This window comes from Dietzia sp. Alg238-R159, assembly GCF_900537145.1.
Classification (GTDB): Bacteria; Actinomycetota; Actinomycetes; order Mycobacteriales; family Mycobacteriaceae; genus Dietzia; species Dietzia kunjamensis.
This window is the reverse complement of the sequence record NZ_UNRI01000006.1, coordinates 56,507-114,177: the sequence shown is the minus strand read 5'-3', so window position 1 is coordinate 114,177 and position 57,671 is coordinate 56,507. Positions and strand designations below refer to the sequence as shown.

At 68.7% G+C, this 57,671-nt stretch carries 51 protein-coding genes, 2 tRNA genes and 1 pseudogene (2 of these 54 running past the window's edge); 26 read left to right on the top strand and 28 right to left on the bottom strand.

Features of this window, described 5'->3' with window-relative positions:
* A protein-coding gene (locus tag G6R20_RS14060) for a rhomboid family intramembrane serine protease (protein WP_163376742.1) crosses the window boundary here: on the bottom strand, window positions 1–270 show its 5' portion. Its footprint begins 465 nt before the window's first position; 270 of the gene's 735 nt are visible here — the first part of the coding sequence; the start codon lies at window positions 268–270; the stop codon falls past the left edge of the window.
* 152 nt (window positions 271–422) lie between these two features.
* Window positions 423–953 (bottom strand): peptidylprolyl isomerase, encoded by a 531-nt coding sequence (locus G6R20_RS14055; RefSeq protein ID WP_205475891.1) that lies wholly within the window; start codon window positions 951–953, stop codon window positions 423–425.
* Window positions 954–1,024: 71 nt separating this feature from the next.
* On the opposite strand from G6R20_RS14055, the gene G6R20_RS14050 reads away from it, so the two are divergent.
* From G6R20_RS14050 to G6R20_RS14035, 4 genes are read left to right on the top strand one after another with little or no spacing between them, the layout of a single operon-like run.
* Window positions 1,025–1,771, top strand: coding sequence for a hypothetical protein (locus tag G6R20_RS14050; RefSeq protein ID WP_163376740.1), 747 nt, complete (start codon window positions 1,025–1,027; stop codon window positions 1,769–1,771).
* Window positions 1,768–2,280 carry a GNAT family N-acetyltransferase gene (locus G6R20_RS14045; RefSeq protein ID WP_240341481.1) on the top strand — a complete coding sequence of 171 codons (513 nt, stop codon included), beginning with the start codon at window positions 1,768–1,770 and terminating at the stop codon, window positions 2,278–2,280. Before G6R20_RS14050 ends, G6R20_RS14045 begins: the two co-directional genes overlap by 4 nt.
* A gap of 39 nt (window positions 2,281–2,319) precedes the next feature.
* The gene (locus G6R20_RS14040) at window positions 2,320–3,642 is read left to right on the top strand and encodes a TrpB-like pyridoxal phosphate-dependent enzyme (RefSeq protein ID WP_163376739.1); all 1,323 of its coding nucleotides are present in this window, start codon (window positions 2,320–2,322) and stop codon (window positions 3,640–3,642) included.
* Window positions 3,643–3,696: 54 nt separating this feature from the next.
* Window positions 3,697–4,626: an SDR family oxidoreductase gene (locus G6R20_RS14035; protein WP_067716521.1), complete on the top strand. Its 930-nt coding sequence runs from the start codon at window positions 3,697–3,699 to the stop codon at window positions 4,624–4,626.
* 191 nt (window positions 4,627–4,817) lie between these two features.
* Here G6R20_RS14035 and G6R20_RS14030 read toward each other — a convergent pair whose 3' ends face one another.
* Window positions 4,818–6,656, bottom strand: a complete 1,839-nt coding sequence (locus tag G6R20_RS14030) for an ABC transporter ATP-binding protein (protein WP_240341486.1) — start codon at window positions 6,654–6,656, stop codon at window positions 4,818–4,820.
* A 267-nt stretch (window positions 6,657–6,923) separates the two neighbouring features.
* On the opposite strand from G6R20_RS14030, the gene G6R20_RS14025 reads away from it, so the two are divergent.
* Together G6R20_RS14025 and G6R20_RS14020 are read left to right on the top strand one after the other, a co-directional pair.
* A complete protein-coding gene (locus G6R20_RS14025; RefSeq protein ID WP_163376738.1) occupies window positions 6,924–8,408 on the top strand; it encodes a fatty acid desaturase in 1,485 nt (494 codons plus the stop codon).
* A 67-nt stretch (window positions 8,409–8,475) separates the two neighbouring features.
* Complete coding sequence (locus tag G6R20_RS14020; RefSeq protein WP_240341480.1) at window positions 8,476–9,111, top strand: TetR family transcriptional regulator; 636 nt, start codon at window positions 8,476–8,478, stop codon at window positions 9,109–9,111.
* 28 nt (window positions 9,112–9,139) lie between these two features.
* On the opposite strand, the gene G6R20_RS14015 is transcribed toward G6R20_RS14020, so the two are convergent.
* A complete protein-coding gene (locus tag G6R20_RS14015; protein ID WP_120285673.1) occupies window positions 9,140–9,895 on the bottom strand; it encodes a PaaI family thioesterase in 756 nt (251 codons plus the stop codon).
* An 11-nt stretch (window positions 9,896–9,906) separates the two neighbouring features.
* Here G6R20_RS14015 and G6R20_RS14010 point away from each other — a divergent pair, with 11 nt between their 5' ends.
* A complete protein-coding gene (locus G6R20_RS14010) occupies window positions 9,907–10,725 on the top strand; it encodes an SDR family NAD(P)-dependent oxidoreductase (RefSeq protein WP_240341479.1) in 819 nt (272 codons plus the stop codon).
* 39 nt (window positions 10,726–10,764) lie between these two features.
* Here the strand turns inward: G6R20_RS14010 and G6R20_RS14005 are convergent, their stop codons facing one another.
* Genes G6R20_RS14005 through G6R20_RS13995 form a run of 3 tightly spaced genes read right to left on the bottom strand, consistent with a single transcriptional unit; the run spans window position 10,765 to window position 13,759 of the window.
* Complete coding sequence (locus G6R20_RS14005; RefSeq protein WP_163376736.1) at window positions 10,765–11,478, bottom strand: PaaI family thioesterase; 714 nt, start codon at window positions 11,476–11,478, stop codon at window positions 10,765–10,767.
* Window positions 11,479–11,507: 29 nt separating this feature from the next.
* Window positions 11,508–12,260, bottom strand: a complete 753-nt coding sequence (locus G6R20_RS14000; protein ID WP_240341478.1) for a PaaI family thioesterase — start codon at window positions 12,258–12,260, stop codon at window positions 11,508–11,510.
* Window positions 12,261–12,268: 8 nt separating this feature from the next.
* Window positions 12,269–13,759, bottom strand: coding sequence for an FAD-dependent oxidoreductase (locus G6R20_RS13995; protein ID WP_163376734.1), 1,491 nt, complete (start codon window positions 13,757–13,759; stop codon window positions 12,269–12,271).
* Window positions 13,760–13,811: 52 nt separating this feature from the next.
* On the opposite strand from G6R20_RS13995, the gene G6R20_RS13990 reads away from it, so the two are divergent.
* Together G6R20_RS13990 and G6R20_RS13985 are read left to right on the top strand one after the other, a co-directional pair.
* Window positions 13,812–14,366, top strand: a complete 555-nt coding sequence (locus tag G6R20_RS13990; protein WP_120285670.1) for a nuclear transport factor 2 family protein — start codon at window positions 13,812–13,814, stop codon at window positions 14,364–14,366.
* Between the two features lie 10 nt (window positions 14,367–14,376).
* Window positions 14,377–14,865: a hypothetical protein gene (locus G6R20_RS13985; RefSeq protein WP_163376733.1), complete on the top strand. Its 489-nt coding sequence runs from the start codon at window positions 14,377–14,379 to the stop codon at window positions 14,863–14,865.
* On the opposite strand, the gene rfbC is transcribed toward G6R20_RS13985, so the two are convergent.
* Entirely contained in the window at window positions 14,862–15,452 is a 591-nt protein-coding gene (gene rfbC / locus G6R20_RS13980) for a dTDP-4-dehydrorhamnose 3,5-epimerase (protein WP_163376732.1), read from the bottom strand. The two genes, G6R20_RS13985 and rfbC, sit on opposite strands and share 4 nt — an antisense overlap.
* Before the next feature lie 34 nt (window positions 15,453–15,486).
* Between rfbC and G6R20_RS13975 the strand changes: the two genes are divergently transcribed.
* The 7 genes from G6R20_RS13975 (at window position 15,487) to G6R20_RS13945 (ending at window position 23,156) form a co-directional block, all read left to right on the top strand.
* Window positions 15,487–16,575, top strand: coding sequence for a methyltransferase domain-containing protein (locus G6R20_RS13975; RefSeq protein WP_163376731.1), 1,089 nt, complete (start codon window positions 15,487–15,489; stop codon window positions 16,573–16,575).
* 131 nt (window positions 16,576–16,706) lie between these two features.
* Window positions 16,707–17,990 carry a class I SAM-dependent methyltransferase gene (locus G6R20_RS13970; protein ID WP_163376730.1) on the top strand — a complete coding sequence of 428 codons (1,284 nt, stop codon included), beginning with the start codon at window positions 16,707–16,709 and terminating at the stop codon, window positions 17,988–17,990.
* Window positions 17,987–18,850 (top strand): glucose-1-phosphate cytidylyltransferase, encoded by an 864-nt coding sequence (locus G6R20_RS13965; protein WP_163376729.1) that lies wholly within the window; start codon window positions 17,987–17,989, stop codon window positions 18,848–18,850. Before G6R20_RS13970 ends, G6R20_RS13965 begins: the two co-directional genes overlap by 4 nt.
* A complete protein-coding gene (locus G6R20_RS13960) occupies window positions 18,847–19,512 on the top strand; it encodes a PIG-L family deacetylase (RefSeq protein ID WP_163376728.1) in 666 nt (221 codons plus the stop codon). The genes G6R20_RS13965 and G6R20_RS13960 overlap by 4 nt, the downstream gene beginning before the upstream one ends.
* The gene (locus tag G6R20_RS13955) at window positions 19,500–20,528 is read left to right on the top strand and encodes an SDR family oxidoreductase (RefSeq protein WP_163376727.1); all 1,029 of its coding nucleotides are present in this window, start codon (window positions 19,500–19,502) and stop codon (window positions 20,526–20,528) included. Before G6R20_RS13960 ends, G6R20_RS13955 begins: the two co-directional genes overlap by 13 nt.
* Window positions 20,525–21,901, top strand: a complete 1,377-nt coding sequence (locus G6R20_RS13950) for a glutamate-1-semialdehyde 2,1-aminomutase (RefSeq protein WP_163376726.1) — start codon at window positions 20,525–20,527, stop codon at window positions 21,899–21,901. Before G6R20_RS13955 ends, G6R20_RS13950 begins: the two co-directional genes overlap by 4 nt.
* Before the next feature lie 28 nt (window positions 21,902–21,929).
* A complete protein-coding gene (locus G6R20_RS13945) occupies window positions 21,930–23,156 on the top strand; it encodes a putative glycoside hydrolase (RefSeq protein ID WP_240341477.1) in 1,227 nt (408 codons plus the stop codon).
* On the opposite strand, the gene G6R20_RS13940 is transcribed toward G6R20_RS13945, so the two are convergent.
* From G6R20_RS13940 to G6R20_RS13915, 6 genes are read right to left on the bottom strand one after another with little or no spacing between them, the layout of a single operon-like run.
* Entirely contained in the window at window positions 23,149–24,252 is a 1,104-nt protein-coding gene (locus tag G6R20_RS13940; protein WP_163376724.1) for a glycosyltransferase family 4 protein, read from the bottom strand. The genes G6R20_RS13945 and G6R20_RS13940 overlap by 8 nt on opposite strands.
* Before the next feature lie 28 nt (window positions 24,253–24,280).
* Window positions 24,281–25,408, bottom strand: coding sequence for a glycosyltransferase family 4 protein (locus tag G6R20_RS13935; RefSeq protein WP_240341476.1), 1,128 nt, complete (start codon window positions 25,406–25,408; stop codon window positions 24,281–24,283).
* A 23-nt stretch (window positions 25,409–25,431) separates the two neighbouring features.
* On the bottom strand, window positions 25,432–26,886 hold the full coding sequence (locus G6R20_RS13930) for an oligosaccharide flippase family protein (protein WP_096906434.1): 1,455 nt from the start codon (window positions 26,884–26,886) through the stop codon (window positions 25,432–25,434).
* A gap of 12 nt (window positions 26,887–26,898) precedes the next feature.
* Complete coding sequence (locus G6R20_RS13925) at window positions 26,899–27,951, bottom strand: hypothetical protein (RefSeq protein WP_163376723.1); 1,053 nt, start codon at window positions 27,949–27,951, stop codon at window positions 26,899–26,901.
* Window positions 27,948–29,018, bottom strand: a complete 1,071-nt coding sequence (locus G6R20_RS13920) for a glycosyltransferase (RefSeq protein WP_163376722.1) — start codon at window positions 29,016–29,018, stop codon at window positions 27,948–27,950. Before G6R20_RS13920 ends, G6R20_RS13925 begins: the two co-directional genes overlap by 4 nt.
* 3 nt (window positions 29,019–29,021) lie before the next feature.
* Window positions 29,022–30,206, bottom strand: coding sequence for an O-antigen ligase family protein (locus G6R20_RS13915; RefSeq protein ID WP_240341475.1), 1,185 nt, complete (start codon window positions 30,204–30,206; stop codon window positions 29,022–29,024).
* 368 nt (window positions 30,207–30,574) lie between these two features.
* Here G6R20_RS13915 and G6R20_RS13910 point away from each other — a divergent pair, with 368 nt between their 5' ends.
* On the top strand, window positions 30,575–31,612 hold the full coding sequence (locus G6R20_RS13910) for a glycosyltransferase (RefSeq protein WP_163376721.1): 1,038 nt from the start codon (window positions 30,575–30,577) through the stop codon (window positions 31,610–31,612).
* Between the two features lie 47 nt (window positions 31,613–31,659).
* Here G6R20_RS13910 and G6R20_RS13905 read toward each other — a convergent pair whose 3' ends face one another.
* Together G6R20_RS13905 and G6R20_RS13900 are read right to left on the bottom strand one after the other, a co-directional pair.
* Window positions 31,660–32,688, bottom strand: coding sequence for a GGDEF domain-containing protein (locus tag G6R20_RS13905; RefSeq protein WP_163376782.1), 1,029 nt, complete (start codon window positions 32,686–32,688; stop codon window positions 31,660–31,662).
* A 222-nt stretch (window positions 32,689–32,910) separates the two neighbouring features.
* Window positions 32,911–34,077, bottom strand: a pseudogene (locus G6R20_RS13900) (IS110 family transposase); the annotation flags it as partial.
* Window positions 34,078–34,706: 629 nt separating this feature from the next.
* Between G6R20_RS13900 and G6R20_RS13895 the strand changes: the two are divergent.
* Complete coding sequence (locus G6R20_RS13895; protein WP_240341474.1) at window positions 34,707–35,225, top strand: hypothetical protein; 519 nt, start codon at window positions 34,707–34,709, stop codon at window positions 35,223–35,225.
* Window positions 35,218–37,401, top strand: a complete 2,184-nt coding sequence (locus tag G6R20_RS13890; protein ID WP_163376720.1) for an Rv1355c family protein — start codon at window positions 35,218–35,220, stop codon at window positions 37,399–37,401. Before G6R20_RS13895 ends, G6R20_RS13890 begins: the two co-directional genes overlap by 8 nt.
* A 12-nt stretch (window positions 37,402–37,413) precedes the next feature.
* Here the strand turns inward: G6R20_RS13890 and G6R20_RS13885 are convergent, their stop codons facing one another.
* From G6R20_RS13885 to dnaA, 12 genes are all read right to left on the bottom strand, one after another.
* Window positions 37,414–38,778 carry a sugar transferase gene (locus tag G6R20_RS13885; protein WP_163376719.1) on the bottom strand — a complete coding sequence of 455 codons (1,365 nt, stop codon included), beginning with the start codon at window positions 38,776–38,778 and terminating at the stop codon, window positions 37,414–37,416.
* Complete coding sequence (locus G6R20_RS13880) at window positions 38,775–39,644, bottom strand: SDR family oxidoreductase (protein WP_268099917.1); 870 nt, start codon at window positions 39,642–39,644, stop codon at window positions 38,775–38,777. Before G6R20_RS13880 ends, G6R20_RS13885 begins: the two co-directional genes overlap by 4 nt.
* A 475-nt stretch (window positions 39,645–40,119) precedes the next feature.
* Complete coding sequence (locus G6R20_RS13875; RefSeq protein ID WP_163376717.1) at window positions 40,120–41,340, bottom strand: EAL domain-containing protein; 1,221 nt, start codon at window positions 41,338–41,340, stop codon at window positions 40,120–40,122.
* Window positions 41,341–41,575: 235 nt separating this feature from the next.
* Window positions 41,576–41,648, bottom strand: a tRNA-Ala gene (locus G6R20_RS13870).
* A 59-nt stretch (window positions 41,649–41,707) separates the two neighbouring features.
* Window positions 41,708–41,781 (bottom strand) — tRNA-Ile (locus G6R20_RS13865).
* Between the two features lie 78 nt (window positions 41,782–41,859).
* A complete protein-coding gene (locus tag G6R20_RS13860; RefSeq protein ID WP_163376716.1) occupies window positions 41,860–42,489 on the bottom strand; it encodes a DUF3566 domain-containing protein in 630 nt (209 codons plus the stop codon).
* A 3-nt stretch (window positions 42,490–42,492) separates the two neighbouring features.
* Complete coding sequence (gyrA, locus tag G6R20_RS13855) at window positions 42,493–45,021, bottom strand: DNA gyrase subunit A (protein WP_163376715.1); 2,529 nt, start codon at window positions 45,019–45,021, stop codon at window positions 42,493–42,495.
* A gap of 758 nt (window positions 45,022–45,779) precedes the next feature.
* Window positions 45,780–47,909: a DNA topoisomerase (ATP-hydrolyzing) subunit B gene (gyrB, locus tag G6R20_RS13850; RefSeq protein ID WP_163376714.1), complete on the bottom strand. Its 2,130-nt coding sequence runs from the start codon at window positions 47,907–47,909 to the stop codon at window positions 45,780–45,782.
* 86 nt (window positions 47,910–47,995) lie between these two features.
* The gene (locus tag G6R20_RS13845) at window positions 47,996–48,550 is read right to left on the bottom strand and encodes a DciA family protein (RefSeq protein WP_163376713.1); all 555 of its coding nucleotides are present in this window, start codon (window positions 48,548–48,550) and stop codon (window positions 47,996–47,998) included.
* The gene (gene recF, locus G6R20_RS13840; RefSeq protein ID WP_163376712.1) at window positions 48,547–49,836 is read right to left on the bottom strand and encodes a DNA replication/repair protein RecF; all 1,290 of its coding nucleotides are present in this window, start codon (window positions 49,834–49,836) and stop codon (window positions 48,547–48,549) included. Before recF ends, G6R20_RS13845 begins: the two co-directional genes overlap by 4 nt.
* A gap of 25 nt (window positions 49,837–49,861) precedes the next feature.
* On the bottom strand, window positions 49,862–51,037 hold the full coding sequence (gene dnaN / locus G6R20_RS13835) for a DNA polymerase III subunit beta (RefSeq protein ID WP_163376711.1): 1,176 nt from the start codon (window positions 51,035–51,037) through the stop codon (window positions 49,862–49,864).
* A 770-nt stretch (window positions 51,038–51,807) separates the two neighbouring features.
* On the bottom strand, window positions 51,808–53,313 hold the full coding sequence (gene dnaA, locus G6R20_RS13830) for a chromosomal replication initiator protein DnaA (RefSeq protein ID WP_163376710.1): 1,506 nt from the start codon (window positions 53,311–53,313) through the stop codon (window positions 51,808–51,810).
* A gap of 538 nt (window positions 53,314–53,851) precedes the next feature.
* Between dnaA and rpmH the strand changes: the two genes are divergently transcribed.
* The 7 genes from rpmH to G6R20_RS13795 form a co-directional block, all read left to right on the top strand.
* On the top strand, window positions 53,852–53,995 hold the full coding sequence (gene rpmH / locus G6R20_RS13825) for a 50S ribosomal protein L34 (RefSeq protein ID WP_007629603.1): 144 nt from the start codon (window positions 53,852–53,854) through the stop codon (window positions 53,993–53,995).
* Window positions 53,996–54,013: 18 nt separating this feature from the next.
* A complete protein-coding gene (rnpA, locus tag G6R20_RS13820) occupies window positions 54,014–54,376 on the top strand; it encodes a ribonuclease P protein component (protein WP_163376709.1) in 363 nt (120 codons plus the stop codon).
* Window positions 54,373–54,669, top strand: coding sequence for a membrane protein insertion efficiency factor YidD (gene yidD / locus G6R20_RS13815; RefSeq protein WP_163376708.1), 297 nt, complete (start codon window positions 54,373–54,375; stop codon window positions 54,667–54,669). Before rnpA ends, yidD begins: the two co-directional genes overlap by 4 nt.
* 17 nt (window positions 54,670–54,686) lie before the next feature.
* Complete coding sequence (yidC, locus tag G6R20_RS13810) at window positions 54,687–55,877, top strand: membrane protein insertase YidC (RefSeq protein WP_163376707.1); 1,191 nt, start codon at window positions 54,687–54,689, stop codon at window positions 55,875–55,877.
* Between the two features lie 129 nt (window positions 55,878–56,006).
* Window positions 56,007–56,495 (top strand): R3H domain-containing nucleic acid-binding protein, encoded by a 489-nt coding sequence (locus G6R20_RS13805; protein WP_163376706.1) that lies wholly within the window; start codon window positions 56,007–56,009, stop codon window positions 56,493–56,495.
* 141 nt (window positions 56,496–56,636) lie between these two features.
* Window positions 56,637–57,419 (top strand): 16S rRNA (guanine(527)-N(7))-methyltransferase RsmG, encoded by a 783-nt coding sequence (gene rsmG / locus G6R20_RS13800; protein WP_163376705.1) that lies wholly within the window; start codon window positions 56,637–56,639, stop codon window positions 57,417–57,419.
* Window positions 57,420–57,519: 100 nt separating this feature from the next.
* Window positions 57,520–57,671: the beginning of a ParA family protein gene (locus G6R20_RS13795; protein ID WP_240341473.1), read on the top strand. It continues 790 nt past the right edge of the window; 152 of the gene's 942 nt are visible here — the first part of the coding sequence; its start codon is at window positions 57,520–57,522; its stop codon lies beyond the right edge, outside the window.

Below are 57,671 nucleotides of genomic sequence, written 5' to 3'. Positions count from 1 at the left end.
CAACATGTACATGTTGAGCAGCAGGTGCATCGGGCCGAAGTGCTGGAACGCCGAGGTGAGCAGACGCCACCACTCGTCCCGGGCCGCCACCAGCGGCGGGAAGAGCGCCGTGGCCTCGAACAACGGCGACGCGTTGTTGGTCAGGAAGCTGCGCGCCTGAACCACGGTCGCGGCGTAGACGGCCAGGTTGGCGGTGATGATCCACGCCGTGACCGGCTGGAGGCGGAAGAATCTCGCGACCGCGCCACCGCGTCGGGTCTGGGTGCTCATGTCTCCCGGTTATCCGTGCTGCGTCTCGTTCGTGCGGTGTCCCGTCCCCGCCTTGTCCCTGCCGCGTGCTGGCCCTGCCGCGCTGCGGACAGACCGGCGGCGCGGGTCCGGGAATCCGGAACCCGCGCCGCCGGTCGACCGGGACCGCTCGGTCAGGAGATCTCGATCGACTCGATGACGACGTCGTCGGTCGGCCGGTCCATCGCACCGGTCTTGGTGGTCGCGATGGTGTCCACGACCTTGCGCGACTCCTCGTCGGCGACCTTGCCGAAGATCGTGTGGCGGTTGTTCAGGTGCGGCGTGGCGCCGACGGTGATGAAGAACTGCGAACCGTTGGTGCCCGGGCCGGCGTTGGCCATGGCCAGCAGGTAGGGCTCGGAGAACTGCAGCTCCGGGTGGAACTCGTCCTTGAACTGGTAGCCCGGTCCGCCCCGGCCGGTGCCGGTGGGGTCGCCGCCTTGGATCATGAACCCGGAGATGACGCGGTGGAAGATCGAGCCGTCGTAGAACGGTCCGCTCTTCTCACCCTTGGCGTTGGCCTGGGAGTAGTCCTTGGAGCCGTCGGCGAGACCGACGAAGTTCGAGACCGTCTCCGGGGCGTGGTTGCCGTACAGCTCGATGACGATGTCACCACGGTTGGTGTGGATGGTTGCCTTCTGCGTTGCGATGCTCACGCCACCCATCCTGCCACGCCGCAGGGACCGATGTCGGCGAGGTGGTGGTCGGTGTCGGGCCGCTGTGCCACCATCTACCCATGAGCAAACGAAGCGATCGCGCCGACGAGCGTAAGGCCGTCAAGCAGGCGCAAAAGGACCTGGACAAGGCCGGCACCGCCGCCCGGAAGGCGTTCGACCTCAAGGACCCCCGCTTCCTGGGCGAGGCAGCAGTCGCCGCCACCCGTGGACCGGTCGGCCTGGCCCTCTTCGGTGCCAGCCGCGGCATCCAGGTGATCCGGGATCGTCGCGCCGAGCAGGCCGAGCTCCTGGGCGATCTCGCCGCGGACGCGAGGCAGCACGCCTCCGCGCTGCGCGAGCAGACGTCGGCTCTGGCCACGCCGCCCCAGAAGCGCAACCCGCTGCGCCGCTTCGCGCCGCTGTGGATCGTGGGCCTCGCCGGCGGCGCCGCCGTCGCGGGTGCCACGGCCTATTTCCTTCGTGGCCAGGGCTCGCCCACCTCGCCGTCCGCGCCCACCCCGACCCCCGCCCCGCCGCGGACCCCCACCCCGGCCGAAGCGGCCGCCGAGGGGCGCGACCAGACGACCGGCTCGGCGCCCGCAGCCACGACCGGCCCCGGCGTGACGGGTGACCCGGCGGGTTCGGAGACCGGTGCGGACCTGACGATCGAGTCCGCCGATCCCGAGGGGCCCTCGGACCAGTCCGCCGACACCTCCCCCGCCGCGGGCAGCGCCGTACCCGGCCCGGCGGCCGGGTCCGCACCGCAGCCCTCGGACGATCAGCCGGTCGGCGACGCCTCCACGGACGGGACCGCGACCGACAAGTGATCGACCGGGACCCGATCCCCGACGGCTCTGCAGTCGACGACACCGCAGCCGACGACACCGCACTCGAGGTCATCGCGTCGAGCCTGCCCGAACTGGGCCCCCTGGACGTCCACGCGCTGTACAAGCTGCGCGTGGACGTCTTCGTCGCGGAACAGGACTGCCCGTACGCCGAGATCGACGACGTCGACGCCGACCCTGGCACGACGCACCTGCTGGCCCGTACACCGGGCGGTGCGATCGTCGCGACACTGCGGGTGTTCGGATCGGACGCGGGCGACGGGGTGATGCACATCGGACGTGTCTGCACGACGCCCGCCTGGCGGGGTCGGGGCATCGCGGCGCGGCTGATCCGCCGGGGGCTCGTGCTGTGCCGGGACCGGCCTGTGGAGATCGGAGCCCAGGCCTATCTGGAGAGGTGGTACGAGCAGTTCGGATTCGCGCGGTGCGGGCCGGACTATCTCGATGGGCGGATCCCCCATCTCCCCATGCGGCGCGACCTCCTAGGATGAGACCCGGCTCACCCCCTTCGATCCCTCCCGAGGACACACATGACGTCTGACGCTCCCTCCGGCTCGCTGGTCAAGGCTCTCCTCCCGGAGAGCGAGATGCCGACGCACTGGTACAACATCCAGGCCGATCTCCCCGAGCCCATGGCACCGCACCTGCACCCGGGGACCAGGGAGCCGCTCGGTCCCGAGGACCTCGCCCCGCTGTTCCCGATGTCCCTCATCGAGCAGGAGGTCACCCCGGAGCGCTACATCGAGATCCCCGAGGCGGTGCAGGAGATCTACCGATTGTGGCGCCCGTCGCCGCTGATCCGGGCCCGCCGCCTGGAGAAGGCGCTCGGCACGTCGGCGCGGATCTACTACAAGTACGAGGGCACCAGCCCGGTCGGCTCACACAAGCCCAACACCGCGGTCGCACAGGCCTACTACAACGCCGCCGAGGGCATCACCAAGCTCACCACCGAGACCGGCGCCGGCCAGTGGGGCGCCTCTCTGGCGTTCGCCGGTCAGGCCTTCGGCATCGAGGTGGAGGTGTGGCAGGTCAAGGCTTCGTTCGAGTCCAAGCCGTACCGCCGGATGCTCATGGAGACCTTCGGCGCCTCGGTCCACCCGAGCCCGTCGGACCTGACCGAGGCGGGGCGCTCGTTCCTCGCCAAGGACCCCGACACCCCCGGTTCTCTCGGTATGGCGGTCTCCGAGGCCGTCGAGGTGGCCGCCGGCGACCCCGAGGCCCGCTACTCACTGGGGTCCGTGCTCAACCACGTGTGTCTGCACCAGACCGTCATCGGCGAGGAGGCCCTCAAGCAGCTGGGCATGTTCGGCGAGGACGCCCCCGACTACGTGTACGGCTGCGCCGGTGGCGGCTCCAACCTCGCCGGGTTGGCCTTCCCGTTCATCCGCGAGAACCTCGCCGGCGCGCGGACGCAGATCATCGCCGTCGAGCCCACGGCGTGCCCGTCGCTGACCGAGGGCGAGTTCCGGTACGACCACGGTGACGTCGCCGGCCTGACCCCGCTGATGAAGATGTACACCCTCGGTCAGGACTTCGTTCCGGACCCCATCCATTCCGGTGGCCTGCGCTACCACGGCATGGCGCCGCTGGTCAGCCACGTCAAGCACCTGGGCCTGCTCGATTCCATGGCGGTGGAGCAGAACGTGGCGTTCGCCGCGGGCGTCGAGTTCGCCAAGGCGGAGGGCATCGTCCCCGCGCCCGAGTCGACCCACGCCCTCGCCGGTGCGATGGCCAAGGCCCGCGAGCACACCGGTGAGGCCGGCACCGGACCGTCGATCGTGATCGGCCTCTCCGGTCACGGCTTCCTCGACCTCCCCGCGTACGAGTCCTTCATCCGCGGTGAGATGGGCTGACGCCTCCGAAGACCCCCCCGACCGTTCCACACCCTCGATCACAGGAGCCCCCCTATGACCAAGACCATCGACTTCACCGACCGCGTCGCGATCATCACCGGCGCCGGCGGCGGCCTCGGCCGCGCCTACGCGCTCGCGCTGGCCGAGCGTGGCGCCAAGGTCGTCGTCAACGACCTGGGCGGCGACGTCCACGGCGAAGGTGGCACCCCCTCCCTGGCGCAGCAGGTCGTCGACGAGATCACGGCCGCCGGTGGCGAGGCCATCGTCGACGGCAACGACATCACCGACGAGGCCGCCGTCGCGTCCCTCGTGTCGACGGTGATCGACAAGTGGGGCCGCATCGACGTGCTCATCAACAACGCCGGCATCCTGCGGGACAAGTCGTTCGCCAAGATGGAGATGGACGACTTCCGCAAGGTCGTCGAGGTGCACCTCATGGGATCGGTCAACTGCACCAAGGCCGTGTGGCCGCACATGGCCGAGGCGGGCTACGGACGCATCCTCATGACCGCCTCCACCTCCGGTATCTACGGCAACTTCGGCCAGGCCAACTACGGCGCCGCCAAGTCCGGGCTCGTCGGTCTGATGAACGTCCTGGCGATCGAGGGCGCCAAGAAGAACATCAAGGTCAACGCGATCGCCCCCACCGCGGCCACGCGGATGACCGAGGATCTGCTGCCGCAGCGGGTGCTCGACATCATGGGCCCGGAGACCATCGCCCCCGGCGCCCTGTTCATGGTCAGCGAGGACGCCCCGACCAAGACCATCCTCGGTGCCGGCGCCGGCGTGTTCGCCGTGTCCCAGATGGTCGAGTCGCGGGGCGTCTACCTCCCCGACGACGCGCGCACCCCCGAGGTCGTCGCCGAGCGTTGGAACGAGATCGCGGACGTCACCGACGCCAACCCCCTGGAGTCGGCTTTCGAGCAGACCTCCAAGTACGCCGCGCTCGCCGCCCGCGAGCTGGGCCTGCACCTGGAGAGCTGAGGAAGGGCCGCCGCCGCGACACCCCGCCACCCCGGCACCCGCCGGAGCCCCCGCCGTCGAGAAGAGCGCTGGGCGGCGCGGCCAGCGCGGGCATGGCGGGCGGGCCGCGCGGGCGGGGCGGGCGTGGCGGGCGGGCCGCGCGGGCGGGGCGGGCTGGGCGGCGCGGCCAGCGCGGGCGGGGCGAGCGGGGGTCACTCCTGGTCGGCGAACTGCGTCTCGTAGAGCTCCGCGTACCGACCGCCGACCGCGAGGAGCTCGGCGTGCGTGCCCGACTCCACCACCCGGCCGGCCTCGAGGACGAGGATCGTGTCGGCGGCGCGCACCGTCGACAGCCGGTGGGCGATCACCAACGAGGTGCGGTCGGCCATCGCCTCGCTCAGCGCCTCCTGGACGGCGGACTCGTTGGTGGAGTCCAGCGCGCTGGTGGCCTCGTCCAGCACCACCACCGACGGGGCGGCGATGAGCAGCCGCGCGATCGTCAGTCGCTGACGCTCACCTCCCGACAGCCGGTAGCCGCGATCACCGATGACGGTGTCGAGACCGTCCGGCAGAGACCGCACGAGATCCTCGAGCCGGGCCCGGCGCAGCGCGTCCCAGACGAGGTCATCGGAGACCTCCGGCCGCGCGAAGGTGAGGTTGGAGCGGATCGTGTCGTGGAAGAGGTGGCCGTCCTGCGTGACCATGCCCACCGTGCGCCGCAGCGACGACGAGGTGACCCGGCGCACGTCGAGTCCGGACACCCGCACCGCACCCGAGTCGACGTCGTACAGACGCGGCAGCAGGGAGGCGATGGTGGACTTGCCCGCGCCGGACGACCCGACCAGGGCGATCATCTGTCCCGGTTCGGCGCGGAAGGAGATCCCGTGCAGGACCTCCTGGCCGCCGCGGGTGTCGAGGACCGCGACCTCCTCGAGCGAGGCGAGGGAGACCTTGTCCGCCGAGGGATAGGAGAACGTGACGTCGTCGAACTCGATGGTCGCCGGGCCCTCCGGGATGGCGACGGCGTCGGGGGCGTCGGAGATGAGCGGTTCCAGGTCGAGGACCTCGAAGACCCGCTCGAAGCTGACGATGGCCGTGACGATGTCCATCGGCGCGTTGGCCAGGGAGGTCAACGGGCCGTACAGGCGGGTGAGAAGCAGCGCGAGGGCCACGACGGACCCCGCGTCGAGGGCGCCGTTGAGTGCGAACCACCCGCCGAGCCCGTAGACGAGCGCCAGCGCCAGCGTGGACACCAGGGTCAGCGAGTTCATGAACACACTCATGAGCAGCGCGGTCCGCACGCCGATGCCGCGGACCCGGCCCGCGCGGGCGGCGAACTCCGCCGACTCCGTCTCGGGGCGTCCGAAGAGCTTGACCAGGGTCGCGCCGCCGGCGTTGAACCGCTCGGTCATCTGGTCGTTCATCGACGCGTTGAGATCCGAGGCCTCGCGGCGGAGCCGCGCGAGCCGCTTGCCCACGTAGCGGGCCGGGAACAGGAAGATCGGCAGCAGCAGGACGGACAGGACGGTGAGCTGCCAGTTGATACCGGCCATCACGGCCAACGTGAGTACGAGCTGCACCAGGTTCGACACGACCCCGGACAGCGTGTCCGAGAACGCCCGCTGGGCACCCATCACGTCGTTGTTGAGGCGACTGACCAGCGCGCCGGTGCGGGTGCGCATGAAAAAGGCGACCGGCATCGTCTGGACGTGGTCGAACACCGCGCGGCGCAGGTCGAGGATGAGCCCCTCCCCGATCCGTGCGGACCACAACCGGGTGACGACCGCGACGATCGCCTCGATGATCCCGATCGCGGCGATGGCGAGCGCGAGGCCGATCACGACCCGGACCGGCGAGGCCTCGACGATCGCGGTGACCACGCGGCCGGCGAGCAGCGGTGTCGCCACGGCGAGGGTGGCCCCGAAGACGGAGAGCACCAGGAAGAAGACGATGCGCCGGGTGTGCGGGCGGGCGAACTGTCCGATCCTGCGGAAGTTCTCGCGGGTGAACACACTGCGGTCCAACGCGATGTTGTTGTTCTCGGCCCGCATCAGCGTGCGCATGGCGGCCTGCTGCATCGTCACGTAGCGGTACTCCTCCCGCGCCGGAGAGGGGCCCCGACGACCGTTCGGTACAACCCGGCACGGGGCCCACGTATTCCGGCCCGCGACCGCGGTGGCGTTCCTCGTCGTCGTCGTCCCGATCCGGTCTTTGGACAAAATCTGGGGTGATGTCTAGACACGGCGGGGGAATTTGTCTAACGTCAGGGGCAACACAGTGGCATACGCCACATCCTGTTGACCCGGAGGTCGTCTGCGATGTCCAGCACCGAGTACATCAGCCCCCCCGACGGGGCACCGCACACCCATCACGAGGGGGACGCCGCCGTCGAGCCCTACGCGTGGACCGACGCCAAGCGGTACCTGTGGCTGCTCGGACTCATCCCCGCGATGGGTCTGTTCGTGTCGATGCCGATCGTCGCCGGGTTCAACGCCCTCGGCTGGGGCGTGGCGGCCACCGTCGCCTGGTTCCTCCTCCCCTTCCTCGTCTACGTCGCGATCCCCCTCGGGGACCTCGCCGTCGGCGCCGACGGTGAGAACCCGCCCGACGAGGTCATGGACAAGCTCGAGGCCGACCCGTTCTACCGGTGGTGCACGTACCTGTACATCCCCTTCCAGTACGCGTCCCTCATCGCGGCCGCCTACCTCTGGTCCGCCGACGACCTGTCGTGGCTGGGCTACGACGGGGGACTCGGGATCGCCGCCTCGATCGGCGTCGCCTGGACCGTCGCGATCACCGGCGGGATCGGGATCAACACCGCCCACGAGCTCGGGCACAAGATCGCCGGCAGCGAGAAGTGGCTGTCCAAGGTCGCCCTGGCCACCACCGGCTACGGACACTTCTTCATCGAGCACAACCGCGGACACCACGCGCGTGTCGCCACCCCGGAGGATCCGGCCAGCTCGCGCTTCGGTGAGTCGTTCTGGGCCTTCCTCCCGCGCAGCGTGTTCGGGTCGCTGACGTCGGCCTGGCACCTGGAGTCCGAGCGGCTCCGGCGGCTGGGCAAGAGCCCGTGGACCCTGCGCAACGACAACCTCAACGCCTGGCTCATGACGGTCGTGCTCTTCGGCGGACTCATCGCCGTGTTCGGCTGGGAGATCGCGCCGTGGCTCATCGTCCAGGCGGTCTTCGGCTTCTCGCTGCTCGAGGTCGTCAACTACCTCGAGCACTACGGCCTCAAGCGCCAGAAGACCTCCGCCGGCCGCTACCAGCGCTGCCGCCCGGAGCACTCCTGGAACTCCGACCACCTGGTGACCAACATCTTCCTGTACCACCTGCAGCGCCACTCGGACCACCACGCCAACCCCATGCGTCGCTACCAGGTCCTGCGCAGCTTCGAGCAGGCCCCGCAGCTGCCCTCGGGCTACGCCACGATGATGGTCCTGGCCTACGTCCCGCCGCTGTGGCGCAAGGTCATGGACAAGCGCGTCCTGGCCCACTACGACGGCGACATCACCCGCGCCAACATCCAGCCGTCCAAGCGGGAGAAGGTCCTCGCCCGGTACGGTGCCGGGTCGACGGCGGTCGCCGAGCAGATCGTCGCGGACACCGACATCGCGACCGATCAGACCTCACCGACCGGTGAGTACGTGTGCCCCAACTGCGGGAACCACTACTCGGAGGCCGCCGGGCTGCCGCGCGAGGGTTTCCCCGCCGGGACCCCGTGGTCGGCCATCCCCGACAGCTGGCGGTGCTCGGACTGCGGCGTCCGCGACAAGGTGGACTTCCTGCCCGTGAAGTGACCCCCGCGTGCGGGGCTCCGATCGGCCCTCCGCCGCCCGGCCCACGGGATCAGGAACAATGGACACCATGCCCCGTCACCGCCCCACAAGTGACCGACGCTCCCCCGGCGACCCCCGCGGGGAGCGTCGGTCACTGCGCTCCACCGTGTTCGAGGCCATGCACGAGCTGCTGGGCTCGCACGACTGGTCGTCGGTGACCATGTCGGACGTGGCCAAGGCCGCCGGTCTCAGCCGGCAGACCCTGTACAGCACCTTCGGCAACCGTCAGGGACTGGCCCAGGCGTACGCACTCCAGCTGTCGGAGACCTTCGCCGGGGAGATCCGCGACTCGATCATCCGCCACCCGGGGCAGATCGAGACCGCGCTGAACGAGGGGATCAACGGGTTCCTCCTGTCGAGCCGGAACGACCCGCTGGTCCGCGCCCTGCTCACCGGCGACATCAAGCCGGACCTCCTGCGCCTCATCACGACCGAGGCCGGGCCGCTCATCGAACGGGCCACCGAGGTGCTCACCCCCGCCCTGTCCGACAGCTGGATGCGCATCGAGGAAGCCCAGGCACGGCTCGCGGCGTCGATCATCGCCCGGATCGGCATCAGCTTCATCTCACTGCCGCCCAACGACCCCGACCAGCTGGCGTCGGGCCTCACCGAGGTCATCGCCCCGTACCTCCAGAAGGTCATCCAGGTCGACGTCCAGGGGTGAGCCCCCGGCCCCGCGGGGCCGGGGCGCTCTACGCGCCGTCGGCGATGGTCGACCGCGCACCCGGCTGTCCCGGCACCGGGACGCTCGCCTCAAGGAACAGTCCCCGCGCCTCCACGCACAGCCGGTCGCCGGCGTGGATGGTGGCGTGCGTCCACGTCTTGCGGCCGTCGACCTCGTGCACCCAGGCCCGGAACGTCAGCGGCTGGAGCAGCGGCGTGGGCGAGCGATAGTCGATCTCGTAGTGCGCCGTCATCCCGAAGCGGCCACCCCAGTGGTTGGCGAAGCCCATCATGTGGTCGATGACGAGCGCGCTGATCCCCCCGTGGACACATCCCGGCGGGCCCTGGTAAACGGGACCGAGGGTCACCTCCGCCATCACCGACCCGTCGTCGCAGCCGTGGAACTGCACCGGCGGGGCGATCGGGTTCTCCTGCCCCCCGACCGGGTTGGAGCGACGGGTCCCGGCACCCGTCCACATGTTCTCCAGCCGACGTGAGGGCGTCGGGACTCGCGGCTCCAGCAGATCAGCGACCTCGGCCAGGCGGTCGGCGATGTCCCCGAGCTCGACCTCGGAGTGCGCCAGCGCCGCCGTCGCCTCCCGCAACCTCCGCAGTTCGGCCACCGCGCGGTCCAGCTCCGGGTCCGCCGGCGGCAGCTCGGGGACGGGGATCGGGTCGAAGGAGTCCCCGAACCGGCTCCGCGCGGCGTCGAGGGAGAACTGGTCCGGATCCAACCCCGGGAGGGGTACTCCACCGAATCCGGGACGATCGCTCTGTTTGGTCATACTCTTAGAGTATGTCGACACCTGTCAATCCGAAGCCGTTCGATCCCGTTACCTATGGCCCGTGGGCCCTCGTCGTGGGCGGAAGTGAGGGCGTGGGCGCCGAGATCGCGTTCCGCCTCGCCGATCAGGGCGTGTCCTCCGTGCTCGTCGCCCGCAAGGCCGGGCCCCTCGAGGAGACCGCCGAGGCCGTCCGCGCCAAGGGCGTCGAGTGCCGGGTCGTGTCCGTCGACCTCACCGAGCCCGGCGCCACCGAGGGCATCGCCGCGGCCTGCGAGGGCCTCGACCTGGGACTGCTCGTCCTCAACGCCGGCGCCAACACGTACGGCTCCGAGTTCGTCGAGTCCGACATGACCCAGGTTCAGAAGGTCATCGACCTCAACATCACCTCGCCGATGCAGATCATCCGGCAGTTCGGCCCCGCCCTCAAGGCCCGGGGTCGCGGCGGCATCGTGGTGATGGGCTCGATGGCCGGTTACCTCGGCCACGCCGACATGAGCGTGTACTCCGCGGCCAAGGCGTTCAGCCGGGTCTTCGTCGAGGGCCTGTGGCTCGAGATGCGCGAGCACGGGGTGGACGTCGTCGAGGTCATCCTCGGCGTCGTCCGCACCCCCGCGATGATCCGCGCCGGCCTGGACATGGACCTGCCCGGCTTCACCGTCAGCGAGCCCACCGAGGTCGCCGAGGAGGTCCTGGCGTCCATCGGCAACGGCCCGATCCACGTCTGCGGCGGCGAGAACAACCGCAAGGGCGTCGAGTTCTCCTCCGGCGTCGACCGTGGCCGGATCGTGGCCGGATCCCACAAGCGGATGAAGGCGCTGCGCGGGAATTGAAGTCCGACGCGACGCGCGCGCGTCGGTGCCCGGCCGTGGTCAGCCCTCGATGGGCCGGCCGCGGTCGGCGTCCCGGATACCCCTCGGCTCGATGAACAACGCCTCCGCCGTCGCGCAGAGGGTCTCGCCGGTGTGGAGGGTCGCGGTCGCCCAGATCTTCCGGCCCTCCACCCGTTCCTGCCGCGCCTCGAACCGCAGCGGGGCGAACAGCGGCGTCGGCGACTTGTACGAGATGCGCAGGTCCGCGGTCATGCCGACACTCTCCGCCGCGGCGTTCGCCAGCCCCAGCATCTCGTCGAAGATCAGCGCGACGATCCCGCCGTGGACGCAGCCGGGAGGCCCCTGGTACTCGATACCCAGGGTGAGGTCGGCCCGCACGGTCGCATCGGGGAACACCACCGGCTCCAGCGGCGGGGACACCGGGTTCCGGCTGCCGATCGCCGGGTTGGCCGCCAGGTGCTCCGGCACACCCCAGGTGGCGTACTCCGACGGCCGCACCACGGTGCCCACGGTCTCGAGGTGCTCGACCAACCCGCGCACGGTGGCCACGGCGTCGTGGACGTCCTCGTAGACGGACCCGGCAACCAGGCCGCGGAGTCGGCGCAGCTCGCGAGCCAGCTCGGTCGCGCCGGACGCATCGGGGTCCTGGCGGAGGAAGGGAGTGCCCTCATCGCTCGCACCGGCGGGGTCCGCGGTGCCGAGAGGGCGATCGCCCGGGGCGGTGGGGTCGGAAGGGCCGGAGTCGGTCGTCACGGCACCCGAATCTACTCTGCGCCCCGGGATCAGCCCTCGACCGCGCCCTCATCCCGGTGCTGCCGGTACGCCGCCACCCACTCCGCGGGCATGACGAACAGCCCCTCGGCGGTGGCGCAGAGGCGACCTCCCGCGTGGACCGCGCCCTGCGACCACACCTTCCGGCCGTCCACCCGGACCCGACGGGCGGTCACCACGATCGGCTCGAGGATGGGCGTGGGGCTGCGGTAGTCCAGGTCCAGGTACATCGTCATCCCGGTGGTCCCCGCGTGGTGGTTGACCCGGCCCAGCGCCGCGTCGAACAGCAGGGCCACGACACCGCCGTGAACACACCCCGGGGGGCCCTGGTACTCCAGCCCGAGCGTCATCTCGGCCCTGAGCGTCCCGTCGTCCAGCAACTCGAACTCCGCCGGCGGGGCGAGGACGTTGGACCGGCCGATGATCGGGCAGTTCGAGGCGTACCGACGCTCCCGCCAGTTGACCTCCTGCCGCTGCTCGGGGCTCGCCGACGCGGCCTCCAGCTCATCGGCCACCCTGCGGATCCGATCGGTCAGCGGGCCCAGGTCGGTGTCGAACATGCCGCCGGTGGTGAGCGCGCGGATCCGGCGCACCTGCTCCACCAGGGCGTAGAGGCCGGCCTCGTCGTCGTCGTCCCTGTCGACCGGACGGCCAGCACCGCGCGCCGGGTCCAACGGCCCCAGATCCACCGTCGGCCGGTCGCGCCGCACGACGCTCCCCGGCTCGACCGTCACCGGCTCGACGGTCACCGGGTCGGCAGTCACCGGCTCATTCATGCCGGCGCCGACCCGGTCACATCGGCGGCCGCCACCGCGTCGGTGACCCCGGCCGCACCGCGGCCCGCGCGCCGCCCGAAGAACGACCCGTCGCCCAGGGACGTGCCGGAGATGTACCCGTCGCCGTGCAGACCGTGCGTGCACCGCCCGGCCGCGAACAGGCCCGGGATCGCCTCACCCGCACGGTCGAGCACCCGCGACCCCAGATCCGTGTGGAGTCCCCCGAGCGTGAACCCCTGCGCCTTGAGCGGCAGGCCGTTGAAGGTGTCCGGCCCCCCGGCACCCGTCGGGTAGGCACCGAACGGCGGCTCGAGCGGGCGCACCCACCGGGCGTTCTTGCCGAACTGCGGGTCCTCGCCACGCTCGGCGCCGGCGTTGTAGCGGCGCAACTGGTCGGCCAGCGCATCGGCGGGCAACCCACAGTCGGCCGCGAGCTCCTCGATGGTCTCGGCGGCGTGCATGGGCTGCATACCCCACAGCTCGGACTCCGGGACGTCCTCGATGCCCTTCTCGTCGATGATCACCCACACCGGCGGGCGGCGGTGATACACGGCCGCGTGGCAGTACAGGCCCGGGTAGACCTCCTCGTTGATGAAGCGCTGCCCGTCGCCGTCGACGAGCATCGCGCCCACCACCAGGCGGGGGATGACGAGCATCGCGGTCTCGGTCTGGTGCATGCGGCGCACGGCCGCGCCGGCCTCGATGCCCATCTCGATGCCGGAGCCGTCGTCGCGGCCGTCGGAGACCTTGTCCTTGCCCAGCTGCTGCGGCGCCCACTGTTCGAGCATCCGGTCGTTGTCCACGAACCCGCCCGTCGCCAGCACGACGCCGCCGGTGGCGCGGTACTCGCGTTCCTCGGAGAACTGCGTGGCCCGGACGCCCACCACGCGTCCGTCCTCGACGATGAGCGAACGCGCCTTGACGTCGCACTGCAGGTCGACGCCGGCCTTCTGCGCCGTGGCCACGAGGGAGTCCATGAGCACGTTCCCGGCGAAGTTCGGGGCGGGCGGCCGGTGACCGCGCGCTGCCGGGGTGGCCAGGGACGCGTAGGGCTCCGCCCGCTCCCCCATCCACATCAGGCCCGAGTCGTCGCCCGGCATCCAGGTGGGGGTGTCCCACAACTTCCGGTTGAACACCGCTCCGTGCGAGACCAGCCAGTCGTGGTGCTCGACGGCCCCCGCGCAGTAGTCGGCGATCTTCGCCTCGTCGGCGTTGGGCCCGAGCGCGGCCAGGAGGAACGCGCGCATGTCCTCCTCGGTGTCGGCGATGCCCAGGGCCTGCTGGGTGGCCGTGCCGCCCCCCAGGTAGACCTCTCCGCCCGACTGCGCCGAGGAGCCGCCCGGTCCGGAGGCGCCCTCCAGCGCGATGACCGTCGACCCGGCCTCGGCGGCCTCGATCGCCGCGCAGGCGCCGGCGATTCCCATCCCCACCACGATGACGTCCGCCGTCATCACGGCGGGACGGTTGTCTGCACTCTTGTCCGTCATGGTCTGCACACTACTTGTAACGTGTTTCAGTTAGTGCATTAATGTCGGGTTCATGATTGATGGTTCCGACACCGCCCGTCTGGACGCCCTCGAGGCGAGGCTCACCTCGACCGAGACCGGTCTCGCCACCGCGCGGGCCGAGCTGGCCCGCGCGGCCGATGAGCTGGCCGTACTGCGGTTGCTCGCCTCGTACTCCCCCCGCGTCGACTCCGGCGACGCCGAGGGCGTGGCCGAACTGTGGACCGAGGACGGCGTCTACGACGTGGACACCGGCGTACTCGAGGGGCACGAGGGGCTGCGGGAGATGGTGCACGGGGACGCGCACCAGGGACTCATCGCGCACGGGTGCGGGCACGTCCCCGGTCTGCCGGTCGTGCTGCTGGACGGGGACCGCGCGGTGGCGACCGGCTACACGCAGCTCGTGGTGCGCTCGTCGCGCCCCGGGCGCTACACGGTGATGCGGGTGACGGCGAGTCGGTGGGAGCTGGAGCGGCGCGGCCGGGTGGACGCGCCGGACCGCGGGTGGCGGGTCGTGCTGCGCACCGCGCGCGCGGTGACCGACGACGGCGAGGGTCGGGCCCTCCTGGGACGGTCCCGCGAGAGGTAGCGTGGCAGCCATGTATCGCCGACGCCCCGCGGCCCCGGGCCCCACACCGGACCCGATCCTGCGCGCGGGCCGCCTCGCGCTGCTGACCACGTCCGCGGTCCACCTGGGGTTCCAGTCGATGGTCACCTCGGTGGTCTATCCCCAGCTGTTCGACGGTTCCACCCACGGCATCGCCGAGCGCCAAGCCGATCACGCCCGCCGCATCGCCCCCGTCGCCATCACGCTGTACGCGACGGGCCTCGGGGCGGCGGCCTGGGCGGCCTACGGGTCGGTCCGCTCGCGGGAGCGCAGCGGTCTGGGCGCCACGCTCCTCGCGTGCGCCACGGGCGTCGCCGTCCCGGCCATCACCGCCGGAGTGGTCCCGCTGCACATGGGGATCGCCCGGGAGCAGGTCACCGGGCCGCGCATCAGAGCGCTGATGGCCACGGACAGGCTGCGCACGGGACTGGCGGCACTGGGGCTGGCGGCGGCCGCGCAGGCGCTGAGCAGTCGGGACTAGGAGACGACTCCGCCGGCTCGCCCGGGTCCCTCGGCCGCCAGGCGGTCGAGCGCCTCCCGGAACGAGGGCGCCGATCGGTCCCGGTCCGAGATCGGGCCCACCGGCAGCGGCCAGTCCAGGCCCAGCTCGGGATCATCGTGGGCCACGGAGATGTCCTCGGTCGAGTCGTGCGGCCGGTCGATCCGGTAACACACGTCCGCATACTCGGTGAGCGCCTGGAACCCGTGCAGGAACCCCGGCGGGATGTAGAGATGGTGGAAGGTCTCATCGTCCAGCGTCACGGCGATCGATCTGCCGAAGGCATCGGAGTCGAGACGGATGTCGACGATGACGTCCAGGACCGCGCCCCGCGCGCACCGGACGAGTTTGGCCTCACCCGCGCCCCGGCGACCGTGCATCCCCCGGATGGTTCCCCGCCGGGAGCGTGACTGCGAGTCCTGCAGGAATCCGGCGGACGCTCCGGGCCTGCCGACAGCCGCGTCGAAGATCTCCGCGTCGAAGGTGCGGGTGAAAAACCCCCGCTCGTCGGTGAACGGTTCCGGAACGAGGACGAGGACGCCGGGCAGTTCGGTACTTTTGACGCGCACTCCCCTATCGTGCCGCACCCGGAGGAGGACCACCATGACTTGCCGCGGATGCGGGAGCGAACGGCTGATCACGATTCTGGACCTCGGGGACCAGCCAGCCTCCGATTTCTTCCCCCCGGTCGGGTCCCCCACCGACGATCCGACCCATCCGCTCGCGATGGCCCTGTGTCAGTCGTGTGCATTGGCGCAGTTGGCGGAGGACGACACGGTCACGCAGGAACCCCGCGGCGTGGAGCCACGCGCGCTGATCGATCAGGCCGTCGACGCGGTCGGCCGAGTGGCCGCCTCAGGATGGTTCGACGACCGATCGACCGTCCGGGAGTTCGGTAGCCCGCACGGCGGCACCTGGGTGGACCACCTGAAGTCGCGCGGTCTGCACCCCGTGAACGGGGGGCCGGCGGACGTGGTGGTCGACTGCTTCGGCATCATGCACTGCCCGGATCAACGCGCGGCCTTCGCCGACCGTCGTCGTGCGCTGGCCCCGGGGGGCGTCCTGCTCTTGCAGTTCCACTCCTTCGCCACGATCGTCGGACAGGGGCAGTGGAACGCCCTGCGCCACGGACACTTCGCGTACTACTCGACGACGTCGCTCCATGCGCTCCTGCGGGGATGCGGGTTGGCGATGCACGAGATCTGGAGCTTCGACCTCTACGGGGGCATCCACCTCGTCGCGGCGACCGCGGACCGGGACGCCGTCCTGCCGGAGCCGGTGCGGCAGATCATCGCCGAGGAGCGCCGTCTGGGCCTGCACACCGCGGAGGGCACGACCGCGCTCCAGCACTCGGCGGACAGCCACGCCACCCGCCTCCGGCGGTGGCTGGAGGACGAGCGTGCCAAGGGACACACCGTCGCCGCGTACGGTGCGGCCTCCCGGGCGGTCGCGCTCTTCGCCCGGGCGGGGATCACGCACGACCTGCTCGCCGCGGTCGCGGACGCGTCGTCGGCCAAGCACGGTAGCCGGATGCCCGGGACCGACATCCCCATCATCAGCCCGGAGACACTCCTCGCCTCAGCGCCCGACACCGTTCTTCTGACCGTCCCGGATCTGTTGCCCGAACTGCAGCGCACCCTGCCTGAACTTTCCGGCCGGTGGGTCGTCGACGGCCCGGTCAACCGGGGCTGACCCCGCGGGCGACGGGGTCGGAAAGTAGGAACTTTCTCACGAACAGGGGCCGGCTGAGCTATCGTGAAGTCTTCCGTACCGGACATGGGAGACGCCTCGCATGTCCTCTCAGCTTTCCGGGGGACAACATCGTGCAGTGTCGGCTCTGTGGGAACTCCACCCTTCTGAGCGTTCTCGACCTCGGTGCCACCCCACCGTGCGAGAGGTTCCTCACGGCCACCCAACTCGACGAGCCCGAGGTCACCTATCCGCTGCACATGCGGCTGTGCCCCGAGTGCCTCCTGCTCCAGATCCCCGCGCTCATCACGCCGGAGGACACGTTCACCGACTACGCCTACTACTCGTCGTTCTCCGACAGTTGGGTGGCGCACGCCAAGACCTTCGTCGACGACGCGGTCGGTCGCCTCGACCTGGGACCTGACTCCTTCGTCGTCGAGGTGGCCAGCAACGACGGCTACCTCCTGCAGCACGTCGTGGCCGCCGGTATCCGCTGCCTCGGTATCGAACCCTCCTCGAACGTCGGCGCCGCCGCCCGCGACCGCGGCGTCCCCACCGTCACGGAGTTCCTCGACCCGTCCTCGGCGCGGCGGATCAGGGACGAACACGGCCCCGCAGACCTCGTGGTGGCGAACAACGTGTACGCCCATATCCCCGATCTGCTCGGCTTCACCGAGGGGCTACGGATCCTGCTCGCCGACGACGGCCACCTCAGTATCGAGGTCCACCATGCGCTCCACCTGGTCGCCTCCGCGCAGTTCGACACCGTCTACCACGAACACTTCCAGTACTTCACGGTCCTCGCCGCCCGGCGGGCGCTCGTGACCGCCGGTCTCGACCTCTGCGACGTCGAGATGCTGCCGACCCACGGCGGGTCGATCCGACTCTGGGCGAGCCCCGCCGAGGCGGGCCGCGAGCCCGGCCCGTCGGTGCAGCGGGTCCTGGATCTCGAGGCGGATGCCGGTCTCCACCACACCGAGGGTTACCGCCACCTCCAGCCCGCCGCGGACGAGGCTCGTCGCCGTCTACTGGAGTTCCTGCTCGAGCAGCGACGGTCCGGAGCTCGTACCGTCGCTTACGGCGCCCCCGGCAAGGGCAACACCCTGCTCAATTACAGCGGAATCCGCACAGACCTGATCGAGTACGCCGTCGACCGCAATCCCTACAAGCACGGTCGATACACCCCCGGTACCAGGATCCCGATCCACCCACCTGAACGGATCGCCGAGGACCGCCCCGACATCGTCGTCGTCCTCCCCTGGAACCTGCGCACCGAACTGCTCGAACAGCTCCGCTACGTCGGCGGCTGGGGCGGACGGCTCGTCTTCCCGCTCCCCACCCTCGAAATCGTGGAACCTGCTCGCAGCGCGGTCGCAGGCCTCAACGACACCCCCTTCCTGGACGGAGCGAAGCGATGAAGGTTGTCCTGTTCTGCGGCGGCTACGGCATGCGTATGCGCAACGACGTCGGGGAAGGTCTGCCCAAACCGATGCAGATGGTGGGCCACCGACCTCTGCTGTGGCACGTCATGCGGTACTACGCCCACTACGGACACAACGAGTTCATCCTGTGCCTGGGCTACGGGGCCAAGTACATCAAGGAGTACTTCCTCAACTACAATGAGACGGAGTCCAACGACTTCGTCCTGTCGGGAGGGCAGGTCGATCTGCTCGCCTCCGACATCGGGGACTGGACGATCACGTTCGTCGACACGGGACTGGAGTCTCCGATCGGCGAACGTCTCCGCCGCGTTCGTCCCCACCTGGGCGGTGACGAGTACTTCCTCGCGAACTATGCCGACGTGCTCACCGACGCCCCGATGGACGACATCATCGAGAAATTCCACGACTCGGGGGCCCGGGCATCGATGATGGTCGTGCCGCCGCAGTCATCCTTCCACTGTGTGCAGCTGGGTCAGGACAGCTACGTCATGGGGATCACCCCGGTAGGTGAATTCCCCATCTGGGAGAACGCCGGCTACTTCGTGCTCTCCCAGTCGATCTTCGACCTCCTGCCGCCGGGCGGCGACCTCGTCGCCGACGTCTGCGGCTCCTTGGCCGGCACCGGAGAGCTGTTCGCCTACCAGCACCTGGGCTTCTGGAAGCCCGCCGACACGTTCAAGGAGAGGGCGGAACTCGACGAGGCCTACACCAAGGGCACCCATCCGTGGATGGTATGGGCGGCCGATCACGAGCGGACGGCCGAGGAGCGACGCCCGCACCCCGCTCCCGTGCCCTCGTCCACCCCCGAGGACTCGGCCGGGAGCATCCGCCGGTGATCCCGCTGTTCGCCGCCGTTCGCGAGGTGGCCGTCCTCGGCGCCCACTGCGACGACATCGCGATCGGGATGGGCGGGACCCTGTCCGAGCTGTGCTCGACCATCCCCGGACTACGGGTCCGCGCGCTCGTTCTCACCGGAGCGGGCACGTCGCGGGAGGACGAGGAGCGCGCCGCGCTCGCCGCCCTCCTGCCCGGGGCGGACCTCGAGATCACGGTCCTCGATTTCCGGGACGGACGGCTTCCCGCGTCCTGGGACCGGGTCAAGGACTCCGTCGCGGCGTTCGCCCGCGCAGGCGATCCGGACCTGGTGTTCGCCCCCCACCGGAACGACGCCCACCAGGACCATCGGCTCCTAGCCGAGGTGACGCCCACCGAGTTCCGCGACCACCTCATCCTCGGTTACGAGATCCTCAAGTGGGAGACCGATACCCCGTCACCCTCCGTGTTCCTGCCGTTCTCCCCGGAGACGGCGCAGCGCAAACAACAAGTCCTCCTCGCGCACTACCCTTCACAGCGCCACCACGACTGGTTCGGTGACGGCGAGTCGTTCGTCGCGTTGTCCCGGCTCCGTGGAGTGCAGTGCCGGGCGCCTCACGCCGAGGCTTTCGTACTAGAGAAGGCGACCATCTCGTTCACGAAGGAGTCGACATGCGTGTCTTGATCACCGGCAGTCAGGGGTACATCGGAACCGTGATGACGGAGGTCTTCGCCGCTGCTGGTCACGAGGTGATCGGTCTGGACATCGGCTACTTCGCCGAGTGTGTGATGGGCCCGCCCCCGCAGGATCCACCCACCATCGCCATCGACCTGCGGGACATCACCGTCGACGACCTCGCCGGCTTCGACGCGGTGGTTCATCTCGCCGCACTGTCCAACGACCCGCTGGGCGCGGTCGCCCCCGAGATCACGCACGACATCAACCATCACGCCTCGGTCGCCCTGGCCCGCGCCGCCAAGGAGGCGGGCGTCGGGCGATTCCTGTACGCGTCGACGTGTTCGGTGTACGGAGCGGCCGGGGACGAGCTCGTCACCGAGTCGGCGCCCCTGCGGCCGCTGACCCCGTACGCGGAGAGCAAGATCCGGGTGGAGGAGGACGTCGCCGCCCTCGCCGACGACTCGTTCGTCCCCGTCTTCCTTCGGAACGCGACGGCGTTCGGTTTCTCGTCGCGCCTGCGTGCCGACATCGTGCTGAACAACCTGGTGGGCTACGCGGTCTTCACCGGGCAGGTCAAGGTCCTGTCCGACGGGACCCCGTGGAGACCGCTCGTGCACATCCGCGACATCGCCGACGCCTTCCTGGCCTGCCTGGACGCCCCGGCCGACGTGGTCAGTGGCACGGCGTACAACGTGGGCAGCGAGGCCAACAACGTCACCGTCGCCCAGATCGCGCAGTCCGTGGTCGACGAGGTGCCCGGCGTCACGCTCGCGATCACCGGTGAAACGGGTTCCGACCCGCGGTCGTACCAGGTGGACTTCGGGGCGATCCGCCGCGACCTCGGTTTCGAGGCCCGGTGGCAGATCGCTGACGGGGCCTTCGAGCTACACCGCGCCTACGCCGCGTCGGACTTCACCGAGGAGCAGTTCTTCTCGCGGTTCACCCGGCTCGCCCGACTGCGCGACCTGCAGGACACCCGCGTGATCGATGAGGCGATGCGTCGGTACCCGGCCCTGTCGTGACCCGGCCCGGGGTCAGCGTCTTCGACCGCTCCAACGCGCTGCAGAGCGAGCTCCACCGGCTCGTCCCCGGAGGCGCCCATACCTACGCCCGGGGCTCCGATCAGTACCCGGACTCGATGGCCCCGGTGCTGTCTCGGGGACGCGGCGCGCGGGTGTGGGATGTCGACGGCAACGAGTACGTCGAATACGGGATGGGGTTGCGTTCGGTGACACTCGGTCACGCGTTCGCGCCCGTGGACGACGCCGTCCGGGCGGCGATCTCCGATGGCGTCAACTTCTCCCGACCGACCGACCTCGAGCTCCACGCGGCCAGGGACTTCCTCGACCTGGTGCCGGGTGCCGACATGATGAAGTTCGCCAAGAACGGCTCCGACGCCACCACCGCGGCGGTGCGGCTCGCCCGCGCTGTCACCGGACGCACCGGGGTGGCCGTCGCGCAGCAGCCCTTCTTCTCGGTGGACGACTGGTTCATCGGGACCACCGACATGCCCGCGGGGATCCCCGCGGCGACCACCAGCCGGGTGCGTCGGTTCCGGTACAACGACTTGCCCTCGCTGGAGGAGATACTGGTCGACGGGGATACGGCATGCGTCATCCTGGAAGCGGCGACCGGCCAGGCGGAGCCCGCCCCCGGGTTCCTCGAGGGGGTGCGCGAGCTGTGTACCCGACACGGAGCGCTACTCGTCTTCGACGAGATGATCACCGGGTTCCGGTGGTCGGCCCACGGTGCGCAAGGGGTGTACGGGGTGACCCCGGACCTGTCGACGTGGGGCAAGGGCATGGGTAACGGCTACGCCATCGCCGCGCTGGCCGGTCGGCGGGAGTTCATGGAGTTCGGCGGCCTGAACACCGACCGGGAACGGGTGTTCCTGTTGTCCACGACGCAGGGGCCCGAGCGCGTGGGTCTGGCCGCCTTCCGCGCGGTCGCCGCGGAGTACCGCAGAACCGATCCCGTGGCGGCGATGGAGGCTGCCGGAACCGCGCTCGCGGACGGGGTGAACTCGGCTGCCCGGGCCGCCGGACTCGGCGATCACCTCCGGGTCGTCGGCCGTGCCTCGTGTCTGGTGTTCGAGACCTGCGACGCCGAAGGCATGCCCTCGCAGGCCTTCCGGACCCTGTTTCTGCAGGAGCTCATCACGCGGGGGGTGCTCGGGCAGTCCTTCGTCACCTCCGCCGCGCACACCGCGGAGGACATCGACCGTACGGTGGACGCAGCCACCGCGGCGCTCGGGCCGTACGGAGACGCTCTCGCAGCCGGCTCGGTCGACGGGCTCCTGCGCGGACGGCCCGTCGCCCCCGCGATCCGCCCCTACGCCGCCCCACGCCGACTACGCCAGGACAGTGATGACTCATCACAGCAGCGACCCCGCTGACCCCCGCCGGTCGACTACACTCAACTGGGTGGTCTCCGTGCTCGCACCGCTGCTTATCGCCGCTGTCGTCTCCTCCGCGTGCGCGACCGGCGGCGGTCCGCAGGGTGCGGGCCGACAGCAGGCCGACGATCGCCACACCGAGGTGGAGTCGGTGGCGGTGGCCGATGACGGGACCGAGCGATCCGTGTGCAGATTCTGGTACGGGATCGGCGACTCACCCACCGACGCGGAGATCCGGGCGGATCACGATGTGGTGGTGCTCAACGCGTGGGAAACCGATCGGCTGCGTGAACTCAAGGAGATCGACCCCGACGTCGTCGTCCTGGTGTACAAGGACCTGTCGAGTACCCGCAGTTACAGCGGCGCCTACGACGACGGATCCGACGCCGAGAAGCTCGCGACGGGGATAGGTTTCGGCCGCGCCGAGACGGAGAACCCCGAGTGGTTCGCCCGGGACTCCTCGGGTCGCCGGATCGAGTGGGACCCGTTTCCGGGTCACTGGCAGATGACGGTCTGGGACGAGACGTACCAGCGCGCCTGGACCGACGCCGTGGTCGCGGAGGTCACGGCCGAGGGCTGGGACGGTGTCCTCGCCGACAACGCGCTAAACACGTTGTCGTACTACACGGACCAGGTGGTGGAAGGGACGTCGTCACAGGCGGAGACCGATGAACGTGTGCGCACCGGCATCGACGAGATGCTCCCCGTGGCCGGCACCGCGCTCAACGACGCCGGGAAGCTGCTCGTTCCGAACACCGCGGACTCGCGCATGTTCGACGGCATGTGGCTTTCCAACAGTCGCTTCGGCGGCGGGTTGGACGAGTTCTTCGCACGAAAGTCCGACGACGGGTCACTCATCACCTTCGACGGCCACCAGTGGGAGGAGATGATGGCCTCGGCGGCGGCCGGGGACCGTTGGCTGCTGCTCATCACCAACGAAGCCGGTCGGCGGGAGCAGCAGTCCGGGTTCGCGGCCGCCGCACTGTTGGCGGGCCCGCGGACCTGCTGGATGGCCACGGGCGATCCGTCCTATCGGTCACTGCCCGACAACCCCTGGCTCGACGCCGGCCTCGGGCAGGCCGTGGAGACCGCCGGACGGTCGGTGGACGGCGTGTGGACCAGGAGGTTTACTGGCGGCTGGGTCGCGCTCAACCCGACGGGACGGGCCGCCCCCGTGGTGGTGCCGGACGAGTTCCGTGACCGTGTGGACGAGGGTCTGCTCGAACCCGGCGAGAGCCTCGTGGTGATCAGATGAGCGTCTCGTAGAACCCGAGGTGGGCGGCGGCGGACCGCTCGACCGAGTACAGGCGTCGCGCCCGGTCGGCCAACGCACGTCCGAGGCGCCCCGGCTCGGGATCGGTGAGCAGTCGCACGAGCGCGACCTCGAGTGCCTCGACGTCGCCCGGTCGCGCGAGATAGGGGTAGCCGGGTACATCGAGCATCTCGGCGACGCCTCCCGTGTCGGTGGCGAGAACCGGCTTGGCGGCGCCCATCGCCTCGGCCACCACCAGCGGCTGCTGCTCCATCCGAGAGGGCAGGACGAGTGCGTCGTGAGCGGCCAGGAGTTCGGGCACGTCGGTCCGGTAGCCGAGGAACTCGACCCGGCCGGCCAGGACGGGGTGCGCTGCGAGCCGCTCGGCCTCGGGTCGGGCCGGGCCGTCTCCGGCGACGGTGAGGGTGACCCCGTCTCGGAGCACACCGGGGCGCTGCAGCGCGGTGAGCAGATCGACGAGCCCCTTGCGCTCCACGAGCAGCCCCACGAAGAGCAGGCGACGGACCGGCCCGACCGGTGGCGCGGCCTCGGGCAGAACGACCCCGTTGTCCAGATGGACGATCTGACCGAGAGGGATCCGTAGCCGGCGATGGAGAAAGTCGGCCATCGCGGTGGCGGGGACGACCGTGCGGGTCGACGCGGCGGCGGTGGCGGCGTCACCGGCGAGGACGGCGCGCGTGTACCGGGACGGTCCGATCGCACCCCGCTCACCACTGAACCACGGCTGCGTCACGTCGTCCGGTACGCCGTGGTAGGTCTGCAGTACCGCCCGGGGACCGCCGGGGATCCAGTGCATACCCGCGGCGACCAGTCCGGCGCGACGGTCCTGGGCGTGCACGATGGTCGGTCGCCAGCGCCGGAGGGCTGCCCTGGCCCGGCTCCGCGCGCGCAGGTCTCCCTTGCGGGGAACATCGATCGGATGGTGGATCTCGCGGACGGCCTCGCCGCCACGGGCGGGCGGGGGACCGAAGACGCCGACCGTGTGACCACCGAGGTCGGCGACCGCGAGGGCGAGTCGGGTGGTCACGTCGACGGGTCCACCACGGTCCTGTGTCAGTAGGTAAGCGATACGTGCCATGAGCGTCCCCTCCTCGTCGCGCGCCGACTCACCTTCGACCGACCAGTTCGGTCACCAGCGCGGCCATGTCGTCGGCGACCCGGCGCGTGTCGAACCGGGACACCGCTCGAGCTCTCCCGAGACGACCCTCCCGCGCCGCGAGTTCCCCGTCTCTGAGGCGGGCGGTGATCTCCCTGGCGAGTCCCGCGAGGTCGCCGACGTCGAGGACCGCGCCCGCATCGCCGATGCTCTCGCGCATGCCGCCACCGGCGAACGCGACGAGCGCTCGCTCGCTGGCCATCGCCTCGAGGGGCACCAGCGCCATGCCCTCGGCCCGGGACGGCGCGACGACGACGTCTGCAGCACACATGTAGAGACAGGGGTTCGGACTGTCACCGATCCAGAGCACCGACGGGTCCGACGCGATCGGATGCTCGGCGAACAGCTCCTCACGCAACGGCCCGGCGCCGACGATCGCCAGTCGCGCACCGGGCACGTCGCGCAGCACCGCGGGCCAGGCGCGCAGCAGGTAGTCGTGTCCCTTGAGCGGCGACAGGCGCGCCACGCACACCGCGAGCGGGCCGTCCGGTATCCCCACCTCGCGGCGGGCGAGGTCGCGGTCGCCGGGACGGATGCGGTCGGTGTCGACACCGTTGGGGACGACGACGAGCCGCCCGTCGATCCCGGCGCGGACGCCCTGGAGGCACTCATCCGAGCTCACGCACACGATGGCGTCAGCCCACCGGGCGGCCAGTCTCTCCCAGAGCAGCGCGGGCCGGGCGGCGGCCCCGTCGTCGGCCTCGAAGGACCACAGGTGGGGCTGGAAGATGGTGGGGACCGCGCGCCCACGGACCGCGAGCCGCCCGGCCAATCCCGCCTTCGAGCTGTGCAGGTGGACCACATCGGGACGGACAGTGCGCAGGAGTGTCGCCAGCCGGACGATCTCGCCCGGGGTGCTCCGCCCGGGCGACCGGGTGGCCTCCCAGCGGTGCACCGACACCGGGCGATCGACGAGGCGCTCCGGCAGCCGGCCGGCCGACCCGGTGGCTACGTGCACGTCCCAGCCACGGGCCGCCTGGTCGGTGGCGAGGGCCTCGACGACGGCGGCCACCCCGCCGTCCACCGGTTGCGAGACATGCACCACCGCCGGGCGGCTCGTCGACGTACCTTGTGTCACCTGTTTCCCCTTTCAAGATCGATCTACCCGCGGCGGAGCCGTCTGAGATCCCCCAGGACGGCGCGGTTGGCCGCCCACGCGAGTGTGCAGAACACCACGATCAGAACGATCGTCTGGACCGCGGTCGACGCCCAGGAGACGGTCAGACCCACTCCCGCGGCCCGCAGTCCCGCGGCGGCCGCGACGCACCCGAGCACGGGGATCGACACACCGAGCACGGCGCGGCCCACGTCGACCATCCTCGGCGCCACCCCGGCACGACGCATCACGAGGTGTGCGGGAACGAGCAGCACGCCCGCCGCCATCAGTTGCGCCCAGGCCGCTGCGGTCACGCCCCGCCCGGTGAGGGTCAGGAGAAGGGTCGCACCGATGATCAGGTGTGACACCTCCAACAGCAGGTACAGGCGGAGCCAGCCGACGGCCCGGAGCGCCTCGTACCAGATCACCAGGACGCTGAATATCGCGCCGTAACCGCAGAGCACGATCAGGACCGGTGACGACGCCGACCACTGCTCGCCGAGGAGGACAATGCTGTCCGCCAGGAGGGCGGCGAGCACGTACGGGCCCGCGACGATCAGCAGGCTCGCGTGGGTGAACCGGCCGGTGGCGGCCGCGAGCTCGTGGCGACGGTCAGCCCGGATCAGGGTGGAGAAGACGGGGAACGCGACGGCTCCGAGCACGACGGCCACCATGATGTACGGCACCCAGGCGATCCGGAAGGCCAGCGAATAGACCCCGACGGCGTCCGGGCCGAGAATCCGTGAGATGATCGGGTAATCGATGCTGACCAGCACGTACGAGACCACGGCGGCCGGGCCGACCAGCTTGATCCATCCGATCGCCTCGCGGGCCACGGCGGTGTCCCACCGGAGCCTCAACCGGCTGCCCACCACGTACCCGAACACCGGCTGGAGGACCGCGGTGACGAGCATCCCGACAGCGAGCGAGTAGGGCCCGGCTCCCGCCGCCGCGAGTCCGACGGTGACGGCCGCGCCGAGCAGGGCGCTGCCGGCGTCCGGGAGCATCCGCCGCCGGAAGTCGAGAGTGCGGTGCATCAGCGCCATCTGCACACCGCCGACCGCGGTGAACGGCAGACCCACCGCCACTATCGCAATCAGCGGGGCGGACGCGGGGGCACCGACGAGATGCGCGATGGGGACGCACAACGCCACTCCGCCGACGGCCATGGCCAGCCCGGCCGACACCGACATGACGAGGACGGTGCCCGCCATCAAATTTTCGTCGCGGCTGGTACGGGCGATGACGTCGTAAACGCCCATCATCTGGATGACCTGACCGATGTTGACCAGGGACACCGCGACCGTGACGAGGCCGAGGTCGGCCTCGGTGAGGAACAGGGCGAGGACGATTGTGACCACCATCTGGCTGCCCTTGCTGGCGACGTTGACCAGCCCCAGCCAGAGTGAGCCCCGCGCAGCCCTGGCCGCCAGCGAGTCGGTCGCGGTCGTCTCCGACATGGCCGCCCCGACTCAGCGAGCGGTAGCGGAGGCCGATTCCCCCGCCACCGGCCCGTCAGACGTCGAGAGGTCGCCCCCCGGGTCGGTCGGGACCGTCGCGGCCGACTCGTCCGGCTCGCCATCGTCTCGCGTCTCCTCCGGGTCCGCGTGCTCGTCCGAGAGGATGACGGCGACGATCTCGCGGTGATCCGGCAGGCTGCCGATAGCAGCCCGGAGGGCCGCCGAGTCCGCCGAGCTGCGGGTAACGAGTCCCACGGCAATCCGGCGCTTGTCGGTGACCGGCGCGGGCTCCAGGGCGAGTTCGTCCGCCAGGCGTGCCGCCGCGTCGGCGAGCTGCGGTTCGGTCGCGACGAGACGCAGGGGTCTGGCCACGGTCTCGCGCAACAATCTCAGTTGCTCGAGACTGTCGACGGAGCCGTCGTCGGCGACCATCACCACGGGATGACCGATACCGGCGTCCTCGAGGAGCCGGCGCAGCCGACGGGCCGGTCGTGGCCACCACAGGGTCGCTGCGCCAAGCGCCGCGACCCCTCCGATCGCCCCGGCGACGACGGCGACGCCGAACCCCAGCAGCAGGTCCGGTGACGCGCGCCTCACGGTGGGCACCGGGTCGAGCACGCGCAGGCCCGCGGTCGGGGAGAGGAGCTCCGCCTGCACGAACTCATCCGCGAGTTCGACGGCGAGACCGGCGGCGACCTCCGGATTCTCCGCGCGCACGGTGAGTCGCGCCAACCCCGAGGCGGGGACGAGCTCCACCGTGACGTCCTCGGCGATCTCGGTCGGATCCCCCGGGGCGCCCGGCACACGTTCGGCCGCGGCGGTGAGCACGGAGGCGCTGTGAGCCACCTCGATCACTGCGGGCAGCGAGTTGGCGACCACGACCCCGAAGTCCGCGGTCTCCGCTGTTGAGGGGGTCGCCTCGGGCACGGCCAGCAGGCCGATCCGGGCGTCGTACGCATCGCTCCGCACCAGCAGAGCCGCGGCCACGGCGAGAAAGACGATGAGCGCGGTCGCGAGCGCCGCCGCCACCCGCCTGGTCAGCCAGTGTGTCGTCGGTCGGTTCATGGGCAATCCCTTCCGGAGAGCAGGGACCTCAGGAGGTCGTCGTAGGAGCGCATCATGTCGTCGGGAGCGTAGGAGTTCGCGATGGTAGCGAGTCCGTGCTCCGCTGCGCGATCGCGCGCTGCGACGTCGGTAAGCAACTCGCGCAGTGCCGAGGCGGTTCGCTGCGGATCGTTCCGCGGGACGAGACGACCCCCTCCCGCTCTCAACACCTCGCGGAGACCGTCGACGTCCGACGCGACGACCGGACGTCCTGCGGCGAGCGACTCGAGTACCGAGATGGGCAGGCCCTCCCAGTCACTGGTCAGAACCGTGACATCCGTGGCCGCGAGGAGGTCCCGGACGTCGGATCGGGGCCCGAGGAAGCGTATTCGGTCGCCGAGGTCGGCGGCCCGCTCCTGCAGTTCCGCCCGCAGTGAACCGTCGCCGGCCACGAGGAGAGTGGCGTCCACGTCGAGCAGCCGCCAGGCGTCGATGAGCACGTCGTGCCGCTTCTGCGGCTCGAGGCGAGCCAGACAGAGGGCCACGGCCTGGTCGGGAGGAATGCCCAGTCCGAGGCGGGCGGCGTGACGGTCCGATCGCCCGGCCGGGGTGACCGCGTTTCGGATCACCCGCGGTACGGGGCGTCCTGCGCCGGCGGCGCTCAGACGATCGGCGATGACCTGGGCGACGGCGACTATCTGGTCGGCGCTGCACCGCAGCGCGCGCGCTGCCAGCCGGTAGTCGTCTCCCGCGACGCCGTGGAACACGGCGAGGACCGGCACACCTGGACGGGCGAGCCGCACGACCACGCTCGCCAGCACGTTGTGGGCGATCACCGCGTCGGGCCGGAACTCCTCGAGGGCGGCCCTGACCGCCCGGCGGCCACGGAGAACCGACGGTACCGACCTGGTGACCAGAGGCAGCTCATAGTGCGGGTGCCCCCGAGACGCGAGATCGTCCGCTCGCGACCCCCCGGACGAGGCGACCGCCGAGGTCCAGCCGAATCGGGCACCCCGGTCCACGAGCTCGACCACCAGGGACTCGGCCCCTCCGATACCCATCTCGTTGATGACATGCACGACGCGCATCGCTCACCCCCTCCCCGCAGCCGGATAGCGCAGGTGCAGAGCGCACGCGGCCGCGACAGCCGACCATAGGGAGATATAGTACTGCTCGGACAGGAAGATCGAAGCGACGATGACGGCCAGCAGACTCGCCTGGACCGCGACCACCGTGGTCCGGTCCGCCCCCCCGCGTAGCGCGAGCTCGGTCGAGACCAACGCGGTGACGATCACCGCGATGAACAGCAACAGGCCCAGACCTCCGAGCTCGGCTGCGACCTCCAGATACATGTTGTGGGTCACAGGGGTCTGTTCTGCTATCTCGGCGAGGCCGGACGCGGCGACGTACTCCTCACGGAACCCGCCCGGCCCGACCCCGAGCACCGGGTTCTCCGCGAGCATCCGTGCCGCCGCCTGCCATCGAATCATCCTGGAATCGACGTTGGAGCCGGCGATGTACTGCTTCTCGCCGAGCGCCGCGACGAGTGTGGAAGCAGCGACGGCGGCCGTCGCCGCAGCCGTGATCACGACCGCCGACCCCGCGAGGATCAGGGTGCGCATCGACATGGCTCCACGAGCGAGCAGCCAGATCACGGCCACAGCCGCCGCGACCGCACCGCCGCGCGAGAACGTCGCGGCCGCCCCAAGTGCGAGGATGCCGACACACCCGATCCGTACCAGGCCCCACCACCGGCCGCTCCTGCCCACCGTGACGACCAGCGGCAGGGCGGCGACCAAGACGTAGGCGAGGTCGTTGGGATCCTCGAGCGGACCCGTGGCCCGTTTCTCGCCCGACACCACGACGCTGACCAGCGCACCGCTGCCGGCGAGCACCGCTCCCACCACCGATGCCACCAGGACGGTGCGCACCCTGATCTCGCGGGCGAGAACATCGACGAGGACGGCGGTGATCGCAAGAAAGGGGATCCAGCGGACGGCGTACTGCAGGGTGAACGGTCCGGAGAGGTTGAGAGCCGTGCTGGCCAGGACCGTCGCGGTGAGCGCTGCGAGCAGGACGTGGACGGGGTGGAGGTTGCCCCGCGTTCTCGACCCCACCCTGAGCAGCAGCCAGGAGAGCAGGAGCAGGATGGCCGGGACCTTCGCGGCCTGCGGATGCACAGCGATCAGGGTCCCCTCGACCGCACCCGTGCCGACCGTCAGCACCGCCGCCACGAGGACCAGCCGCTCAACGGCTCGGAGCGCCCTAGATCGCACGCGGCCGGGGTCGCCGACCCCGGGACGTCCGCCTACCGGCGAGGGCCGGAGGACATCGACCACCGCCGGTCCCGGATCCGTGCGCGGACGCGCTGGTCGAGCCGGATGCGCACGCGGCACGGCATCGTCTCCTCGCGTCTGCGAAACGACCGTTCGGGGGTCGGGCGGTACCAGGCGACTATTGCAGACTAGGTCGCGGAGTGCACAATTCTTCGCAAACTTCGACAAGTGTTGTATTGATTGAGCGTCTGAGATCGAACGACTGAGACAGTGTCCGCGCCGGCAACGGCGGATCGGGTCCTCCGATCGCCCCGCGACCCGGTACAGAAGGGAGCATTTCCGTGGTGGCCCATCCGTCCCCAGTCCCCGTGGCGTCTCGTTCCCGGGTCTCGATCGTTATCCCGTGCTTCAACTACGCCCGGTTCCTCGGCGCCGCGATCGACAGCGCTCTGGCCCAGCCCGGGGTCGACCTGGAGGTCATCGTCGCGGACAACTGGTCGACGGACGGCAGTGTCGACCTCGCTCGGCGGCGCGCGGCCACCGATGACCGCATCCGGGTGACCACTCAGCCGTACAACAAGCCGTACCTGCAGAACTACAACGAGGCGCTGGCGTCGACCACCGGAGAGTTCGTCACCGTGCTGGATGCGGATGACCTGCTCTCACCGGGTTCCATCACACGATCCGTGGCCCTGCTGCAGGCCTGCGGCGACCTCGCCTTTGTCTACGGTTACTGCAGGCCGTTCGAGGGCGTGCCCCCGGAGCCGCGACTCGGGCGCACCCGTTGGACGGTATGGGACGGAACGGAATGGCTGGGTCGCTTCATGAGGATGGGTCGCAATGTCATCCTGAGCCCGGAGGTGCTCCTGAGACGGTCGATTCTCGAGGCCGCCGGGGGGTTCGACACCGGGTTCCCGACGGGAGCAGACATGCTGCTCTGGCTGCGCTGCGCGGCCCTCGGCGGCGTGGGGCGGATAGACGGGCCGGACCAGGCGCTGTACCGGATTCACGAGTCGAACATGCACTACGAGGAGAGCGCGGGCCAGCTCCTCGACGACCTGAGATCCCGTGTCCACGTGTTCGAGCACTTCCTCGAGCACGACGCTCCGCCCCTGCCGGAGATCGACCGGTGGCGGGCAGACTACCGACGCGCTCTCGCCGGCTACGCGATGCGTAACGCGCACGAGGCGTTCGACCGCGGGACGGAAGCCGAGAGACGGGTGGGTGCCGAGTCCGCGGCCCTCGCGAAGGAGTGTCTTCCGGGCATCGTGAACCAGCGACGCTGGAAACGACTTATGAGACGACGAGGCGGTGACCATTCCCGCTGGAACCGACGCATCGCCGTCACCGCCCGGACGATTCGCCACCGTGGCGCGACGCTGTTGCGCAGGCGACTCGAAAGATAGCACCGCCCCGACCGGTTCCCCGTACTCGCGTCAGGAACCCCCGGCCCTCACTGAACCGTGGATGCCCGGCACGCTCGACGGCTCACGAAAGCCAGGAAACCCGTGGGGTCCGAGAGATCCGGCGTCACCGGTAGCGATTCCCGAGGCAGGCCGGGGCACCACCGGACGACGGGGGCGGTTCTCAGTACCACTCGGTCGCGACCGTGGTCCTTGGCCCAGTACACACAGCGGTCGGCGTGATGGGCGAGCTCGTCGATGATCTCCGAGACGTTGGGAAGCCCCTCGTACGTCATCTCGACGCGGGCGAGCACGGCGCCCACGCTCACCGTCACCTGTCCCTGCTCCGCGACAGCGGCGCGGATCCGCGCAGCCGCCGCGCTCAGGTCTGCGATGCTGTCGACGCCGCACAGCACCACGAACTCCTCTCCGCCGAACCGACCGACCAGGCTGGAGGGCGGAGCGGAGGCCGCGATGGTGTCCGCGGACTTCACGAGTACCCTGTCGCCCGCGGCGTGGCCACGATTGTCGTTGACGGTCTTGAAGTGGTCGATATCGATGAAGAGGAAACCGATCGCCGAACCGCTTCGACGGCAGTGATCGAACACCTGGGAGTGTCGCTTTATCAGTCCCCGGCGGTTCAAGACGCCGGTCAGCGGATCGGTCTCGCCGAGGGAGGTGACCTTCTCCACGGCGGACTCCAGCGAGCTCCTCAGGACCGCCACCATGAAAACCGGCACCGATACGGTGAGGATCGAGGCTCCGGCGGCGACCATCCGGGCGGCGGTGGAGGTCGACCAGTAGAGCGAGTGCGACACCGCCAGCACGATCGCCACGAGCACGAAGAGCAGCGTCACCCGGCGGGTCGACGCCATCGCGGCGATGGCCGGAATCGCGGATAACAGTGCGACGATCGCTGGAGCCGCAGCCGGATCGGTCACCACGAAGGCGGAGATGGCGACCCCCACCATTCCCCCGAAACCGATCACCGTGAATTGCCGGTCGCTCAGGCGACCGACGCACAGGGTGAAGGCGAACGAGAAAGTCGTATAGATCCATACCGCGAACAGAGCCGGCATGGCACCGGAGCGGATGAAACCCGGGCTTCCGAATGCGAAGATAGGCAAGACGAACGCCCCACTCGTGCTCACCAATACGGCTGTGGAGCGAGCATCGAATCGTTTCCCTAGTGCCGCGCTCATGGGCCGAGTGTAGACCGGAGGCGTCCCTATGAGGATTGTCAATGCTCTGGCCGCGGTTTCGCTAGCCCAAGCGGCGGCCGACATCTGGGGCGGTGAGGTGGGTTCGCGGTAGAACTCGCGGTTGGTCAGCATGGCGTAGATGACGTTGCTTCGGCGGCGCGCGAGGCACATCACGGCGGCGTTGTGCTTCTAGCCCTCGGCGCGTTTGCGCTGGTAGTTAGCCCGAGAGGGGCCATGGCAGTTGCTGGCGATCCAGGCGCTGCGGAACATGGCGTTCTTGAGGCGAGCGGGGAACTCGCCCTTGATGGAGGTGCCACTGCGCCGGGTGACCGGTGCGATGCCGGCGTAGGCGGCCAGGTGTGAGGCGGAGGCGAAGTCGCTGCAGTCGCCTACGGCCAGCAGGATGTTGGAGGCGGTCTTGATGCCGATGCCGGGCATCGAGATCAAGACCTCGGCAAGAGGGAATTCATCGAGCATCCCCTCGACCTGGCCAGCGATGGTCTCGCGCTGTTGTCGTAAGGCTTTGATGTTTGCGGCGAGCTGCGGAATGACCAGTTCCGCGGCGTCGGTTCCGGGCACAGTGACCGTCTGTTCGGCCAGCGCCGTGAAGATCCGATCGATGAGCTCGACCGGGTCCTTCCGGGACCGATTCCGTGCCCACTTGAGCACTCGGGCCCGGCCGGCCACGGCGAGCTTGGTGGGCCCGCCATAGTGGATGAGCAGGTCCAACACGATGGCTCGTGCCAGGATCTCACCGACGAACACCCGCTCGAGCGCCGGGTGGATCTGCGTCAGGACACTGCGCAGCCGATTCTTCGCCCGAGTGCAGTCGCGGGCGATGTCATCGTCGAACCCGGCGAGCATCTTCAAGGCCGAGAGCACCTCGCTGTCGCGGTCAACAGCACGCAGCGTGTGCGGCATTCTGCGGGCTGTGTCGGCGATGATGAACGCATCCCGGGCGTCGGTTTTCGACCGCCCCGGATACAGGTCCGCCGCTTTCCGCATCGCTAATCCCGGCAGGTAGGCGACCTGGCAGCCGCAGTCTCGGGCGACCGCGATTGCCAGGGCCCCGATCGTGTTGGGCTGATCGACGATCATCAGGACCGGTCCGTACTGCTGCAGGCCGACGAACACATCCTTCAGAGCAGCTTCGTCTTGGACCAAGGGTTTGTCGTAGAGGCAGGAGCCGTCCTCGGCGAGAGCGCATGCGTGATGGGCGCTCTTGCCAACGTCCAGTCCCACGTACACGGCGTAGTTCTCGGACATGGCGATACTTCCCTTCTGAAGTATCCCTGCTGGTCACCGTCTTGACACCCGATGCCGACACCCACGCCTGCGAAGAGACCTCGCCGACCTTAGGCGGGCCGCGTCCCTATCGGCGGTCAACGCGTGCCTCTCGAGTAGGTGGCAACACCCCCCGGACCATCGATGGCAGGGCAAGAAAGCCATACCCACTCGAGCGACCAGACCTCCGACCACCGGAGGTCCAATAACGATCACGGGCGTCGCCGGTGCTAACGTCCCGCCAACTTGCTATCACCGACAACATCGAATGTTATAAGACAGCGGCTTCTGGACTTACTGTCCAACAGAAATCCTCGGTAGTAACGTCGGGTACGTCATACCCCCACTATGACAGGCGAGGCCCATTCCCTCAGGGTCCTTTTGTCACCTCGCCTAACCGGCCTAACCAAGGAGCCCTCATGAGCGCATCGCCGCTTCTCTCGACAACCCGTCCACTGACACCAATTTCGCAGCCGGTAATGCATCGGGGTGGTGTGACACTTGTTCTGGCCACCCCCGCTGCGGCGCCAGTCCTCTGGGAAGAGTACTTGAACGGGGCTCGTGCCACCTATGCGGGTCACGGAGTGTCGGCGGCCCTATCGTACGACGAGGTGATCGGCGGTGATACCACGGCATTGTTCTACGCGGCCCTGGATCACACCGGCACGGTGGTCGGCGGAGTTCGAGCCCAAGGGCCCTATATCAGTTACCACCAGTCGCACGCGCTGTTGGAATGGGCGGGGCAACCGGGCCTGGACCTGGTCGCCGACTCGATCGGTCGCCGTCTGCCGGAAGGCGTGGTGGAAATGAAGACGGCGTGGACGGCACCGGGCTCGACGGCCGCGACCGTCGCCTCCCTTCTGCCCCGCACCGCCCTGCCCACCATGCACTTCACGGGGGCGCGGTTCATCCTGGCCACCGCAGCCGACCACGTGCTGCGAAGATGGGAGATGTCCGGCGGACGCGTGGCCGAGCACATCCCGCCGTCGCCCTACCCGAACGACAAGTACCGGACGAGTCTGATGTGGTGGGACCGCGCGCGACTCCACCTGGACGCGGAGCCGGAGGTGTACCGGAAAATGCTCCGGGACACCGCCGCGGTCGCGGACTCGGTGTCGGTCGGTGACTGACCTAGTGGACGTGTCACACGGCATCGAGCCCCACCGGGCGGAGATCATCGACCAACGCGATCCGGACCAAGCCGATCGTCTCGCGTACCTCAACTCGATGTGCGCGACCGTGGTGGATCACACGGCGGGCCAGATCGAGGCGCTCGCCGCACTCGCGGGGTCGTCCGACAACGACTGTCACGACACCCGATGGGTGTACTACCCGTGGAGGTCACACCTGGTCAGGGTGCTGGCGCCGGCCGGCTTCCACCGCCTGCGGCTCGACCGGAACCGTAACAAGATCACCTCGGAGGAGCAGGTGCGGGCGCGGGCTCTCAGTATCGGCGTGGTGGGCCTGAGCGTGGGCCACGCCGTCGCCCACACGCTGGCCCTCGAGGGCCTGTGCGGACGGCTACGACTCGCCGACTTCGACCGGATGGAGTTGTCCAACCTCAATCGCGTGCCGGCGACGGTCCTCGACATCGGGGTGAACAAGGCGGTGGTCGCGGCCCGGAGGATCGCCGAGCTGGACCCGTACCTCGAGATCGAGGTGGAGCCGGACGGGATCACCGAGGACAATTTCGACTCGTTCCTCGACGGTCTGGACCTGGTGGCAGAGGAATGCGATTCCTTCGACGCGAAGGTGCTGATCCGGGATCGGGCTCGAGCCAGGGGCATTCCCGTTCTCATGGAGACCAGCGACGGCGGGGTACTCGATGTGGAACGGTTTGATCTGGAGCCCGGGCGGCCACTGTTCCACGGACGCGTGGGGGAACTCGACCGCGATTCGCTGGCCTCGTTGACCACCGAGCAGAAAGTCCCGCTGGCGCTGGAGATCCTGGACGGATCCCGGATCACGCCCAGGATGGCCGCGTCAGCTCTGGAAGTGGGCCGGTCCCTGACCACCTGGCCACAGACGGGCGGGGACGTGGCACTGGGCGGTGCGAGCGTCGCCGCCGCCGTCCGGCGGATGGTGCGCGGACAACCGCTGTACTCCGGCCGTATCCGGGTGGATCTCGACACGGCGCTCGACGGGCTCCGACCGGAGACCGACGCTCCCGCCACCCCTACGGCCGACGGCGTCGCCCCGCGAGAGACGGCCATCCGCCCGAGGGATCCTCGCGAAGTCGCACGAGACGAGGATACGCTCGGGACCGTGCTCTACGCCGCTTCGCGGGCTCCGTCATACGCCAACTCGCAGCCCTGGCGCTTCGGCCTAGCGGACGGAACCCTCGAGATCCGCGACGCCGCCGGTGCCGGCGCGCCGGTCGACCTGGCGGGCCGTTCGACGTCGGTCGGACTCGGGGCTGCGTGGTTCTCCGCCGCGACCGCGGCCCGCGCGGTCGGTCTACGCGGGACGGCGACGTTTCGAGGCGTGTCCGACGACCCACGCCTCGTCGTCGACCTGACTCCCGCGCTGGACCCTCGGCCCGAGGAACCCGATGGGCGGGGCGGGCTGGAGTCCCTGCTGGCCCGGCACACCTGCAGGATCCCGGGCGACGGCTCCTCGCTCACCCGCGAGGAGGTGGCCGCCGCTCTGGACCGTCCGACCGCCGACGCGCCGGGGGACGAGGCGCCACCGCGTGTACTGCTGCTCGACGATCCCGCTGAACGCTCGCAGTTGGCGGCGCTGCTGGGCGGAGCCGAACGCCTCCGCTTTCTCACGCCCCAGCTGCACGCGGACTGGGTCGCGCGGCACCCCCGCCACCCGGAACCCACCGGCGTCCCCGAGTCGGAGCTCGCCCTGGCCCCCGGGCAGGTCCCGATGCAGACCATCCTGCGTCGACCCGAGGTGATGGCGTGCCTGCGCGAATGGGATGCGGGCTCCGCTCTGGGCGCCGACGTCGCCGCGCGGGTGGGCTCGGCGTCCGCCGCAGCGGTGGTCTTCGCGACCGATCAGTCACCACGCGCCCATATCCGTGCCGGCTGGGTCGGAACGGACCTGTGGGTGCAGGCGACCGCGGCAGGACTGGCGGTGCACCCATTGACGCCGATCTTCCTGCACGCGGTGTCCCAGACCGATCACGCCGTTCTGGCCCCGCACCATGCGGATGAGCTGGGCGAGCTCGCCGAGCAGTTCCGACAGCTCGCCCGTCCGATCGACTGCGAGGTCCCCGCGATGCTCCTCTTGTTGTCCCACGCCCCGGCCACCGGACCGGTGAGCCGTCGCCGAGGCGTGGCGGATCTTCTCGACTGAAGACGAACCGCGTCAGGCTCCTGTTCTGGCGACCACGGCCCGGACGGTGAGCAACAGGACCTTGATGTCGAGCCAGATCGACCAGTTCTGGATATAGAAGTTGTCGTAGAGAGCCCGGTCGGTGATGCTCGTGTCTCCTCGGAGCCCGTTTACGGCGGCCCACCCGGTGAGTCCGGCCGTCACCCGGTGGCGGTCACCGTAGGACGGCACGGTCTGGGCGAACTGCTCGACGAAGTGCGGACGCTCCGGCCTGGGCCCCACTAGGGACATGTCCCCGCGAACGACGTTCCACAGTTGTGGTAGCTCGTCGATCGAGGTGGTGCGGAGGAATCGCCCGAGTGGGCTGATCCTGTCCTCGGGATGCCAGGCGGTGTCGGACGCCTCGGCGTCGACCGGGCGCATCGTCCGGAACTTGTAGAGCAGGAACTCGCGTTCGTCGCCGCCCACCCGGACCTGGCGGAACAACACTGGTTCTCCGGGGCTGGTCAGCTTCACGGCCAGCGCGGTGACGGCAAGAAGTGGGGCCAGCAGTATCAGGGAGGTACCGGCGACCGTCACGTCGAAGACCCGCTTGGCATGCCAGTACCAGGTGCGATGAATGTGTCGCCGTACCCGGATGAGGGGGATGGTGTGGATCCGGTCCATGTCGGAGTTGAGGTGAACGAACTCGAACAGGCGAGGGACCAGAAAAATCTCGCAATCCAGCTGGTCGCACTGGCGCAACGGTGAGACCAGCAACGAGTCCGGCGCATTGCGGAACGCCACGATCACGGTCTGCACGTCCAGTTCCCTCACCACCTCGTGGAGTGGTCTGTCGAGGATGGGGACCGGCAACTGATCGGCGCCCAGCAGGGGATCGGAGTCGACGACTGCCACCGGCGTCAGGCCCAACTCGGGGAATCGATAAATGCTCTCGAGTAACTCCAAGGCGACCAGACCGCCGCCGACGATGACGGTCCGTCGCCGAGCGCCCACGGAACGCCGACGAAGGTGACGAAGCGCCGAGTAGTACAGGGCACGGATGACGAACAGCGACAGGAACACGCAGCCGATCTTGAGCAGAAGTGCACGTATGGAGTCGTCGCCCCCGAGCGCGAACTCCACCACCAGTGACCCGACCAGTGCGCTCCCGGCGAGCCTGGGCGCATCATTGAGCACGGACAGGGTAATGAGCGATCGGTAGTTCCCCGTGAGCTCCACGGCCAGGGCCACCGCGAAGGTGGCCGCGACGGCTTCGAGTACGGTTCCAACGAAGGCGGCCATCACCACGGCGAGGACCATAGTATCGAGCGCCAAGAGAACGAAGTCGGTCCGTGTCCGCGTGAGGCGCACACGTTCGATCGGTTCCGCCATGGCGGCAGTGCGGTTCGAGCTCACGGCATCTTCTCCACTCGCCGGGCCTGGACGTCGATCTCACCTGTGCTGCGTATCCGGCGCAGCTGACTCTCGCGGCAGAACCTCGAGTTGAGGTCGTCGGCGGGAACACCGGCATGCGCGTAGAGACGGTGTATCTCGGCGACACCATCAGCGATTCCCCTTGTGGCCCTGAAGCCGAGGATTCGATGAACAGCCCCGAAGTCGGTCGGACAGGCCACCGGGTCTGACGTGACCGGGCCCGTGGAATTCACAGTGGCACCGGGTATCTCGTCACGCACCGCCGACGCGATATCGGCCTGCGAGACGGTGGTGGTTTTACTTCCGACGTCGAGGACGGTACCGCGTATGAACTCGGCAGTTGCGGCGAGACACCGGAGAAGCGCGTCAGCGACATCGAGGACATGCACCATCGACCGCCGGGCATTACCATTCTCCGCGACCGAGATCTCGCCCCTGGCCACGGTGACACCCACCATCCGATTGAGAAGCGTGTCGGAGCGATATTTGGGTGAGGCACCGAAGATGTCAGCTAGACGGAGAAGCACGGGAACAAACGACGAATCCGCGAGTGCTACCACCTGCTTCTCGACCCCGGCGCCGGCCGGGGCGCACGAGGAGAGCGGATGATCGGGGGCTGATTCGCCCACCCGTGTTCGGTCCGCCCTGGCGTGGGGCGGACAGGCGGAAGCAACGATGAGGCGCGCCACTCCCGCCTCTCTGGCCGCTTTAGCCAGGCGGATCGCAGCGAGATAATTGATCTGATGCGCGACCCGTGAAACATCAAGGTTGTCCGGCAGGGGGGACAACGTAGCCAGATGGATCACCGCGTCGAATCCCGTGAGGTCCGCGGTGGTGACGTCGCGGATATTGGACGCGAGTCTCGGGGGGTCCGGCGTTCCCGACCCCAGGACACACCCCGCGAAGAGGCCCTGTCGAAGCCGGTGACCTCGTGACCCGCCGCGGACAGTTCCTGGGCGACCACGGTGCCCACGTAGCCCTGGCTACAGGTGATCATGACCTGCATTCAACCCTCCGACCCGTGAGGGCGAGACGAGGACCTTCATCGTACCTGGGATGCGGGTGGGTGGTGACCCGGGCCCGCTACGCGAGTGCTCCGCCGCTCGCTCCCCGGATGGTCTCTTCCTCGTGACGCTCATTGCCATCGAGATGACCTTATCCTGATCTGATTGGTCGTTCCACGTGAAACGAACTTCGAGTGGCAGGTCCGTCGACTGGTCACAACGTCGACACGGCGGCCACCCGCTTCCCGGGCGAACGTGAACGGATGTGACTTCGCGACGGCGCCGCCGGGCGGCGAGCCACGCCGACGCGGGCTCCCTGTCAGGCGAGAGCGATATCGGGCGCAGCCGCCGGTCGGCCGAAGTAGTAGCCCTGCGCATGGGTGAAACCCAAGTCCTTCAGCAGCGGAAGCTGATCCTCGCTCTCGACCCCCTCCGCCACGGTGTCGATCCCCAGGGCACGCGAGATGTCACAGATGGCCTCGACTATGCTCCGCAGGGACTTCTGATCCATGAGTGAGGAGATCAGCGATCGATCGATCTTCACGACGCTGATCGGCAGGTCGGCGAGGTACCGCAACGCAGCGAACCCGGTGCCGAGATCATCCACGCAGATCGTGCATCCCAACTCGGCGAGCGCCTCGATGGTCCGGACCGCGGGCGAGGCGAACTTGATGAGATCCTGCTCGGTGATCTCGACCCAGATGGCGGAGGGATCGATTTCGAATTCGGCCAACAGGCGTTCGATATGGGGAAGCAGTACGGGATCAGACAATTGTCGGGCGGAGAAGTTGACCGCCACGAAGAACGACTTGGAGGACGTGCACTCGTTCCATCGGTCGAGCTGCTTCAACGCAGCCGAGGTCCCCGCCTTGCCGATGGGAAGGATCAGCGACGTCTCCTCCGCCGCCTCGAGGAACTCGCCCGGCGCGAGAAGCCGGTCGCCCGCCCGCCACCGCAACAGGGATTCGTAGCCCAGCACCTCTTTCGAATCCAGGCTGACGATGGGCTGGTAGTGCATCTCGAAGTCTGTGTCGACCGCCTTGGCTATCGCGGTCCGGAGCTCTACTTCTCGCCGGAGTTCTGAGAGAAGCGCGCTGTCGGCCTCATGGCAGTGCACGCCGGTATTGATCGCGATGTGAGCCGCCCCCAGGGCGGCCTCGGACAGAATTTTCGGGTCTGAATCACCGAATCTCGCTGCGGTGGCGAGCCCAACCCGGGATTGGACGAAGAACTCTCGGCCGTCGACGCTGACCGGCCGGCTGAGGCGGTCGATCGTCGCCGCCGTCATATCTTCGGCGGCCACGACGGCGGCATCGAACAGCACCACCAGAACCTGGTCGAGCGGGCCGGAGGACACCCTGGCCCGGTCGCCGAGTTCGCTCCGCACCGCGTCCAGCGCGGCCGAATAGACCGCTCGGGCGGTGGCGAAGCCGAGGGAGGGGATCAGCACGCCCGAGTGATCCAGCGAGATCGCGATGACACCGGGCTCAGTGGGACGAGAGCGGGCGCCAGTACCGGTGACGGCGGTAAGATCGTCCATCAAAAGCTCCCGTCAGTTCTCTTCCGGACACGCTCACCCTGCAGGTTGAAGGCTCACCACTCGTGAAGCCCAGACCGACCGCCGCTCCTTGACGAGCGGACAGCTCCGGCAGAATCTAGCTCATGCGGTCAGATCCTACTAACGCAGCTCGTCCGAAAAGAGAACTTTAGTGTGCCAGCCGTCGGTCGCGTGTCGCCCGGGCGCCTCACGAACTGGCCTCACCGCAGGCTGTGAGTGGAGCCTAGGGGATTCGAACCCCTGACATCTGCCTTGCAAAGGCAGCGCTCTACCAACTGAGCTAAGGCCCCTTACCTCCAAGCATAAACGCCGGACCGCATCGAGCGGATCCGGCGTCTGCCTGGCGGAGTGGGCCTAGGAGGACTTGAACCTCCGACCTCCAAATTATCAGTTTGGCGCTCTAACCACCTGAGCTATAGGCCCTCGTACCGAGAGGTCAATCTACCCGACGTGCGCGTCACCGCCCAAATCGGCGCCCTCCGCCGGGCGCTGCGGGCACCGTCAGTACCGGGGATCGGCGAGCGTGACCTGCACGCCGCCGCTGGTCAGGCCGGCCGCGAGGTTGTAGATGAACACCGCGAGCGTGGCCAGGATCGACAGCAGGAGGACGTTGAGCAGTCCCACTCCCCCGCTGTAGAGGAAGATCGTCGACGGCCCGATCACGGCTGCCGACTCGTCGCCCGCCACGCCGGACAACAGGCCCCCGAGCCGGTCCCACACGCCCATACCGGACAGCAGCAGGTACGTCACCCCGATGGCCACCATCCACACCAGGTAGAGGGCGAACATCAGGCCCAGCACGGTGGTGAAGGCCGACCACGGGTCGATCCGGCGCAGCACCAGGACCGACTCCATGGGCCCCCGGCGCTCGGTGGGCGGGACGATCGGTGCGGCGCGCCCGGCCGCGCCCCCCGAGTACGCCTTGGAAACACCCCCGTTCGCGCCCTCGGCGCGGTGCTGGGTGGCCGCCGGGAAGGCGGTGGTGGCCGACGTGCCGGAGTCGTCGGTGCCGGCCCCCGACCCTCCGTAACCGGGAGCCGGGGACGACCCCCCGTGCGCGGGGCCGTCGGTGACCGAGTCGGACGTCTCGGTCGGGTCGGTTCGGTCGGCTGGATCGGTCGGCTCGGTCATCGCCTACTCCTCCTTGGCGGACTCGGCAGCGGACCGGTCCTCGTCGTCGGGCTCGTCGGCGTTGCGGGCGATGGCCAGTAGCGAGTCACCCTCGGCGAGGTTCATCAGCCGCACGCCCTTGGTCTGCCGGCCCGCCTTGCGGACCTGCTTGGCGAACGTGCGGATGACGCCACCGCTGGAGGTGATGGCGTAGAGCTCGTCCTGCAACTCCACGATCGTCGCACCGACGAGCTTCCCGCGCTTGGGGTCGAACATGAGCGTGAGCACGCCCTTGCCGCCCCGCCCCTGGGCCGTGTACTCGCTCAGGGCGGTGCGCTTGGAGTAGCCGCGTTCGGTGGCCACCAGGAGGAAGTACTTCTCCTGGTCCGAGGACTCTGCTCGCACGACGGACATGCTCAGCAGGGCGTCGCCGTCGTTGAACCGCATGCCCATCACGCCGGAGGTCGCGCGGCCCATCGGGCGGAGCGTGTCGTCGTTGGCGTGGAACCGGATCGACTGGCCCTTCTCCGAGACCAGCAGCAGGTCGTCGTCGGGTCCGGCCAGTGCCGCCCCGACCAGCTCGTCCCCGTCACGCAGGTTCACGGCGATCAGGCCGCCGGAGCGCGGCGAGTCGTAATCCTCGAGCCGGGACTTCTTGACCAGTCCGTTGCGGGTGGCCAGTACCAGGTACGGCGCGTCCTGGTAGGCCTTGATCCGAATGACGCCGGCGATGCGCTCCTCAGGCTGGAACGCCAGCAGGTTGGCCACGTGCTGACCTCTGGCGGTGCGGTTCGCCTCGGGCAGCTCGTAGGCCTTGATCCGGTAGACGCGGCCCTTGGTGGTGAAGAACAGCAGCCAGTCATGGGTGGAGGAGACGAAGAAGTGCCGGACGATGTCGTCCTGCTTGAGCTCGGCGCCGCGCACACCCTTGCCGCCGCGCTTCTGGGCGCGGTACAGATCGGTGCGGGTCCGCTTGGCGTAACCGGTCTCGGTGATGGTGACGACGACGTCCTCGCGGGCGATCAGATCCTCGTCCGTGACGTCCCCGTCCGCCGGGATGATCCTGGTCCGGCGGTCGTCCCCGTACTTCTCGGCGATCTCGCGGAGCTCGTCGGCGACGATCGCACGCTGCCGATCGGGCTTGGCGAGGATGTCCTTGTAATCTGCGATCTCCTCCTCGATCGCGGCGAGCTGATCGATGATCTTCTGCCGCTCGAGCGCCGCGAGGCGCCGCAGCTGCATGTCGAGGATGGCCTGCGCCTGGTCGTCGTCGATGTCCAGCAGGTCCTTGAGGCCCTGCCGCGCGATGTCCACGGTCTCCGAGGCGCGGATCAGAGCGATGACCTCGTCCAGCGCGTCGAGCGCCTTGACCAAGCCGCGCAGGATGTGGGCCCGCTTCTCCGCCTCGTCCAGCAGGTACTGGGTCCGCCGGACGATGACCTCGATCTGGTGCGTGACGTACAACCGCACGAGGTGGTTGATGGCGAGGGTCCGGGGAACACCGTCCACGATCGACAACATGTTCGCGCCGAAGGACGTCTGCAGCTGCGAGTGCTTGTAGAGGTTGTTGAGCACGACCTTGGCCACTGCGTCACGCTTGAGTGTGACCACGATGCGCAGGCCGACCCGGTCCGAGGACTCGTCGTCGATCTTCGAGATGCCGGCTATCTTGCCGTCACGCAGCTGCTCGGCGATCGACAGGATCATGTTGTCCGGGTTGACCTCGTAGGGCAGCTCCGTGATGACGATGACCGTCCGGTTGCCCTCCTCCTCGATGGAGGTCTTGCCCCGCATGCGGATCGAACCGCGGCCGGTCGTGTAGGCGTCCCTGATCCCCTGCTCGCCCACGATGAAGCCGTGGGTGGGGAAGTCGGGACCCTTGATCCGATCCATGCACGCCGCGAGGGTCTCGTCCTCGTCGGCGTCAGGGTTGTCCAGACACCAGTAGATCGCCTCGGCGACCTCGCGCAGGTTGTGCGGCGGCATCTTGGTGGCCATTCCGACCGCGATGCCGCTGGAGCCGTTGACCAGCAGATTGGGGATGCGCGACGGGAGGACGACCGGTTCGGACGTCTTGCCGTCGTAGTTGGGCTGGAAATCGACCGTGTTCTTGTCGATGTCCCGGACCATCTCCATGGCCAACGGGGTCATCTTGCACTCGGTGTAGCGCATGGCGGCGGCGCCGTCGTTGCCGCGCGAGCCGAAGTTCCCCTGGCCGTCGACCATCGGGTAACGCATCGCCCACGGCTGGGCGAGGCGCACCAGGGTGTCGTAGATCGCCGAGTCGCCGTGGGGGTGATAGTTACCCATGGTGTCGGCGACGGGCTTGGCCGACTTCACGTAGCTGCGCTCGGGCCGGTAGCCGTTGTCCCACATCGCGTAGAGGATCCGGCGGTGGACGGGCTTGAGCCCGTCCCGGACGTCAGGTAGCGCTCGTCCGACGATGACGCTCATCGAATAGTCGATGTAGCTTTTCTGCATCTCCGCCTGGATGTCGACCGGCTCGATCCGGTCGTGACCCCCGGCTTCGGGCGGCAACGTCGTGTCCGTCATGGGCTCCTCTTCTGTCGCGCTCGAAACGGCACCACGAGGGCACGCTCCGACCTCGCCAGTCTATAGGTCCAGCGAAAACACGGGCACGGGCGCGCGGGGGGGTCGGCGACTCGGAGGCCTCCCGGGGGACGAGTGACCCGATCGGGGGACGCCAGGCCCGGCGCGTTCGCCCCCGTCCCGTAGGCCGCTAGCGACTTGGTCTCAATGGTCACGCGTCCAGCGCTCTACCTCGCACTGCTTCGATTTCTGTTGATGAGAGCTTACGACGCCGGGCCTCGCCCAAAACGCCGTGAACATCGTGCTAGCACTGGTTGCCTGCTCATCATTGGACATAGCTAAGTCCACTGTTCCAGCGCCTTCTCAGCCTCGCCAGTGCCGTCTGATAAAGATCGCTGTACTTTGGTGAACGGGTTATTCAGGTGAGTTTTCCATCCTATGCGGACGGCGCGCGCTCCAGTCGGACGCCTCGTCGGGCTGGACCTGGAAGGCATCGACCTGACTGATTGAGTTGATGCCCTCGCAGGCTGCGCTGGGTAATCGCGAATCACCACGTCGACTTCCGTCGCCGGGGGTAGGCACCGCCTGACAAATCAGCCGTATTCTCCGTGTACCACCAGCCGTGGCTGGTGCGCTCAGGGTGCGGACGTGCATCTCCGCTACGAGACCACGTCGTTCGGGCCACCCGGGACACGAAGGGGGGCGTCCGCCGAGTTCGGCGGACGCCCCCCCTTTCTTCCCGTGTCTGTCCGGCACCGCCGTCAGACGTCGAGGAACCGCACATCTCGTGCGTTGCGGGTGATGAAGTTGCGACGCGCGTCCACGTCCTCGCCCATGAGGATCGAGAACAGCTCGTCGGCCGCGGCGGCGTCCTCGAGCGTGACCTGACGCAGTGTGCGGACCGTGGGGTCCATCGTGGTCTCCCACAGCTCCTTGGGGTTCATCTCGCCGAGACCCTTGTAGCGCTGGATGCCGTCGTCGACGTTGATCTTGCGCTTGTTCTCGAGGCCGATCTTGAGCAGTTCGTCCCGCTCGCGGTCCGTGTAGGCGAAGTCCGGCTCGCCCTTGCCCCACTTGAGCTTGTAGAGCGGCGGCTGCGCCAGGTAGACGTACCCGTTCTCCACCAGCGGCTTCATGAACCGGAAGATGAGCGTCAGCAGCAGCGTGGAGATATGCTGACCATCGACGTCGGCATCCGCCATCAGCACGATCTTGTGATAGCGCAGCTTGTCGATGTCGAACTCTTCGTGGATGCCGGTTCCCAGGGCCGTGATGATGGCCTGGACCTCGGCGTTCTTGAGGACCTTGTCGATCCGTGACTTCTCGACGTTGATGATCTTTCCGCGCAGCGGCAGGATCGCCTGGAACATCGAGTCCCGACCGGACTTGGCCGAGCCGCCGGCGGAATCGCCCTCCACGATGTACAGCTCGGACTTCGCCGGATCCTTGGAGCGGCAATCGGCGAGCTTGCCGGGCAGCCCGCCGATGTCGGTGGCCGACTTGCGCCGCACCATCTCGCGGGCCTTGCGGGCGGCGACGCGGGCCTGGCTCGAGGCGATCGCCTTGTTGACGATGACCTTGGCCTCGGCGGGGTTGGCCTCGAACCAGTGTCCGACGTGCTCCGACACCTGCCGCTGGACGAAGCCCTTGACCTCGGTGTTGCCGAGCTTGGTCTTGGTCTGCCCCTCGAACTGCGGGTCCGCGATCTTGGCGGAGATGACGGCCGCGAGACCCTCGCGGATGTCGTCACCCGTGAGGTTGGGGTCCTTCTCCTTGACGAGCTTCTTCTCGCGCGCGTACTTGTTGACCAGGGAGGTCAGCGCGGCGCGGAAGCCCTCCTCGTGGGTGCCGCCCTCATGGGTGTTGATGGTGTTGGCGAAGGTGTGGACGGACTCGGAGTAACCGGAGTTCCACTGCATCGCGACCTCGACCTCGTGGCCGGGTCCCTTGCCCTCGAAGTAGAGGATCGTCGGGTGGATCGAGGTCTTGGACTTGTTGATCGCGGCGACGTAGTCCTTGAGACCGTCCGGGTAGTGGAAGGTGCGCTTGCGCTCGTGAACCTTGACCGGCTCGGCGGGCGTCACCTCGACGGCTTCGGTCTCCTGCGCGCCCTCGACGAATGCCTGCTCGGCGTCCACCGCGTGCGTGAGATCCGAACCCTCGTCGGAACCGGGGGCCGCCTCCGCGCCACTGCCCTCGCTGTCCGCGATCGCGTCCAGCTCGGCGGCCTTCTCGGCACGCGGTCGCCGGTCCGTCAGCGTGATGGTGAGTCCCTTGTTGAGGAATGCCATCTCCTGGAGGCGGCGTGCCACCACGTCGAACTCGTACTCGGTGCTCTCGAAGATCGTCGGATCCGCCCAGAAGCGGACCCTGGTCCCGGTTCCCTCGGCGGGGCCGGCGTCGACCAGTTCGGCCGGGACCGCCATGTCGAAGTCCTGCTTCCACAGGCGCCCGTCGCGCTTGATCTGGACCTCGACCCGGGTGGACAGGGCGTTGACCACGGAGATGCCGACACCGTGCAGACCACCGGAGACCGCGTAGGAGTCCGAGTCGAACTTGCCGCCCGCGTGCAGCTGGGTCATGACGACCTGGACGGTGGGCATGCCCTGCTCGTGCATCTCCACGGGGATGCCCCGGCCGTCGTCGATGACCTCGACGCCGCCGTCCTCCAGCAACGTCACCTTGACGCCGGTCGCGTGACCCGCCATCGCTTCGTCGATGGAGTTGTCGACGACCTCCCAGATCAGGTGGTGCAGTCCCCGCGGTCCGGTGGAGCCGATGTACATACCCGGCCGCATCCGGACGGCCTCGAGTCCTTCGAGAACGGTGATCGATGATGCACCGTATTCCTTGGGCCCGCTGTTGTTGGCCTTGCTCTTGGCGTCCGCCACGTGCGAACTCCTCGCGTCTCGGGGGTCTGGGACCGGCCCAGTCTACCTGCGATAACCGTCACGGGGGCCACGGGCACGCCTGGTACTCACCCGTATGTGTCACGGGGGCCACGACCGGACACGTGCAGGGGCCCCTTGCGCCAGCTCGGTTTCTCGGGCCCCTCCACCTTGAGACGACGCACGTGACCCGGCCCCATGGCGGCCGCGATCTTGCGGAGGATGTCGGCGGACATGAGCCGCAGCTGAGTCGCCCATGCGGTACTCGCCGCACGGACGTACAGGATTCCCTCCTCGAGGCGCTCCGGGGTGGCGTGCGCCGAGACGTCCTCCCCGACGATCCGGTCCCACTCCGCGAACAGACGCCCGGTGGTGACCTTGTCGTCCCAACCCCGTTTCTTGGCGACCTGGCCCACGAGTTTGCCGAGGGGCTGTGGGTCCCACGGGTCGGCACCGGATCCGGTCCACCCGCGCTTGCGCAGCCGCTTGCCCGCCCCCACCGGGCCGGTCCGTCCCCGGCCGACCTGCTTGCCCTCCGACCGGGCTCGGGCGCGGGCCTCCTCGAGGGCCTGCTTGGCGATGTCATAACCGCGTTGTGGCGGGTCAGACGGTGTTACGGAATCCTTGCCGGTTCGGTCCGTCACGGTGTTGCCCTGCTTCCGGTATCGGTGTTGTCGTCGTCGTCCCCACCACTGTCCGCGTCGCTGACCCCATCATCCCCGCCGGCGTGCTCGCCCGCGTCAGCACCGTCATGCTGACGTCGTGACACCGTCATCGCCGAGTGACGATCCGCTCCCTCGCCCGTCATCACGACGTCATGACGGACCCCGCGCAGCGTGGCCGGGACGTCCTCGCCCACTGCGGCCGTGATGAGCACCTGTTCGACACCGGCCGCGACATCGGCCAGGGCGGCCCGGCGGTGCCGGTCGAGTTCGGCGAAGACGTCGTCCAGGAGAAGGACCGGTTCCGCCCCGTCGGCACGGAACAGCTCGAGCGATCCCAGTCGCAGCGCCAGGGCGAACGACCACGTCTCACCGTGACTCGCGAACCCCTTCGCCGGCTCGTCGCCGAGTCTCAGGATCAGGTCGTCGCGGTGCGGTCCGACGAGTGACATCCCGCGGTCGATCTCGTCGCGACGGCGCCGCCCGAGCTCGGCGAGCAACACCGCCTCGACGAGTTCCGGTTCGGTCAGCTCCGACTCGTCGGGCGCGTCCGCGACGCGGAACCGGTAGGTGAGATCGGCCGGGCGGGACTCCGGGGCCAGGCCCCGATAGGCGTCGACGACGAGGGGCCGCAACTGACGGAGGAGGTCGATCCGACCGGCGACCAATCGTGCTCCGAGTCCGGCCAACCGCCCGTCCCACACGTCGAGGGTGTCCAGCACGGCCGCGGAATCCTCCGGCCCGCCACGCCGCAGTGCACCGGAGGCCGATTTGAGCAGGGCGGTCCGCTGGCGCAGCACCGAGGAGTACTCGCTGAGGTCACCACCCAGTGCGGGGCGCCGCTGAACCATGAGCTCATCGAGAAGCCGGCGACGTTCGGCCGGCTCGCCACGAACGAGCGCCAGGTCCTCCGGCGCGAACAGCACGGACTGAACCACCCCGAGGACGTCGGACAGTCGTCGGCAGGGGGAGGTGTTCAGTCGCGCCCGGTTGGCCTTGCCGGAGTTGAGCGCCAGTTCGACGGTCAACTCACGTCCTGCGTTGTGTGCGAGTGCGCCCACCAGTGCGGTTCCGGCACCGGTCCTGATCATCGGCGCGTCGGTCGCCACGCGGTGGGACCGCAGGCTGGCGAGGACCCCGACCGCCTCGAGGACGTTGGTCTTACCGTGCCCGTTGCGCCCGACCAGGGTGGTGACCCCGGGCTCGAGCTCGAGTTCGAGCAGGGGCCAGGAGCGGAAATCGAGGAGCCTGAGGTGACGCAGGTGCATACCGGATCGGTTCCGGGGCGGTGCCTCAGCCCGGCAGGCGCACGGGCATGAGCAGGTAGGTGTGGTCGGAATCCACCGGCTGGATCGCGCCGTCCGCGCCGGGCTCCGGGAGGGTCTCGGGTGCCGGACGCAGCACGGCCGGGCGGCTGGGCTGGGTGAAACCGAAGGCGACGCGGCTTGCGTGGACACTGCCGAGACCGTCGAGCAGGTAACCAGGGTTGAACGCGATGGTCAGCGGCTCGCCGACGAAGTCCGCCGGGAGGGTCTCGTTGGCCTGGGCGGCGTCATCGCCTCCGGCCGACAGTGCGAGCTCACCATCCGAGAACGCCATGCGCACCTGCACGCCGCGGTCAGCGACGAGCGCGACCCGCTTGATCGCCTGGACGAGCGAGTCCACCTCGACGATCGCGAGTGAGGTGTGCTGTGGCGGGAGCAGCTGGCGGACCTTGGGGAACTCCGCGTCGAGAAGGCGGGTGGTGGTGCGCTGACCGGACACCAGCACACCCAGGATGCCCTCGGCGCCCACATCGGAGCCGGCTCCCAGGCTCAGATCCACGCGGCCGCCGTGGCCGGCCGAACGGGTGACCTCGGACAGCGCCTTGGCCGGGATGAGCACCTCGACCGCGACATCATCGCGGGCCGGCTCCCAGTCGAACTCCCGGATGGCCAGACGGAAGCGGTCGGTCGCGATGAGCGTGACGCGGGTGCCCTCGATCTCCATCCGGATGCCGGTGAGCATCGGCAGGGTGTCGTCCTTGCCCGCCGCGACGACGACCTGGGACACGGCCTCGGAGAACGCGTCGACCTCGGCGGAACCGGTGATCTCCGGCATCGCCGGCAGCTGCGGGTAATCCTCGACCGGCATGGTCGGGAGCGTGAACTTCGCAGTACCGCAGGAGATGTACATCTTCTGGGCGGTGACGACGACCTCGACCGGACGATCCGGCAGGGCGCGGGCGATGTCCGCCAGGAGTCGGCCGGACACCAGCGTGCTGCCCGGCTCGGAGACCTCGGCCGGCACGGACACCTGGGCCGAGGTCTCGTAGTCGAACCCGGAGATCGTCAGTCCCGAATCGGCCTCGAGCAGCACCCCGCCGAGGATCGGGACCGAGGGACGCGAGGGCAGCGTGCGTGCCACCCAGGCCACGGAATCCGCGAAGTCCTCGCGGGTGACGCGGAACGTCGGATCCGTGATCTCCATCGATGACCTCTTTCAGGCGGGGGCGGATACCGGGATCCGGTATCTGGACGATTGGTCGGTTCAAGCTCGTGCTGCACGCTTCCGCCGCCGGGGGCGGAACGTCTCCATGAGAGTAACCGCTAGGACCGACAGCGGACACACGGACTCGGCGTAACCCGGTCAAGCAGGCTCGCCGGTCCACATCCCTACTTCTAACAAGAACTATCTAGAGAGATAAGAAGTAGTAGTAGGTCCTGTGAAATTGTGAGCCGAGGCCTGTAATCACAGGTCTGTGCCGATTTCGTCGTGTGGACGCAGGCGTGCGATTTTGTGATTGGCCTCCCGACCCCGGTGGAATCACAAGAGTCCGTCCACCGTCTGTCCACCGTCGGTCCACAAGACTCCACAGGGTTGTCCACAGCTGTGAAGGGTGTGACAAAGGGTGTGTGGGAGTCCCGGATGTGTCGCACGGCGAGTCCTGATGCGTGTGGAATGACCCGTGATGAGGCCCCCGAATCGGGGCGGGTATCCGTTCAGGGCGGAACGTCGCACTCGGCAGGAGGCCGCAGAGGCCCGTTACGACCTCTCGCAGCGGTCCTGGGTCCGCGCACCAGGGCGTGCGGACGCCATCGGGTGCCGATATGTTGCTGTCGCCGACGCGGACCGTCATCTTCGGCGCGTGCGGGGTCGGCAGGGGGCCGGCCGGAGACGCGGGGCGTCGGTGGACGTCCGCGGGAGCGGGCACGTGCGGGGGCGCGGGTCTCGCAGCGAGGATGAGCTCGGCGCGGAGATCAGAGGGACCGCGAACGCTCCTTGATCCGGGCCGTCAGCTCCTGGATCTGGTCGTACGTGCGCCGGTCGTCCTTGATCTCCTTGAGGATCTTGCGCTGGGCGTACATGACCGTCGTGTGGTCCTTGCCGCCGAAGGTGACGCCGATCTTGGGGAGCGACAGGTCGGTCAGCTCGCGACACAGGTACATGGCGATCTGGCGGGCCCGCGACAACGACCTGGTCTTGGAGGTGCCGCACAGTTCGTCGATGCTCGTGGAGAAGAACTCCGCGGTCACCGCCATGATGGTCGCCGCCGAGATCTGTAGGGAGTCATCGTCCGAGACGACGTCACGGAGCACGACCTCCGCGAGCGGCACATCGATCTCGTGGCCGTTGAGGGAGGCGAACGCCACCACCCGGATGAGAGCACCTTCGAGCTCACGGATGTTGCGCTGGACCCGCGTCGCGATCAGCTCGAGGACGTCCCTCGGGACCACGTAGTTCTCGGACTTGGCCTTCTTGTCGATGATCGCGATACGGGTCTCCAGCTCGGGCGGCTGGATGTCGGTGATCAGACCCCACTCGAACCGGGTGCGCAGGCGGTCCTCCAGTGGCTGCAGTTGCTTGGGCGGCCGGTCGGACGAGATGACGATCTGCTTCTGCGCGTTGTGGATCGTGTTGAAGGTGTGGAAGAACTCTTCCTGGACCTGTTCCTTGCCGATGAGGAACTGGATGTCGTCCACCAGGAGGATGTCCGCCTCGCGGTACCGCTTCTTGAACATGTTCTGGCGGCCGTCGCGGACGGAGTTGATGAAGTCGTTGGTGAACTCCTCTGTCGAGACGTACTTGACCTTCTGCTCGGAGTACATCCGCAGGGAGTAATGCCCGATCGCGTGGAGCAGGTGGGTCTTGCCCAGACCGGACTCGCCCCAGATGAACAGCGGGTTGTAGGCACGGGCCGGTGCCTCGGCGACCGCGAGCGCGGCGGCCCGGGCGAAGCGGTTCGAGTTGCCCTGGACGAAGGCGCTGAACGTGTAGCGCTCGTTCAATCCGGGCGCGGTCGCGGCGGACAGCGCCTCGTCGCGGTCGCTGCCGTGGAGGAGGCGCTCGGCGGCGATCTGCTCCTCGGTCATCCGCCGGGGGCGGGTCGTCGCGGGCGGATGCTCGTCCTCCGCGCCGGGACCGTGGATGTCGTCCGCGTCGGTGGCCGGGTGGTCGGTGTCGTCCGTCGGTAATTGAGCCCCGGCGAGTGACGTGTCCACCTTGACGGCCAGATCGATCGGCTCTCCGAGCTGCGAGCTCAGTGCGCGCGTGATGGGACCGCGGAGGATGGACTCGATGTTATCGCGTGCGAATGCCGACGGGGCGGCGAGCATCGCGAAACCATTGACCACGGCGATCGGCTGGACGAGCCGAAGCCACGCCTGCTGCTGGCGAGACAGGGCCGGATTGTCGTCACTGGCCAGCTCCGGATCGGTCAGCTTGTCGAGGACGGCACTCCACACGTGTTCGAGTTCAGGAGACACGGTGGGCGGTCTCCTCTCGTCGTGTGTCGGGCGTTGCTGGTGGTCCGGGTGGCCGGCGGCGCCGGGAACCACACTCTATCCACAGGCTCCGACCCAGGTCCACCGAGGTATCCACATGGTTGTCCACAGCTGTGGGGAGACAGACCTCCCCCGTCGGTTCACGGGTGGGTCGTCGGTGGAGAGGGGTCGAAGGTGCATGTTCGAGTTCACGTCGCGTCTTGCAGCCCTGGTGGGGCTCGCCTGAGGAATGACGGTAACAACATGGTGATCCGGGGGGCAACCCTCAAGATAGACTGGAGTGCGGATGTCAAGCATCGCGGCCGTGGGCGTGTCGTTGTGGTCTGGAAACTGGTATCAGTGAGACGAATGGGATCACACGGTTTGGCGGCCGCCGCCTCGGGCGCGTAATCTTGAGCAATCTGTCGTGCGCTCGTGGGCGCTCGGCGCGTCGTGGTGCCGCCGTCCTTCGGTGATTCGACGACGTCTCGAACTCGATCGGGCGCTGGACACGGCGCCGACTTCACGTGAGGAGCCAACCATGGCCAAGGGCAAGCGGACTTTCCAGCCGAACAACCGTCGTCGCGCCAAGGTGCACGGCTTCCGTCTGCGCATGCGCACCCGCGCCGGTCGCGGCATCGTCGGCGCCCGCCGGCGTAAGGGCCGCGCGTCGCTGACGGCCTGATTCCGGCCGGGGTGGCGGGTGCTCCCCAGGTCGCACCGGCTCCACCGTTCCGCTGACTTCGCGACGGTGGTGCGAAAAGGTGCCAGGAAGGGCCGCCGCACCATGGTCGTACACGCCCACGTGGACTCTTCGGATGTCCGCGTGGGCGGCCCGCGTTTCGGCCTGGTTGTCAGCAAAGCCGTCGGGGACTCGGTGACTCGTCACCGCGTCAGCCGACGGCTTCGTCATATCGCGCGCGGCCTGTTGGACGAGGCTGGCGACGATCTGATGGTGGTGATCCGGGCGAACCCGGCCTCCGCGGGTGCGTCGCACGACGACCTCGTGCGGGATATGCGCGCGGGGCTCGCCGCTGCCGTTGCTCGCGCCGGGGGCTCGTCGTGAGCACGGGGCACCCGGGTCCCATCGCGCGGATCCTGTTGTGGATGCTCGACTTCTACCAGAAGGGCATCTCCCCCTGGACTCCACCGAGCTGCCGATTCGAACCCACGTGCAGTAGCTACGCCGTCGAGGCGGTTCGCGTCCACGGAGCCTGGTACGGCACCTGGCTCTCGGTGTGGCGTCTACTGCGCTGTGGGCCGTGGACACCAGGCGGTTGGGATCCGGTTCCCCGGCCCCGTGCGCCTGATCCACCGGGCCACGCGCCCCCCGAGTACACCGACAATTCTCGAACGTAGCTAGGACTCCACCACCCATGTCGTTCATCACCAACCCGTTGGTCTACTACCCGATCTCCGGCATCCTCTGGTTCTGGCACAAGATCTTCGCGTTCCTCGGCGGTCTGCTCCCCTGGGTCGAGGCGCCGGATTCCAACGGGGTCATCTGGGCCTTGTCGGTGATCTTCCTCGTCTTCACCCTCCGTGCGATGCTGTTCTGGCCGGCGGCCAAACAGATCCGGTTCTCCCGCAAGATGCAGGAGATGCAGCCCAAGATGAAGGAGCTGCAGAAGCGGTACAAGAACGACCGCGAGAAACTCGCGGTGGAGACGCGGAAGCTGCAGAAGCAGGAAGGGTTCAATCCCCTCCTGGGTTGCCTGCCGATGCTGATCCAGATCCCGGTCTTCCTGGGTCTGTTCCACGTGCTGCGGTCGTTCAACCGGATGGGTTCGCAGTTCGGCGCCCTCGGGATGAGCGCCGAGGAGACGCGCAACACGGGCAACTACGTGTTCAACGCGGACGAGGTGCAGAGCTTCCTCGACGCCCGCCTGTTCGGTGCGCCGCTCTCGTCCTTCATCTCCCAGCCGGTCGAGCAGTTCCAGGCGTTCGTGGAGCCGGGCGCGATGCTCGACTTCTCCCGGTGGAACATCATTCTCGTCGCCATTCCGCTGATGATCGTCTCGGCGGTCACGACTCACTTCAACGCGCGGATCTCCCTGTCCCGCCAGTCGCCTGAGGCCGCGGCGAACCCGCAGGCCAAGATCATGAACCAGCTCATGCTGTGGGCCTTCCCCATCGGCATCCTCGTGACCGGCGCCTTCTGGCCGATGGCGATTCTCGTGTACATGGTCACGAATAACCTCTGGACCCTGGGTCAGCAGTACTTCCTGTACGAGAAGATGGCCAAGGAGGACGACGCCGCGGCCCTCCTGCGGCGCGAGGAGCAGAAGGCGCTCGCTCCGCGGGTGGGTGTGAAGCCCACCAAGCCCAAGAGGAATCGGGCCGCCGCGACGGGAACGGGCGTGGTGACGGATCCGGCCGGGGAGGTGGGTACCGCGACGGTGGACGACGACGAGGTGATCGACCCCGACGCGGGGCCTGCGGTCGCTCCGGCATCCGCTCCACGCCCGGGTCAACGGCCTCAGGCTCCCGGCGGGCAGCGCAGTAGACCAGCCCAGAAGGGATCGGGTTCGCGTCCCAAGAACAAGAAGAAGAAAAAGAAGCGTTGACCCGCTAGGGAAACGTGAGTAAACAAGGTCCCCGATGCTCCGGCGTCGGGGACCTTGTCCCATACTTGGGGTAGATATTCGTCGTACTCTCGGGGTTCGGCGATCGGCGGTCACGACGGAGGCAGGTCCATGTCCAAGAGGAACATCGAGGTGTCCGAGGAACGATTGGTCGAGGAGGGCGAGGTCGCTGGCGACTATCTCGAGCAGTTCCTCGACATCCTCGACTTCGACGGGGACATCGATCTGGACGTCGAGGGTGATCGAGCCGTGGTGAGCATCGTGGGTGGCGACGACCTGGATACGTTGGTCGGCTCGGACGGGTCGGTGTTGGACGCTATCCAGGAGTTGACCCGTCTCGCGGTTCAACAGGAACTCGGCGATCGGAGTCGGTTGATGCTCGACATCGCCGGCTGGCGTGAGGCGAAGCGCGAGGCTCTGACCGAGTCCGGTCGCGTGGCAGCGCAGCGGGTTCTCGAGTCAGGTGAGTCGGAGGAGCTCGAGCCCATGACGCCGTTCGAACGCAAGATCATCCACGATGCGATCGCGGAGATCGAGGGTGTCACCTCGGACTCGACCGGCGTCGAGCCCAACCGCCGGGTGGTCGTCCTGCCCGGGTGACGGGCGGTTCGGGGCAGGGGTGCGAGTCGTCTGGCTCGCACCCCTTCCCTGTGTCCGAGGATCTAACGACATCGATGTGATTCACCGCTGGTGTTTCACGTGAAACAGTGGCTTTGCGGCCGCGAGAAGGAGCGCGAGACCATGAACGGACACACGGGCCACGCAGCGTCACGTGACAGCGAGGGGGCCAATAGGGCTGCGGGTGAGACGCCGGCCGAGCCGGGCTCGACATCTGACTCCGGTGAGCTTCCCTCTGCGCCGCCCGCTTCAGCCGAGGTGTTCGGGGATCGACTGGGTCTCGCGTACCGGTACGTCGATTTCCTCGCGACGGCCGGGCTCGAGCGTGGGCTGATGGGTCCGCGTGAGCGGCCTCGGATGTGGGATCGGCACGTGCTCAACAGTGCGGCTGCTGAATCGCAGTTGGCGGAGGGCGAGTCCGTCGTCGATATCGGGAGCGGCGCAGGCCTCCCTGGTATCCCACTGGCGCTCGCGCGTCCTGATCTGACGATCACCTTGGTCGAGCCACTTCTCCGCCGGGTCACCTTTCTCGAGGAGATCATCGGCGAGCTCGGCATCGATGTCCGGGTCATTCGGGGTCGCGCCGAGGAGAAGCCCATCATCATCGAGGCGGGGGAGGCGGATGTCGTGACGTCCCGGGCAGTGGCCCCGCTGGCGAAACTCGCCGGGTGGTCTGCTCCGCTGCTGAGGGTGGGTGGCCGTATGGTCGCCCTCAAGGGCGAGTCGGCAGTCGACGAGGTGGAGCGTGATCGTGCGGCGCTCCGCAAACTGGGGTTCGATGACGTTCGCGTCGAGACTGTCGCTGCGCCGGATGCCGAACCGACGAGGCTGGTGATCGGCACCCTGGCGACTAGGATGGGGGGCCGTGGCTCCCGATCCCGCGGACGCGGGCGTCGGTCTCACTGAGGCCTGACGGGGACGTGTCCAGTGTCGGTTTCACGTGAAACAATGGCACCGACACGGCGGCAGGCTCGCCGCGCTCACGATGCAACTCGAAAGGTGACGGATGTCCTACGACGAGACCCCGATCTTCGCGGCCGCGCGGCAAGCGAACGAGGTCCTCCACGGGGATGCACCGGCACTCCCCCGTCCCGAGTCTCCGCGGATCGTCACGATCGCCAACCAGAAGGGCGGGGTGGGCAAGACCACGTCCACCGT

Excerpts from the sequence above, each read along its gene's own strand:
- recF (WP_163376712.1), bottom strand. The coding sequence starts at position 49,836 with ATGCACCTGCGTCACCTCAGGCTCCTCGATTTCCGCTCCTGGCCCCTG.
- G6R20_RS14040 (WP_163376739.1), top strand. The coding sequence starts at position 2,320 with ATGACGTCTGACGCTCCCTCCGGCTCGCTGGTCAAGGCTCTCCTCCCG.
- G6R20_RS14020 (WP_240341480.1), top strand. The coding sequence starts at position 8,476 with ATGCCCCGTCACCGCCCCACAAGTGACCGACGCTCCCCCGGCGACCCC.
- G6R20_RS13975 (WP_163376731.1), top strand. The coding sequence starts at position 15,487 with ATGACTTGCCGCGGATGCGGGAGCGAACGGCTGATCACGATTCTGGAC.
- G6R20_RS14055 (WP_205475891.1), bottom strand. The coding sequence starts at position 953 with ATGGGTGGCGTGAGCATCGCAACGCAGAAGGCAACCATCCACACCAAC.
- G6R20_RS14030 (WP_240341486.1), bottom strand. The coding sequence starts at position 6,656 with ATGCGGGCCGAGAACAACAACATCGCGTTGGACCGCAGTGTGTTCACC.
- gyrA (WP_163376715.1), bottom strand. The coding sequence starts at position 45,021 with ATGACGGACACGACGTTGCCGCCCGAAGCCGGGGGTCACGACCGGATC.
- G6R20_RS13990 (WP_120285670.1), top strand. The coding sequence starts at position 13,812 with ATGATTGATGGTTCCGACACCGCCCGTCTGGACGCCCTCGAGGCGAGG.
- G6R20_RS13920 (WP_163376722.1), bottom strand. The coding sequence starts at position 29,018 with ATGCGCGTCGTGCATGTCATCAACGAGATGGGTATCGGAGGGGCCGAG.
- G6R20_RS14010 (WP_240341479.1), top strand. The coding sequence starts at position 9,907 with ATGTCGACACCTGTCAATCCGAAGCCGTTCGATCCCGTTACCTATGGC.
- G6R20_RS13805 (WP_163376706.1), top strand. The coding sequence starts at position 56,007 with ATGTCCAAGAGGAACATCGAGGTGTCCGAGGAACGATTGGTCGAGGAG.
- G6R20_RS13955 (WP_163376727.1), top strand. The coding sequence starts at position 19,500 with ATGCGTGTCTTGATCACCGGCAGTCAGGGGTACATCGGAACCGTGATG.
- G6R20_RS14015 (WP_120285673.1), bottom strand. The coding sequence starts at position 9,895 with ATGACCAAACAGAGCGATCGTCCCGGATTCGGTGGAGTACCCCTCCCG.
- G6R20_RS14025 (WP_163376738.1), top strand. The coding sequence starts at position 6,924 with ATGTCCAGCACCGAGTACATCAGCCCCCCCGACGGGGCACCGCACACC.
- G6R20_RS13860 (WP_163376716.1), bottom strand. The coding sequence starts at position 42,489 with ATGACCGAGCCGACCGATCCAGCCGACCGAACCGACCCGACCGAGACG.
- G6R20_RS13985 (WP_163376733.1), top strand. The coding sequence starts at position 14,377 with ATGTATCGCCGACGCCCCGCGGCCCCGGGCCCCACACCGGACCCGATC.
- yidC (WP_163376707.1), top strand. The coding sequence starts at position 54,687 with ATGTCGTTCATCACCAACCCGTTGGTCTACTACCCGATCTCCGGCATC.
- G6R20_RS14035 (WP_067716521.1), top strand. The coding sequence starts at position 3,697 with ATGACCAAGACCATCGACTTCACCGACCGCGTCGCGATCATCACCGGC.
- G6R20_RS13925 (WP_163376723.1), bottom strand. The coding sequence starts at position 27,951 with ATGAACCGACCGACGACACACTGGCTGACCAGGCGGGTGGCGGCGGCG.
- G6R20_RS13930 (WP_096906434.1), bottom strand. The coding sequence starts at position 26,886 with ATGTCGGAGACGACCGCGACCGACTCGCTGGCGGCCAGGGCTGCGCGG.
- G6R20_RS13905 (WP_163376782.1), bottom strand. The coding sequence starts at position 32,688 with ATGCCGGCTCTGTTCGCGGTATGGATCTATACGACTTTCTCGTTCGCC.
- G6R20_RS13875 (WP_163376717.1), bottom strand. The coding sequence starts at position 41,340 with ATGGACGATCTTACCGCCGTCACCGGTACTGGCGCCCGCTCTCGTCCC.
- G6R20_RS13940 (WP_163376724.1), bottom strand. The coding sequence starts at position 24,252 with ATGGCACGTATCGCTTACCTACTGACACAGGACCGTGGTGGACCCGTC.
- rsmG (WP_163376705.1), top strand. The coding sequence starts at position 56,637 with ATGAACGGACACACGGGCCACGCAGCGTCACGTGACAGCGAGGGGGCC.
- rpmH (WP_007629603.1), top strand. The coding sequence starts at position 53,852 with ATGGCCAAGGGCAAGCGGACTTTCCAGCCGAACAACCGTCGTCGCGCC.
- G6R20_RS13995 (WP_163376734.1), bottom strand. The coding sequence starts at position 13,759 with ATGACGGACAAGAGTGCAGACAACCGTCCCGCCGTGATGACGGCGGAC.
- G6R20_RS14050 (WP_163376740.1), top strand. The coding sequence starts at position 1,025 with ATGAGCAAACGAAGCGATCGCGCCGACGAGCGTAAGGCCGTCAAGCAG.
- dnaN (WP_163376711.1), bottom strand. The coding sequence starts at position 51,037 with ATGGAGATCACGGATCCGACGTTCCGCGTCACCCGCGAGGACTTCGCG.
- G6R20_RS13965 (WP_163376729.1), top strand. The coding sequence starts at position 17,987 with ATGAAGGTTGTCCTGTTCTGCGGCGGCTACGGCATGCGTATGCGCAAC.